Source organism: Lederbergia citrisecunda, assembly GCF_018343695.1.
Taxonomy (GTDB): domain Bacteria; phylum Bacillota; class Bacilli; order Bacillales; family Bacillaceae_C; genus Lederbergia; species Lederbergia citrisecunda.
Genome location: NZ_JAGYPJ010000001.1, coordinates 173015 through 230685 on the forward strand (window position 1 = coordinate 173015; position 57671 = coordinate 230685).

General features: G+C 36.3%; 55 protein-coding genes and 2 riboswitches (2 of these 57 running past the window's edge). Of the genes, 45 read left to right on the forward strand and 10 right to left on the reverse strand.

The window, feature by feature from the left end; translation table 11 throughout:
• The 3 genes from KHA93_RS00815 to KHA93_RS00825 all read left to right on the forward strand — a co-directional run.
• Nucleotides 1–1905 carry the 3' portion of a DUF4832 domain-containing protein gene (locus KHA93_RS00815; RefSeq protein ID WP_213108981.1) on the forward strand. Its footprint begins 1458 nt before the window's first position, so 1905 of the gene's 3363 nt are visible here — the last part of the coding sequence; its start codon lies beyond the left edge, outside the window; the stop codon is at nt 1903–1905.
• Between the two features lie 101 nt (nt 1906–2006).
• Nucleotides 2007–2936: a 1-phosphofructokinase gene (gene pfkB / locus KHA93_RS00820; protein WP_213108982.1), complete on the forward strand. Its 930-nt coding sequence runs from the start codon at nt 2007–2009 to the stop codon at nt 2934–2936.
• 96 nt (nt 2937–3032) lie between these two features.
• A complete protein-coding gene (locus KHA93_RS00825; protein ID WP_213108983.1) occupies nt 3033–3866 on the forward strand; it encodes an amidohydrolase family protein in 834 nt (277 codons plus the stop codon).
• A gap of 40 nt (nt 3867–3906) precedes the next feature.
• Here KHA93_RS00825 and KHA93_RS00830 read toward each other — a convergent pair whose 3' ends face one another.
• On the reverse strand, nt 3907–4926 hold the full coding sequence (locus KHA93_RS00830; protein ID WP_213108984.1) for a LacI family DNA-binding transcriptional regulator: 1020 nt from the start codon (nt 4924–4926) through the stop codon (nt 3907–3909).
• Nucleotides 4927–5211: 285 nt separating this feature from the next.
• Here KHA93_RS00830 and KHA93_RS00835 point away from each other — a divergent pair, with 285 nt between their 5' ends.
• From KHA93_RS00835 to KHA93_RS00880, 10 genes are all read left to right on the forward strand, one after another.
• Nucleotides 5212–6492 carry an alpha-L-fucosidase gene (locus tag KHA93_RS00835; RefSeq protein ID WP_213108985.1) on the forward strand — a complete coding sequence of 427 codons (1281 nt, stop codon included), beginning with the start codon at nt 5212–5214 and terminating at the stop codon, nt 6490–6492.
• 27 nt (nt 6493–6519) lie between these two features.
• Nucleotides 6520–7398: a sugar phosphate isomerase/epimerase family protein gene (locus tag KHA93_RS00840; protein WP_213108986.1), complete on the forward strand. Its 879-nt coding sequence runs from the start codon at nt 6520–6522 to the stop codon at nt 7396–7398.
• A 187-nt stretch (nt 7399–7585) separates the two neighbouring features.
• Nucleotides 7586–7924 (forward strand): UxaA family hydrolase, encoded by a 339-nt coding sequence (locus tag KHA93_RS00845; protein ID WP_213108987.1) that lies wholly within the window; start codon nt 7586–7588, stop codon nt 7922–7924.
• Entirely contained in the window at nt 7911–9071 is a 1161-nt protein-coding gene (locus KHA93_RS00850) for a UxaA family hydrolase (RefSeq protein WP_213108988.1), read from the forward strand. The genes KHA93_RS00845 and KHA93_RS00850 overlap by 14 nt, the downstream gene beginning before the upstream one ends.
• Before the next feature lie 27 nt (nt 9072–9098).
• Nucleotides 9099–9908: an SDR family NAD(P)-dependent oxidoreductase gene (locus tag KHA93_RS00855; protein WP_213108989.1), complete on the forward strand. Its 810-nt coding sequence runs from the start codon at nt 9099–9101 to the stop codon at nt 9906–9908.
• The gene (locus KHA93_RS00860) at nt 9905–10678 is read left to right on the forward strand and encodes an SDR family NAD(P)-dependent oxidoreductase (RefSeq protein WP_213108990.1); all 774 of its coding nucleotides are present in this window, start codon (nt 9905–9907) and stop codon (nt 10676–10678) included. Before KHA93_RS00855 ends, KHA93_RS00860 begins: the two co-directional genes overlap by 4 nt.
• A 19-nt stretch (nt 10679–10697) precedes the next feature.
• Nucleotides 10698–11591, forward strand: coding sequence for a fumarylacetoacetate hydrolase family protein (locus KHA93_RS00865; protein WP_213108991.1), 894 nt, complete (start codon nt 10698–10700; stop codon nt 11589–11591).
• A gap of 3 nt (nt 11592–11594) precedes the next feature.
• Nucleotides 11595–12017, forward strand: coding sequence for an L-fucose mutarotase (gene fucU / locus KHA93_RS00870; protein ID WP_213108992.1), 423 nt, complete (start codon nt 11595–11597; stop codon nt 12015–12017).
• 17 nt (nt 12018–12034) lie between these two features.
• On the forward strand, nt 12035–13279 hold the full coding sequence (locus KHA93_RS00875) for an alpha-L-fucosidase (RefSeq protein ID WP_213108993.1): 1245 nt from the start codon (nt 12035–12037) through the stop codon (nt 13277–13279).
• 154 nt (nt 13280–13433) lie between these two features.
• Nucleotides 13434–15803 (forward strand): glycoside hydrolase family 95 protein, encoded by a 2370-nt coding sequence (locus KHA93_RS00880; RefSeq protein WP_213108994.1) that lies wholly within the window; start codon nt 13434–13436, stop codon nt 15801–15803.
• 243 nt (nt 15804–16046) lie between these two features.
• Here the strand turns inward: KHA93_RS00880 and KHA93_RS00885 are convergent.
• Nucleotides 16047–17383, reverse strand: a protein-coding gene (locus KHA93_RS00885) for an IS3 family transposase (RefSeq protein ID WP_213108995.1) whose coding sequence is annotated in 2 segments (ribosomal slippage) — nt 16047–17002 and nt 17002–17383 — 1338 coding nt in all. Because the reading frame shifts where the segments join, the coding sequence is not laid out codon by codon here.
• Nucleotides 17384–17500: 117 nt separating this feature from the next.
• The gene (locus KHA93_RS00890) at nt 17501–19141 is read right to left on the reverse strand and encodes a DUF4091 domain-containing protein (protein WP_213108996.1); all 1641 of its coding nucleotides are present in this window, start codon (nt 19139–19141) and stop codon (nt 17501–17503) included.
• A gap of 158 nt (nt 19142–19299) precedes the next feature.
• Here KHA93_RS00890 and KHA93_RS00895 point away from each other — a divergent pair, with 158 nt between their 5' ends.
• From KHA93_RS00895 to KHA93_RS00970, 16 genes are all read left to right on the forward strand, one after another.
• The gene (locus KHA93_RS00895) at nt 19300–20028 is read left to right on the forward strand and encodes a FadR/GntR family transcriptional regulator (RefSeq protein WP_213108997.1); all 729 of its coding nucleotides are present in this window, start codon (nt 19300–19302) and stop codon (nt 20026–20028) included.
• Nucleotides 20029–20789: 761 nt separating this feature from the next.
• Complete coding sequence (locus KHA93_RS00900) at nt 20790–21506, forward strand: (Fe-S)-binding protein (RefSeq protein ID WP_213108998.1); 717 nt, start codon at nt 20790–20792, stop codon at nt 21504–21506.
• A gap of 26 nt (nt 21507–21532) precedes the next feature.
• Nucleotides 21533–22963: a LutB/LldF family L-lactate oxidation iron-sulfur protein gene (locus tag KHA93_RS00905; RefSeq protein ID WP_213108999.1), complete on the forward strand. Its 1431-nt coding sequence runs from the start codon at nt 21533–21535 to the stop codon at nt 22961–22963.
• A complete protein-coding gene (locus KHA93_RS00910) occupies nt 22960–23679 on the forward strand; it encodes a LutC/YkgG family protein (RefSeq protein WP_233711007.1) in 720 nt (239 codons plus the stop codon). The genes KHA93_RS00905 and KHA93_RS00910 overlap by 4 nt, the downstream gene beginning before the upstream one ends.
• A gap of 268 nt (nt 23680–23947) precedes the next feature.
• Complete coding sequence (locus KHA93_RS00915) at nt 23948–25156, forward strand: ROK family transcriptional regulator (RefSeq protein WP_233711008.1); 1209 nt, start codon at nt 23948–23950, stop codon at nt 25154–25156.
• A 24-nt stretch (nt 25157–25180) separates the two neighbouring features.
• Entirely contained in the window at nt 25181–26002 is an 822-nt protein-coding gene (locus KHA93_RS00920; protein ID WP_213109000.1) for a sugar phosphate isomerase/epimerase family protein, read from the forward strand.
• A 12-nt stretch (nt 26003–26014) separates the two neighbouring features.
• Entirely contained in the window at nt 26015–26989 is a 975-nt protein-coding gene (locus tag KHA93_RS00925) for a Gfo/Idh/MocA family protein (RefSeq protein WP_213109001.1), read from the forward strand.
• A gap of 69 nt (nt 26990–27058) precedes the next feature.
• A complete protein-coding gene (locus KHA93_RS00930; RefSeq protein WP_213109002.1) occupies nt 27059–28030 on the forward strand; it encodes a Gfo/Idh/MocA family protein in 972 nt (323 codons plus the stop codon).
• Between the two features lies 1 nt (nt 28031).
• Nucleotides 28032–29012: a Gfo/Idh/MocA family protein gene (locus KHA93_RS00935; protein ID WP_213109003.1), complete on the forward strand. Its 981-nt coding sequence runs from the start codon at nt 28032–28034 to the stop codon at nt 29010–29012.
• A gap of 323 nt (nt 29013–29335) precedes the next feature.
• On the forward strand, nt 29336–30199 hold the full coding sequence (locus KHA93_RS00940; protein ID WP_213109004.1) for a sugar phosphate isomerase/epimerase family protein: 864 nt from the start codon (nt 29336–29338) through the stop codon (nt 30197–30199).
• A 12-nt stretch (nt 30200–30211) separates the two neighbouring features.
• A complete protein-coding gene (locus KHA93_RS00945) occupies nt 30212–31273 on the forward strand; it encodes a Gfo/Idh/MocA family protein (protein WP_213109005.1) in 1062 nt (353 codons plus the stop codon).
• A 265-nt stretch (nt 31274–31538) separates the two neighbouring features.
• Nucleotides 31539–32483: a carbohydrate ABC transporter permease gene (locus KHA93_RS00950; RefSeq protein WP_213109006.1), complete on the forward strand. Its 945-nt coding sequence runs from the start codon at nt 31539–31541 to the stop codon at nt 32481–32483.
• Between the two features lie 78 nt (nt 32484–32561).
• The gene (locus KHA93_RS00955) at nt 32562–33395 is read left to right on the forward strand and encodes a carbohydrate ABC transporter permease (protein WP_213112716.1); all 834 of its coding nucleotides are present in this window, start codon (nt 32562–32564) and stop codon (nt 33393–33395) included.
• A 109-nt stretch (nt 33396–33504) separates the two neighbouring features.
• Nucleotides 33505–34890 (forward strand): extracellular solute-binding protein, encoded by a 1386-nt coding sequence (locus tag KHA93_RS00960; RefSeq protein WP_213109007.1) that lies wholly within the window; start codon nt 33505–33507, stop codon nt 34888–34890.
• Nucleotides 34891–35073: 183 nt separating this feature from the next.
• Nucleotides 35074–35454 (forward strand): hypothetical protein, encoded by a 381-nt coding sequence (locus KHA93_RS00965; protein ID WP_213109008.1) that lies wholly within the window; start codon nt 35074–35076, stop codon nt 35452–35454.
• 412 nt (nt 35455–35866) lie between these two features.
• Nucleotides 35867–36691: an STAS domain-containing protein gene (locus tag KHA93_RS00970; protein ID WP_213109009.1), complete on the forward strand. Its 825-nt coding sequence runs from the start codon at nt 35867–35869 to the stop codon at nt 36689–36691.
• Between the two features lie 33 nt (nt 36692–36724).
• On the opposite strand, the gene KHA93_RS00975 is transcribed toward KHA93_RS00970, so the two are convergent.
• Nucleotides 36725–37213: a QueT transporter family protein gene (locus KHA93_RS00975; protein ID WP_213109010.1), complete on the reverse strand. Its 489-nt coding sequence runs from the start codon at nt 37211–37213 to the stop codon at nt 36725–36727.
• Between the two features lie 8 nt (nt 37214–37221).
• Nucleotides 37222–37266, reverse strand: a riboswitch (PreQ1 riboswitch).
• A 186-nt stretch (nt 37267–37452) separates the two neighbouring features.
• Nucleotides 37453–37565: riboswitch (SAM riboswitch) on the forward strand.
• 98 nt (nt 37566–37663) lie between these two features.
• Between KHA93_RS00975 and KHA93_RS00980 the strand changes: the two genes are divergently transcribed.
• On the forward strand, nt 37664–37801 hold the full coding sequence (locus tag KHA93_RS00980; protein WP_213109011.1) for a DUF2292 domain-containing protein: 138 nt from the start codon (nt 37664–37666) through the stop codon (nt 37799–37801).
• A gap of 112 nt (nt 37802–37913) precedes the next feature.
• Here the strand turns inward: KHA93_RS00980 and KHA93_RS00985 are convergent, their stop codons facing one another.
• Nucleotides 37914–38303 (reverse strand): hypothetical protein, encoded by a 390-nt coding sequence (locus tag KHA93_RS00985; RefSeq protein WP_213109012.1) that lies wholly within the window; start codon nt 38301–38303, stop codon nt 37914–37916.
• A gap of 263 nt (nt 38304–38566) precedes the next feature.
• Between KHA93_RS00985 and KHA93_RS00990 the strand changes: the two genes are divergently transcribed.
• The 6 genes from KHA93_RS00990 to KHA93_RS01015 are packed head-to-tail and all read left to right on the forward strand — an operon-like array spanning nt 38567 to nt 44303.
• The gene (locus tag KHA93_RS00990; RefSeq protein WP_213109013.1) at nt 38567–39439 is read left to right on the forward strand and encodes an ABC transporter ATP-binding protein; all 873 of its coding nucleotides are present in this window, start codon (nt 38567–38569) and stop codon (nt 39437–39439) included.
• Nucleotides 39436–41556, forward strand: coding sequence for an ABC transporter permease/M1 family aminopeptidase (locus tag KHA93_RS00995; protein WP_213109014.1), 2121 nt, complete (start codon nt 39436–39438; stop codon nt 41554–41556). Before KHA93_RS00990 ends, KHA93_RS00995 begins: the two co-directional genes overlap by 4 nt.
• A complete protein-coding gene (locus KHA93_RS01000) occupies nt 41553–42236 on the forward strand; it encodes a hypothetical protein (protein ID WP_213109015.1) in 684 nt (227 codons plus the stop codon). Before KHA93_RS00995 ends, KHA93_RS01000 begins: the two co-directional genes overlap by 4 nt.
• Nucleotides 42237–42251: 15 nt before the next feature.
• The gene (locus KHA93_RS01005) at nt 42252–42803 is read left to right on the forward strand and encodes an RNA polymerase sigma factor (protein WP_213109016.1); all 552 of its coding nucleotides are present in this window, start codon (nt 42252–42254) and stop codon (nt 42801–42803) included.
• A complete protein-coding gene (locus KHA93_RS01010) occupies nt 42796–43590 on the forward strand; it encodes a hypothetical protein (protein ID WP_213109017.1) in 795 nt (264 codons plus the stop codon). The genes KHA93_RS01005 and KHA93_RS01010 overlap by 8 nt, the downstream gene beginning before the upstream one ends.
• Nucleotides 43587–44303 (forward strand): ATP-binding cassette domain-containing protein, encoded by a 717-nt coding sequence (locus tag KHA93_RS01015; RefSeq protein ID WP_213109018.1) that lies wholly within the window; start codon nt 43587–43589, stop codon nt 44301–44303. Before KHA93_RS01010 ends, KHA93_RS01015 begins: the two co-directional genes overlap by 4 nt.
• A 38-nt stretch (nt 44304–44341) precedes the next feature.
• Here KHA93_RS01015 and KHA93_RS01020 read toward each other — a convergent pair whose 3' ends face one another.
• Nucleotides 44342–44554 carry a hypothetical protein gene (locus tag KHA93_RS01020; RefSeq protein WP_213109019.1) on the reverse strand — a complete coding sequence of 71 codons (213 nt, stop codon included), beginning with the start codon at nt 44552–44554 and terminating at the stop codon, nt 44342–44344.
• A gap of 78 nt (nt 44555–44632) precedes the next feature.
• Here KHA93_RS01020 and KHA93_RS01025 point away from each other — a divergent pair, with 78 nt between their 5' ends.
• The 3 genes from KHA93_RS01025 to KHA93_RS01035 all read left to right on the forward strand — a co-directional run bounded on the left by KHA93_RS01025 (nt 44633) and on the right by KHA93_RS01035 (nt 46535).
• Complete coding sequence (locus KHA93_RS01025; RefSeq protein ID WP_213109020.1) at nt 44633–44866, forward strand: excisionase family DNA-binding protein; 234 nt, start codon at nt 44633–44635, stop codon at nt 44864–44866.
• 65 nt (nt 44867–44931) lie between these two features.
• Entirely contained in the window at nt 44932–46068 is a 1137-nt protein-coding gene (locus tag KHA93_RS01030) for an HAD family hydrolase (protein ID WP_213109021.1), read from the forward strand.
• A 68-nt stretch (nt 46069–46136) separates the two neighbouring features.
• On the forward strand, nt 46137–46535 hold the full coding sequence (locus KHA93_RS01035; RefSeq protein ID WP_213109022.1) for a hypothetical protein: 399 nt from the start codon (nt 46137–46139) through the stop codon (nt 46533–46535).
• Here the strand turns inward: KHA93_RS01035 and serA are convergent.
• Nucleotides 46507–48117, reverse strand: coding sequence for a phosphoglycerate dehydrogenase (serA, locus tag KHA93_RS01040; RefSeq protein WP_213109023.1), 1611 nt, complete (start codon nt 48115–48117; stop codon nt 46507–46509). The genes KHA93_RS01035 and serA overlap by 29 nt on opposite strands.
• Before the next feature lie 550 nt (nt 48118–48667).
• Here serA and KHA93_RS01045 point away from each other — a divergent pair.
• From KHA93_RS01045 to KHA93_RS01060, 4 genes are all read left to right on the forward strand, one after another.
• Nucleotides 48668–49654 (forward strand): Gfo/Idh/MocA family protein, encoded by a 987-nt coding sequence (locus KHA93_RS01045; RefSeq protein ID WP_213109024.1) that lies wholly within the window; start codon nt 48668–48670, stop codon nt 49652–49654.
• Nucleotides 49655–49838: 184 nt separating this feature from the next.
• On the forward strand, nt 49839–51962 hold the full coding sequence (locus KHA93_RS01050; RefSeq protein ID WP_213109025.1) for a tetratricopeptide repeat protein: 2124 nt from the start codon (nt 49839–49841) through the stop codon (nt 51960–51962).
• A 17-nt stretch (nt 51963–51979) separates the two neighbouring features.
• The gene (gene mgsA / locus KHA93_RS01055; protein WP_213109026.1) at nt 51980–52363 is read left to right on the forward strand and encodes a methylglyoxal synthase; all 384 of its coding nucleotides are present in this window, start codon (nt 51980–51982) and stop codon (nt 52361–52363) included.
• A gap of 304 nt (nt 52364–52667) precedes the next feature.
• Nucleotides 52668–53174, forward strand: a complete 507-nt coding sequence (locus KHA93_RS01060; protein ID WP_213112717.1) for a GrpB family protein — start codon at nt 52668–52670, stop codon at nt 53172–53174.
• A 199-nt stretch (nt 53175–53373) separates the two neighbouring features.
• On the opposite strand, the gene KHA93_RS01065 is transcribed toward KHA93_RS01060, so the two are convergent.
• Nucleotides 53374–53523 (reverse strand): hypothetical protein, encoded by a 150-nt coding sequence (locus KHA93_RS01065; protein ID WP_213109027.1) that lies wholly within the window; start codon nt 53521–53523, stop codon nt 53374–53376.
• Between the two features lie 295 nt (nt 53524–53818).
• Between KHA93_RS01065 and KHA93_RS01070 the strand changes: the two genes are divergently transcribed.
• Nucleotides 53819–54151 (forward strand): hypothetical protein, encoded by a 333-nt coding sequence (locus KHA93_RS01070; RefSeq protein ID WP_213109028.1) that lies wholly within the window; start codon nt 53819–53821, stop codon nt 54149–54151.
• A 285-nt stretch (nt 54152–54436) separates the two neighbouring features.
• On the opposite strand, the gene KHA93_RS01075 is transcribed toward KHA93_RS01070, so the two are convergent.
• Together KHA93_RS01075 and KHA93_RS01080 are read right to left on the reverse strand one after the other, a co-directional pair.
• Nucleotides 54437–55285 (reverse strand): zf-HC2 domain-containing protein, encoded by an 849-nt coding sequence (locus KHA93_RS01075; RefSeq protein WP_213109029.1) that lies wholly within the window; start codon nt 55283–55285, stop codon nt 54437–54439.
• Nucleotides 55275–55757 (reverse strand): RNA polymerase sigma factor, encoded by a 483-nt coding sequence (locus tag KHA93_RS01080; RefSeq protein WP_213109030.1) that lies wholly within the window; start codon nt 55755–55757, stop codon nt 55275–55277. Before KHA93_RS01080 ends, KHA93_RS01075 begins: the two co-directional genes overlap by 11 nt.
• 324 nt (nt 55758–56081) lie before the next feature.
• Here KHA93_RS01080 and KHA93_RS01085 point away from each other — a divergent pair, with 324 nt between their 5' ends.
• Nucleotides 56082–57671: the 5' portion of an AAA family ATPase gene (locus tag KHA93_RS01085; protein ID WP_213109031.1), read on the forward strand. Its footprint extends 144 nt past the window's final position; 1590 of the gene's 1734 nt are visible here — the first part of the coding sequence; its start codon is at nt 56082–56084; its stop codon lies off the right edge, out of view.

Sequence of the window (57671 nt, forward strand, 5' to 3'; positions counted from 1 at the left end):
TATGCTCCGGCTGTGTCAAGTGAAGGTGAGTATGCGCTTGCGACGGGTCCTTCTGGTGGAAAGATTATTTTAGATGGTTATGATAGCGATTGGGTCAATATAGACACTGCGATTAAAGGAAAAGGTGATAATATTACGGTTCGCGCTACCCAAGATAATGAAAAAGTCTATTTACTTGTGGAAGGCGATAATATTAATAATCAAAACACCTTCTTTTTGGATATTGATGATAAATCAAAAACAGGAGATCCTGCAACCGCGTGGAAGTCGTTTGGTCCTGACGCCATGATAAAGTATAACCAATTATATCTTTATGATAATAGTATGAAGAAATGGATCCTTAAAGGTCCTGTCGGTACCGAAATTACTTCCGAATATGCCTTATATTACTTTTATCAAGATCAAATTGGAAGAAAAAAAGCTGCTCCTTTTAACATCAGCTATATTGGAAAAGAAGCCTATCATCTTCCAGCTTCGGGTGAAAGAGCATTACATGTCACTGAAAAAATTCAGGTTAAAGAAAAGCAAAATACGTATGAACCAGTTGAGAGATTTGATGTTCTTAACAATCCATATATGGGTTGGGTAGGTTGGGCAATTTCTAACAAACCATCCGGACAACCACATTCTCTCGTTTATGCCAACATTACATGGAGAGATCTTGAACCGGAAAAAGGAACTTTCAATTGGGAAGCAATTGAAAAGCGTTTTCAATTTAATAAGTGGGAAAAAGAAGGAGTGAAAATCAATCTCCGTTTTGTTCTGGATGATCCAGGAAACGATCCCGATATGGATATTCCAAATTGGCTTTATCAAGAATTGATAATGGTCGAAGGGAAAGATGGCGCAGGTAAGTGGTATAATACACCATCCTCAGTAGTAGGTTCAGGATTTGCTCCTAATTATAATAGTACGATGTTGATTGCTGAGCACGAGAGAGTTATTAAAGCACTTGCTAATCGTTATAATAATGATCCTAGAATTGCTTTTGTACAAATTGGAAGTCTTGGACACTGGGGAGAATTCCATAATTGGCCGGAAGAGGTATCTGGTAAATTCCCTAATATATCTGTTTCAGACCAATATGTAAGACACTATATAGATAGTTTTACTAACAAAATGATTGGAATGCGAAAGCCTTATCCGATTGCCGCAGAAAATAATCTAGGATTGTTCAATGATGTCTTTGGAAGTAAAGGAGCTACTGAAACATGGATTGATTGGACTATAAACGGATGGAACGAAATTGGTCCATATGTAGATAATGGCCAAACTCCTGCTGAGGCACAAGCTGCATCAAGAATGCCAGACTTTTGGAAAAAGGCATTCTCAGGAGGAGAATTTCATAGTGGGAATGCACTGTTATCATTATCTAACGATACAATCATGGAAACCTTGAAACAAGCTAGGGAAAGCCATTCTTCATGGATGGGACCTGCATCCCCTGTACTATATATTACTGGTAAGGATGTTACTGAAAGCGAACAAGCGAATATTAATTTATTGCACAACACTATGGGGTATAGATATGTATTAGAGTCAATTGATTTTAGTAAAAAGTCCAAAGTAGGAGATAAACTGAACCTATCAATGACATGGAACAATAAGGGAGTTGCGCCATTCTATTTTAAATGGCCACTTGCTTTTGCACTTGCTGATAACAAAGGTAATCTTATCGAAGAAAGCATTCAAACAATTGATTCTACTGATATTCGCGAATGGCTTCCGGGACGCTTTCAGGAGGATGTTAATTTCCCTATTACAAACAAACTTAAGCCAGGTCGTTATACATTACTTGTTGCCATTTTGGATGATGAAACCAAGCTTCCTGGTATTAAGCTTGCCATTGAAGGTGAACGTAAAGATGGATGGACAGAACTGGAAGCTTTAACAGTTTCTAAATAAATTTCTAAAATGCGAGTAGGAAGGTTTGCTTCCTACTCGTTTATTGATATTTTAAATGATATTATTTAAACATATTTTTCATAAAAAAGTAGGTTGATACTATGATCATAACTGTTACTCTAAACCCAGCAATTGATATTTCCTATCGTGTAAATAACTTTAATATCAATAAAGGTCATCGTGTTGAAAATGGCCTTAAGACAGCTGGGGGAAAAGGTTTAAATGTATCCCGTGTGCTAAAGCAACTTGGTGAGCAGTCGCTATGCCTTGGATTTCTTGGGGGACAAAACGGAAAATGGATTAAGAAAAGATTAGAGATGGATGGGATGGAGCAGTCGTTTACTACAATTACAGAGGAAACTAGAACGTGTTTAGCGATTATCGATGAAGATCATTCCACGCAGACAGAATTGTTGGAAAAAGGACCTAATGTGTCGGAAGAGGAAAAGGAAAGGTTTCTCGAAACCTTTAATCAACAGCTGAAGAAGGCAAAACTTATCATTGCTTCAGGTAGTTTACCTTTAGGCTTAGAGCCATCTTTTTATAAGGAAATTTGTAAATTAGTAAAAGAAGAAAATATTCCCTTCTTTCTAGATACAAGTGGTGAATCCTTAAAGCTTGGTATTGAAGGAAGTCCTTTTTTAATTAAACCGAATCAAGAGGAATTGTCTCAATTTGCCGGAAAGGAATTAATGAAAATTGAGGAAATGGTAGAAGTGGCAGTAAAAATTTGCAATCAAGGAGTACAAAATGTTCTTCTATCTTTAGGAGAAAATGGGGCAATGCTTGTTAGAAAAGATACTATTTTAAAAGCAGATATTCCGACTATACCCGTCGTTAATCCTGTAGGATCTGGAGATAGTATGATAGCAGGGATGGCATACTCTATTAATAATGGTTTCGACCTTAAAGAAAGCCTAAGAATGGCTTGTGCTTGCGGAATGGCGAATGCGATGGAAGCAAAAACTGGATTTGTTCAACCTGAAATAATAAAGCAATTATTGTCAGAGATTAATATAACAACACTATAAATGATAGTAGCACTCGATGAAAAATTGACAGTTTAAACTAATTTAGTTAATGTTATCAGTAACAATTAACTGAATTTTTAATAAAGGGTGGATAAAATGAAAATCGATGCACATCAACATTATTGGAAGCTTGAAAATCAACATACCGATTGGCCAACTTCTGATTTAGCTGCGATTTATCGCAATTTCCTTCCCGAGGATCTCGAGACACATTTAATGCAACATCAAGTTGATAAAACTATCGTGGTCCAAGCATCTCCTGATTTAAGAGAGAATGAATTTTTACTAGAATTGGTAGAGCATCATGATTCTATTGGAGGGGTTGTGGGTTGGATTGACATGTCATCTGAACAATTTCCTGAGCATTTTTCTAAATTAAAAAGTCATCCAAAATTTGTAGGTATTCGGCCGATGCTTCAAAGCATAGAGGATGATCGCTGGATTGTAAGACCTGACGTAAAGAAGAATATTCATCTATTAATTGCGAACGATTTTCCAATTGATATATTAATCTTTCCTAAACATCTTCCTGTTATTTTAGAGTTATTGGAAGAATTTCCAACACTAAGAGCAGCTATTGATCATTGTGCCAAACCTAATATAAAGGAACAGCAATGGGATAAATGGGCAGAGGAAATAAAGAAGATAGCGAAGTTTGAAACGGTAATGTGTAAAATATCGGGCCTCGTAACTGAAGCTGATCATCAATCATGGGTATTGGATGACTTTAAACCTTACATACAGCATGTCTTTAATTGCTTTGGCTCAAATCGAATCATGTTTGGGAGTGATTGGCCGGTATGTCTTCTAGCTGCTTCTTATGATGAAATCATGGAAGTGGTAGTTGAAAATTTGGCTAAAGGATTGTCATCCGCAGAAAAAGAATGTTTATTTGGTGAAAATGCAAAGAAGTTTTATAAATTGCAATAAAGTAACGAGGCTACCTCAAATATAGGAGGAGCCTCGTTTTTTAATCTAACAATTGGATAGAAGATTTTCTAACATGGATTTCTGCAGGTAGTACAATTTTTCTAGGCATTTTTGGGGCCGTATTTTCAATTCGTTCAATTAGCATTTGCATCCCTAAATATCCGAAATTATAAGAAGGTTGTTCTGCAGCCGTTATAAAAGGCTCACTTCCGGTATAATTTGGTACCCCATCGTAACAAACAACCGCTACATCTTCGGGAACATTCTTCTTATTTTCCTTTAAAAATTTTACTGCATCAATTCCAATAAAGTTACTTGTTGCAAAAATTGCGGTTGGACGTTCCGTTTCAGGTAATTCCATCATCTTTTTGATAGCTTCAGAAACATCATTATCTTGGAGAAAATTACTTTGATGGATTAAGTTTTCGTTCACTTCTAATCCATGTAATTTCAGTGTATCGCAATATGCTTGTTGGCGTTCTCGTGCAGTTGCCACATCCAATGGAGCATTGATAATCGCGATTTTTTTATGTCCTTGATTTATGAGATGTTCTATCAGTCTACGGGTAGTTGTCTCATTGTCACTTAACACTTGGTCACAATCCAAATCTTTGATGTGACGGTCTATTAATACGAAAGGAATATTGAACTTTGTCAGTTTTCGAATGTTCTTTTTCGAGGAATCATTGGCTGGGGCAATTAACACACCATCAGTTCCAGTAGAAATAAGCATATCAATATATTTCGATTCCTTTTCTATATTCTCGTCACTGTTACAAAGCATTAACTGATATCCCATTTGCATAGCCTTATCTTCTGCACCTCGAGCAACACTCGTGAAAAAAGGATTAGAAATATCAGTTATCATCAAGGATAGTATTTTTGTTTTTTTGGAAATAAGACTTCTAGCAGAACTATTTGGAATATAACCAAGTTCATTAATAATAGCTTCAACTTTTTCTTTTGTTTTCTGACTAATGGATCCCGAGTTATTAATGACTCGGGATACGGTCATTGCCGAGACATTAGCTTTTTTTGCTATATCGTAAATGGTTACCAACGGATTCATCCTTTCACTTTTTTAGAAATGTAGTGTTTGTTATTAAATGTTATTGGTATCGGTGATGAAGGATATATGAACATTATAGCCTATAAAGAATGAAAATAATGAAAAATAAAGTGTTTCATAAGAGAGATATTAGTAATAGTGTTATTTGAGTCTACATAAACTTCAGATTGACAGTAATATTTGATAGTGTTATGTTAAGATTATCGGTAACCATAAGTAACAAATAATCAATTGTAAACGTTTTCTATTAACAATAATTTATAAGGGTGGTTGAGGTTGTTGGATAGAACTGAACGTACTGAATGGTTTTTAAACGACAGGTTTGGAATGTTTATTCATTGGGGGCTATATGCAATACCTGCAAGAGGGGAATGGGTTAGAAGTCACGAGAAGATAAGTATTGATGAATACCAGGAATTTTTCGAGGAATTCAATCCAGCTGATTATGATCCAAAGGAATGGGCAAAGATTGCGAAGGCCGCTGGCCAAAAGTATGTAGTTCTTACTACAAAACACCATGATGGTTTCTGTTTATTTGATAGCAAACTAACAGATTACAAGGCTACTAATACTCCTGCTAAAAGAGATTTGATTAAAGAATATGTAGAGGCATTCCGTGCAGAAGGTTTAAAAGTAGGTTTCTATTATTCAATTATAGACTGGCATCATGAGCATTATCCCGCTTTTGGTGACCGCATTCATCCGATGAGAGATAATGAAGAATTTAGAGATAAACCTATTGATTTTGATGTTTATGTAGAATATATGCATGGACAAGTAAAAGAACTTCTTACTAACTATGGAAAAATTGATATTATGTGGTTTGATTTTTCTTACGATGATATGACTGGGGAAAAGTGGAAGGCGACGGAATTAATCAACATGATCCGTGGTATTCAACCTGATATCATCATTGATAATAGATTAGGTGGAAATATTAAATCGAGCAATCCTGAAGTTTATGCAGGGGACTTCTACTCACCTGAACAAATTGTTCCTCCAGGAGGAATTTTAGATGAAGATGGTAACCAAATTCCTTGGGAAGCTTGTATTACATTGAATGACAATTGGGGTTACCATGCAAAAGATAAAAACTATAAATCACCGAAGCAAGCGATTAGAACGTTAGTAGAATGTGTTAGTAAAAATGGGAATCTGCTATTAAATGTTGGTCCTGATGCGAAGGGTTTAATACCAGATCGATCTATAGAGATATTAGAAGAAGTCGGTAAATGGATGAAACGAAATGGAGAGAGTATATACGGTTGCACAGCTTCAAGATTGCCAAAACCAGAATGGGGTCGTTATACACAAAAAGGCAATAAGCTTTATGCACATGTTTTTGATCGAGGTATTGGGCCGATTTATTTTGCAGGACTGAAAGGTAAAATTAAAAAAGCTAGATTATTAGCGGATGGCTCTGAGTTACATGTTCAAACCCCTTGGATGGCTGAGCAATACTCAGATATAGAAAGTGGTGCTTTTATAAATTTGGAGGGAGCGCAACTTCCTGATGAAATGGACACAGTGATTGAATTGGAACTTTTTGAAAGCTAAATTTTTTATTAAGTAAGGGTGGTCTAAGTGAAAATTGGTTTAAGTACATACAGTTTATTAAATGCACTAAACACGGGAGAAATGGATGTTCTTGATGTTGTTCAATGGATAGCAGACAACGGTGGAGAACATATGGAAATTGTTCCATACGGATTTACACTTGTTGACAATTTGGAGCTTGCTGATGCTGTAAGGGATAAAGCAGCTTCTGTAGGTATTGAATTATCTAACTATTCCTTACCTGCAAACTTTGTTCAAGAAACAAAAGAAGAATTTAACGCGGAAGTAGAGCGGTTAAAAACTCATGTTGATTTAATCCATCGAATGGGCATTAAACATATGCGTCACGATGTAACGTCATTCACACTTCCACCTGAAAAAATTACGATTGAGTGGTTTGAAAAAAGTTTGCCTTTAATCGTAGAAGGAAGTAGACAAATTGCGGATTATGCCGCTCAATTTGGTATTACGACAACTATTGAAAACCATGGTCAATGTGTACAGGCTAGTGATCGTGTACAACGTGTATTGTTTGCTGTTGACAGATCAAATTTTAAAACAACTCTAGATGTTGGTAATTTTTTATGTGTGGATGAAGATCCAATTGTTGGCGTTAAGAAAAACCTACCATTTGCATCGCTTGTTCATTTTAAGGATTTTTATATTCGCCCATATTACGAAGATCCTGGTGACGGTGACTGGTTCAAATCAGCGAATGGTAATTTCTTAAGAGGTTCAATTGTAGGGCAAGGTGATATTAAGATTCGAGAAATCGTTAAGCTTGTTAAAAAATCTGGCTATGATGGCTATATTACAGTTGAATTCGAAGGAATGGAAGATTGTAAAGTCGGATCGAAAATTGGAATGGATAATCTAAGAAGATTTTGGAATGAAGTTCATGAATAAGCAGTAGACTAAACATACAGCATTAACATAGAAAGTTCTGTGTTAATGCTATTTTAATATATAAGTTATTTCCATAGAAAATTAAGAGAAAGCTCAAGTATGTATTGATTAAGAATTTCACCTTTGTTAATATTTTGTTACCGATAACAAAAATTGATAAATAATTTAATAGAAAGGAGATTCCATAATGTCCCAACAAACGTACCAAGAAGGATTAACGTCAATTATTATGGATCCTAAGGATAATGTTGCAACCGTTCTCAAAGACTTTAAAGAGGGAGAGCTTTTGACGTATACGAAAGAAGGAACTACTTACGAGATAACGTTGAAACAGGATATTAAATTTGGTCATAAAGTAGCGATTTCCAATATTCAACCTCATGCAGAAGTGGTTAAATACGGAGAAGTAATTGGAGCTGCTACTTGCGAAATTCAAATTGGGGAGCATGTCCATGTACATAATATCGAAGGAATAAGAGGTCGAGGAGATAAAAAAGAAGGAGGGAAAGAACATGCAAACGTTTAAAGGATATCGAAGAGAAAATGGCAAGTTTGGAATAAGAAATCATTTACTAATTCTTCCAACTGTCGTATGTGCGAACCAAGTTTGTTCGAGAATTCAACAGCAAGTTCCTAATTCAGTTGCTATCCCTCATCAACACGGATGCAGCCAAGTGGGTTATGATAAAGAAAGAACGCATAAAGTATTAGTAGGCATGGGGAAGAACCCGAATGTGGGTGCGGTATTAATTGTTAGCCTTGGGTGTGAAGTCATCAATGCCGAAGAGGTAAAAGCGGACATCGAAACTACAGGTAAGCCAGTCATCTGGATTGATATTCAAACTGAAGGCGGTTCCATTAAAACGATTCAAAAAGGAATTGAGGAAGCGCGTAAACTTATGAAATTGATTGAAGATATTCCTGTTGAAGATGTACCCGTTTCAGAACTTATTGTTGGAGTGAAGTGCGGAGGTTCTGATTTTACTTCTGGCTTATGCAGCAACCCTGCTCTTGGAAAAGCGGCTGATCTGATTTTAAAAAACGGTGGAACTATTGTTATGGGTGAGACTACGGAGATTATTGGTGCTGAACATCTTGTTGCCGCCAAAGCTGTGAATGAACAAGTGAAGGAAAAACTATATAACTGCATTAAACAATTTGAAGACGAAATTGAGCGTATGGGTGTTGATATGCGCGGTGGAAATCCTAGTCCTGGAAATATTGAAGGCGGTTTATCTTCTATTGAGGAAAAATCTCTTGGATGTATTAGCAAAGCGGGGACTGCTCAATTGGAGGGAGTGGTTGATTTTGCAGATGAAATTCCAGGCAAAGGTTATTATTTCATGGATTCACCAGGAAATGATATTGAATGTGTAACAGGGATGGCTGCAGCTGGAGTTCACGTCGTGTGCTTTACAACTGGTAGAGGAACGCCTACAGGAAATCCAATTATCCCTGTCATTAAAATTACAGGTAATAAACTTACTGCAAAACGAATGGCAGATAATATAGATGTGGATACGAGCGCTGTTTTGCTAGGTAAAGAAACGTTAGATGAGTCAGGTGAAAAAATCCATCAATTTATTATGGATGTAGCAAATGGAGAGCAGACGAAAGCTGAGATTTTAGGTCATACTGAATTCAGCATTAGCAGAATTGGAATTAGTTTATAATTACGAGATTTGAAGAGGAGGAAGAATATGAAAAGGCTAGAAAATCGTGTAGCACTCGTTACTGGTGGTAGTCAGGGGATAGGAGCTGCTATTGTAGAAAGATTAGCAGAAGAAGGAGCTAACGTAGCGATTAATTACTATTCTTCCGCTGACATAGAAAATGCGCAAGCCTTAATGGCTAAGTTACAGGAAAAATATAACAAAAAATATATGCTTGTAAAAGCTGATGTTGGAATTAAAGTAGAAGTGGAAGAAATGATCAGCCAAGTAGAGAATACACTTGGAAGTGTGGAAATTCTGGTAAATAATGCTGGAATCGCACCGTTTGAATCATTCTTAACCCTTTCTGAAGAAATATGGGACGCGACTTATCAAACGAATGTAAAATCTATCTTTCTCACTTCTCAACGTACAGCAAAAAATATGATTAAAAACCGCTATGGAAAAATCATTAATATCGCATCAACTGCTAGTCTTTTAGTTACAAGTCCTGTTGTTCCTCACTATATTTCATCAAAAGCAGCAGCTAACCAATTGACGAAGGCGTTAGCGATTGAACTCGGGAAATATAATATTAACGTAAATGCAGTTGGTCCAAGTACGATTGATACAGAAATGTGCCGTGATTATTTAAAAGATCCAGAGATTCGCAACAATGAAATCCAAGCAAATCCAATGAAACGTTTAGGAACGGAGAAGCAAATTGGGGATGCGGTTGTCTTTTTAGCTTCAGATGAAGCTATGCAAATTAATGGCCACTTACTAATGGTGGATGGGGGGCTTACAGTAAAAGCTGCCCAACCGGAGGACCATATAGAAAGGGAGTTAACGCTATGAGATTAGAAGGAAAAGTAGCGATTATAACTGGATCTGGAAGTGGAATTGGCAGGGCTACGGCACTCCGTTTTGCACAAGAAGGCGCCCATGTCATTGTCAATGATATTGTAAGCGAAAATGGAGAAGAGACTGTTAAGCTTATTAAAGATAATGGGGGAAGTGCAACGTTTTTTCATGCGGACGTAACGAACCCTGAATCGGTTAAAGCATTGACCGAATATGTACTAAGTGAATATAAGCAAGTTGATATTTTATTTAATAATGTAGGAATCAGTAATGTTGGTAGAGTAGATGAAGTCGAGCCTGACGTATGGGATAAGGTGATGAGTGTCAATGTAAAAGGCGTATATTTACCATCTAAGTATATTGTTCCACATATGATGGAAAGAAAAAGTGGATGCATTATTAATATGTCCTCCTGCGCTGCAGAAATGGGACTTGCAAAACGAGCATTATACTCCGCCACGAAAGGCGCAATCTTAGCACTTACAAAAGCAATGCAAGTAGATTATGCACCCTACAATATACGTGTAAATGCGTTGCTTCCAGGTACGATTTATACTCCTTTTGTTGAAAATTATTTAAAAACGGCCTATAGCAATCCTGAAGAAGCGATTAATGGAATAAAAGCTAGGCAATTAAGTGGAGAGCTTGGTAAGCCGGAAGATGTCGCAAATGCTGCATTATTTTTAGCATCAGATGAATCCAAGTTCATGATGGGTTCTCCGCTCTATATTGATGGCGGCGTTACGTTCGGGAAAAATGCATAGAACAGGAGAAGAGCAAATTATGAAACTATTAACATTTGAAGAACAAGGTTTACATAAATTAGGGGTTAAAACGGAGGAAGGAATTATTGATATATCAGCTTCAGTAAAGTCCGGGGCGAATTTTGACATTGAAACAGATATTATGGATGTAATTTCAGGCAATCAAGAAGCAGTGTCAAAACTACAAGATTTTATTGATCATGTGATTTCTGAAAAGAAAGCAGTATTTATTAACGAAGAAGATATTACGTGGGGACCATGTGTAACGAAGCCACATAAAATCATTTGCGTAGGGCTAAATTACCGTAAACACGCTGATGAAACGAATGCTCCGTATCCAGAAGTGCCGATCCTATTTAATAAGTTTGATAATACATTAACAGGCCATAAAAGTGAGATTCCGGTACCAAAAGTAACAGAAAAACTAGATTACGAAGTAGAACTTGGGATCGTCATTGGAAAAAAAGCTAAATATGTATCTAAAGAAGAAGCTCTTGATTATGTTTTCGGCTATTGTCCAGTCAATGATTTATCAGCTCGTGATTTACAATTAAGAACTCCACAATGGTTGTTAGGAAAAACTTGTGACAAATTTAGTCCAGTAGGGCCTTTACTAGTTACTGCTGATGAAGTAGGAAATCCAAATGACTTAACTCTGAAAACATACGTTAATGGAGAGTTACGACAAGATTCAAATACAAACGATATGATCTTCAACTGTGCTGAAATCGTCAGCTATATTTCTCAATATATGACATTGGAGCCGGGAGATATAATATTAACTGGGACGCCCGAAGGGGTTGTTCTTGGACTTCCGGAAGACCAGCAAGTCTATTTGCAACCAGGTGATGTAGTAACAGTCGAAATAGAAAAATTAGGTGCGTTAACAAATTACTTTGTAGAGGAAAAATAAGAAATGTTAAAAGGAATTCCTCCAATAATTTCACCAGATTTAATGAAAATACTTATGGAAATGGGACATGGAGATGAAATCGTACTGGCAGATGGGAATTTTCCAGCTGCCAGCCACGCCCAGCGCTTAGTACGTTGTGATGGACACGGGATATCGGAATTATTAGCCGCCATTCTAAAATTTCTACCAATTGATACATACGTTGAACATCCAATTGGAGTGATGGCTGTCGTTCCTGGTGACCCTGTCCAACCAACCATTTGGAAAGAGTACGAAGCCATTATTCAAGATAATGGCGAGACATGTCCGATTGATTATATTGAGAGATTTGAATTTTATGAGCGAGCGAAGAAAGCATATGCGGTAGTCGCAACAAGTGAAAAAGCTCTTTACGCCAATATTATTTTGAAAAAAGGCGTCATATAAATTTCTGAGGTGTAAAAATGAAAACAACTAATCTAGCACTCCCATCAAAAGCCCAACTTTCCTGGCAAAATCTCGATTTAGGTGTTTTTTGCCATTTTGGAATCAATACGTTTTGTGATCAAGAATGGGGAGAAGGCACGGATTCACCGGAACTGTTTAATCCAACTGAATTGGATGCAGCCCAGTGGGTAAAGCTTGCAAAAGATGCAGGATTTAAATATTTTGTTTTGACTGCAAAGCATCATGATGGATTTTGTCTATGGCCGACAGCAACAACAGATTACTCTGTCAAATCGAGTCCTTGGAAAAATGGTAAAGGTGATGTTGTTCGTGAATGCGCGGAGGCTTGTAAAAAAGAAGGCATACACTTTGGCCTATATTTATCTCCGTGGGATCGTCATGAACCTTGTTACGAAGATGCAGAAGCGTATGATGATTTTTACAGCGAGCAGCTGACAGAACTATTAACACAATATGGGCCAATTATGGAAGTGTGGTTTGATGGGGCTGGCTCTGAAGGCAGAGAATACAACTGGGAAAGAATGATTGGTATCGTAAAAAAATATCAACCAGATGCGATGATTTTCAATATGGGACAACCGACAATCAGATGGGTTGGGAATGAAGAGGGAGTAGCGCCATATCCATGCTGGAACACAGAAAGTGCTGCAAAAATCAGCATGTTTTCTGATGAAAAAGTGAATTGGCTGCCGGGGACACCCGAATGGCTCCCAGCAGAATGTGATGTTCCGATTCGCAAGCTTCACTGGTTCTGGCATCCAAACGATGAAGAAAGTCTACGCTCTTTAGATGAGTTGATGCATATTTATTACAATTCAGTCGGACATGGGACAAACCTTTTATTGAATCTCTCACCAGATGATCGAGGATTAATTCCTGAAATTGATGCAGAGCGTCTACTCGAATTCGGTGCTGAAATCAAAAGAAGATTTTCAAATTCTCTAGGAAGTATATCAGGTACTGGAACGGAAATAGAATTATCATTAGAAAATGAAACGACTATTGATCATATTGTTTTAAAGGAAGATATAGCATTTGGTGAACGGGTACGTAAATTTGAAGTTTCAGTCTTCATCGATGGAGAATGGAAAATAGTATATGAAGGTTCAGCAATTGGACATCGGTACATTAAACAAATTCCTTCTAACAAATCGACTAAATTAAAGTTAGTAGTGTCGGAATCAGTTGAAATACCATTAATTAAAGAGTTTTCATGTTACTGTGCGAATAGCTTGGAATAGGAATGCTGCACGATAATTTTAATTAATATAAAAGGATACATGAAGGTCATGCACTGAAGTGTATTCTTTTTTAGTGAAAATAAAGTTTTATTAGTAATATTGCGAAACAGAGATATGCTTCTCTGAAATAAATAGAAAAGAGAGGGATAAACAGTTGAATCAATTAACGTATAAAAAATCGGCCAAGACTTGGACTGAAGCTATGCCTTTAGGTAATGGGCGAATTGGTGCTATGCACTTTGGTGGGATTGAGGTAGATCAATTTCAGTTGAATGAAGATACGTTATGGTCCGGCCCACCTGCTAAAGACAAGAAATATGATGATAGGGAATCCCTTAAAAAGGTAAGAAAACTAATAGATGATGAGAATTATGAAGAAGCAATAAGTGAAACGAAGAATATGTTTGGCCCATTCACTCAATCGTACATGCCGCTTGGAAATTTAAAGATTCAATATTTACATGGAGATGCTGCTAGGAGATATGAAAGAACTTTAAATATCGAAGAGGCAATATCGTCCGTAAAATACACAGTTGGAAAAGTAGAATACACGAGGGAAGCTTTCATTTCTCATCCACATCAAGTATTGGCTATTCAACTTACAAGTTCAGTGGAAAAAAGTTTAAATGTAAATATCACACTGGATAGTTTGTTAAAATATAAAATTTCAAATTCTGAGGGAAACATAATAATACAAGGTATTTGTCCTGAAAAAAGTGAACCCAATTATATTCATGAAGACGAAATGCCTATTCTTTATGGAGAGTTTGGAGAAACAGATGCGATTCATTTTGAAGGAAGATTAGGAGTTTCGGTAGAAGACGGGAAAGTCACTTCTGAAAACGGCATTCTTTCCATTACTAATGCAAGTAAAGCAATACTATACTTTTCTGTTGCAACTTCATTTAAGGGTTTTGATCAATTACCCGGGAAATATTTTGGCGAATTGACTCGAATAAATGAAGAGATTTTGGCAAAAGCGATGAGCATTTCATATGAAGAGTTAAAAGCTGAACATATACGAGATTATCAAAGTCTTTATAATCGTGTTGAATTCTCTTTGGACTACGAAAAGCCTGAAGAAATTTTTGATACGGACGAAAGAGTGAAGAAGTACGGTTCGAACGATTTAGAAATGGTTGAACTATTATTCCAATATGGACGATATTTATTGATATCTTCATCGAGAGAAGGAACACAACCTGCCAATTTGCAAGGGATTTGGAATGACTTAACTCGTCCACCGTGGTCATCCAATTATACAGTTAACATCAACGCAGAAATGAATTATTGGCCAGCTGAAATAACGAATCTAGCAGAATGTCATCGACCTCTATTAAAACTTGTAAGTGAATTAGCGGTAAATGGCGAGAAAATGGTAAGTGATCGCTATGGATTAAGAGGATGGACAGCTCATCATAACACGGATTTATGGAGACATGCTGATCCAGTTGGAGGTGACCGTCATGGAGATCCAATATGGGCGTTTTGGCCAATGTCAGGCCCTTGGCTATGTAGACACTTATGGGAACACTTTTCGTTTTCTCAAGATCGAGCATTTTTAGAAACTGAAGCACTTCCAATTATGAGAGGTGCAGCTGAATTTTGTTTGGATTGGTTAATAGAAGATGAAAATGGTTATTTGACTACCTCACCTTCAACTTCTCCAGAACATCTCTTCTATACTGACAAAGGACAAGTTGGCTCAGTTACGAAAGGTGCGACAATGGATCTGCAACTCATTTGGGATTTGTTTACAAATTGCATCGAAGCAACTACTGTTCTTGGTCTAGAAGATGAATGGGTAGAGAATGTGAAACAGGCAAGAGAACGTCTGTATCCAATGCAAATAGGTAAATATGGTCAATTGCAAGAATGGGCGATGGATTATGAAGACGTTGAACCGCACCATCGCCACGTTTCTCATTTATATGGTGTTTATCCAGGGAAGCAAATTACGGATGGACCACTCTTGGATGCTGTCAAGCAGACACTTAACCGTAGAGGAGACCAAGGAACTGGGTGGAGTCTTGGATGGAAAATCTGTCTATGGGCAAGGTTAAAAGATGGTGAACGAGTGAATGCACTGTTTCAACAATTATTTAACGTTGTCGAAGAGAAAAATGAAGTTTTTGTTGGTGGAGGGATATACCCGAATCTATTAGGGGCACATCCGCCGTTTCAAATTGATGGAAACTTCAGCTATACAGCTGGAGTAGTAGAAATGATCATTCAATCTCATAATGGCTATGTTGAACTTTTACCGGCACTTCCTTCAACTTGGATCAAAGGATCTGTTAATGGAATTCGAGTTCACGGTGGATTTGAAGTAAATGTGTCCTGGGATAAATTACAAGTGAATGAAGTAGAAGTAACTTGTAATGCCGAAAATTCATTTATTCTAAAATCCAGTAAACCTGTCATCGTTCGTGAAAAAGAAAAAGAGGATAAAATGGTAGAGCCAGTTGATGGATTAATTGAGATTGATATGAATAGAAACCAGAAGTATCAATTACTATTTTAAGATTGGTGAGGTTATTATATTTTAATTGCCACTACGTTGATTGAAGCGGAAGGCGCAAGACTCCTGCGGGAAGAGTCTACGGGAGATCCCACAGGCACGATTGCCGAGGAAGCTCTCGAACTCCCCGAGGAAAGCGAGCGCCTGGAGCGGAAATCAACATCCATATTCAGAGCCTTAACAAAAGGACAAAAAAAGCGAGGGATAAAATAAACTGTACCCTTTGTAAAGGACATTAGAAAAAGGTTATGCAACTTGGAGAAGATGATTTCTGTATTCAACAGGAGTCATCTTCTTTAAATTCCATTGATACCTAAAATTATTGTGATAAGTCATATAACTTCTTATTTCCTTTTTAAGTTCATCTAAAGAACTACATGTCTTTATAGTAGCTTCATCCTTAAGATGTCCAAAAAAAGATTCTTGTGGTGCATTATCCCAACAGTTTCCCCTTCTTGACATCGATTGCTTTAGCCCCAGTTGCTTAACTTGTTTTTGAAAAGTAGGACTAGTGTAATGTCCGCCCTGATCCGAATGAATAAAAGCTCCTTCAGCAAACTCTATTTTTCTATTATTTTTTAACTTTACTAATGTATCCGTAGCTAGATCCAATGTAAGTTTATCGGATACGTTATAGGCCACTATTTCATTCGTTGACCCGTCTAAAATAGTGGATAAATAAGCCTTTTGATTCTTTCCATAATAAAGATAAGTGATGTCTGTAAGCAGCACTTTACCTGGAATATCTTGTTTGAACTCTCTATTTAGTAAATTGGGCAATATGGAGTGTTCCTGGGTAGCCTTTAACATTTTCTTATAAGGATTAGCTCTTCTAATAGGACATACAATATTATATTTCCTCATGATTCTTCGTATTAGCTTTAAGTTGTATGTAATATTAAACTGCTTTTCTAAGGTCATTTTAATCTGTCGGGCGCCTTTAGTACGGCGTTTATAATGAAAAGCCTTTAAAATAATATCTTTTAGTACTAAATCTTTCTTCTCTCGTCGATTTCTTATTTCCTTTGATTCTACAGAGAAATATTTATAGTAACCTGATCGTGAAACCTGTGAAAGCTCGCACAAATAACCAACCATATTTTTAAGTTCGTACTCTTCAATCACTGAGTGAATTAAAAGAAACTTCTGTTCAGCAGAAACCTTTACTTGTTTATCTTCACTCCCCTTTCCATCATGTCTAGCTTTTTTAACAACTCGTTCTCCGCACGAAGAAGGTGAATCTGAGCCTCTAACTTTGCATTTTTTTCTTCTAGTGAAAGTTCCTTTTCAGACGGTCTCCCAGAATTCGTTGTACGTGCATCCTGAAGACCAAATACCCCAGATTCTTTAAATGCTTTTCTCCATCTATAGGCAGCCTTATGAACTCTGACTATTCCAATCAGTTCAACGTCAAAACCATGATCTTCAAAAACCTGTCTAGGTGTCTTGCCATTCTCTGTTTCAGCTATCAATATTCTTTTAAATTCATCTGAATAAGTAATACCCTTTGAACTAACAGATTTAGCATATGGATTATTAGAAAGTAATTTTATTTCTTTCTCTGAAAAGTGTTTTTTTGTCATTTTATTTTTCTCCGATTCCACATTTTGTTCATTATACAAAAAAGTACCCTATAGGGCAGACCTTTTTTAGTGTCTACTCTATAGGGTACAGTTTAAAAATCCCATCGCCTTTTTAATTTATTCACTTAGCACTTTTTCTATTTCCCTATTAATCTCTTCTCTAATTTGGAAGATATATTCCTTATCTTTTGGATAATCAGAGAAAGTGATCGTTTGACATTTTTCAATTATATTCAAAACAAAATCTTTTCCTTTTAATTGTTCTAGCCATTGAAACGCGCGCAAATCTTGCAATGCGTGATAAAAGACTCGGGAGCGAATAGACGGAACTGCTTTTCCATCTTTCCCAGGATAGACGAGGAATGTATCACCTGAAGGAAAAGCATTTTTTGCATCCGTTATGACATAAGGATCAATTGGCTCTATCGAGTATTGACTGTTGTAAAAATTATATCCCCAATGAAGAAATCCTTCGATGTCGTATTTGAATAATTGTGTAGCGATAATTCGATTTCTTGCTGAAGGCATCGCCATAAATCGATTGCTTACTTTTTGATTTTGGGCACAGCAATAATAGGTCCATAAATTTGGGACATTATGTTCGATATATGTTTGAATATGGTCATTTGCGACTATAGGCTTCGTTACAATGCCTTTTTGGTAGAATGAAAAATCACTTAATGCATCTATAATTTTAAAATCTTTCAGATAGGGTTCAGCCAATTCTTTAGCTTTTGTATAAGTAGCTATATTTGATTCGTTTGGTTCATCGGATATATGAAAATAAACTTTCTCCGAATCCCAATTTGCTTTTAAAAACTCAGTCAAAGCAGGGAGAAACGATTCTAAAAGCAATCGATATTCTTTACTATCAGCAGCTACATCCCAACCGAATTTTCTAAAAAGAACCCCATCCTCCATCACCATTATTTTAGGAGTAAACTCGGCACCCCATTGTGTAAATAGATGGGCGATCTCAATGTAATTAATTCCGTTGCGTTTACATATATCTAGCCATTTTCTCAGTAATGAAAAATCAAACTCATACTTACCATTTTCATAAGAAATTTGCACGAGTTGAACCGTTGTTCGCTCGCCTCCAACTTTCGTATCTAATGGAGGTGTAAAAATTGGAGTAAGGATCATATTGATTCCATTCTCACTTGCTGTACGAATGAAATTTTCGATGATTCTCCAATGTTCTTCTGAAAAAACTTCTGCATTATAATAATTCGCTAAACAATCTGTATGAAACCATTGAGTATGTATTAGTTTTTGTTCAGGTAAATTGTGAGGGATGACTCGAATCGTTAAAGATTGTTCGAAAATGGATTGATGACTTTCATCAGTAATATGTAATGTTAACGACTTTTCTCCCGCAGCACCTGCACTTGGACAAACATCAATCCATATAGAGTTCCAGCCATCTGTTTCTAGGTCAATTCCTTCAGCAGTTACAGGCTCCAGTAAATCGGGAAATAACCCTGATTCAGTCGAAAGGTAATTCTCATCGTGTGAATCGGGATAGGCTGGTAGATTAGAAGGCACCTTTTTCACATGGCTTATGGATGTTAGGAGTGTATCATCCGCTCCTACTTTAATGTGAATCTTTTTATTATCATTAGATCGATACGCGAGTTGAAAAGAAAATTGTTCATTTTGAAAAATAGAAATATCATTCATAGGTGTCGTATTTGGTGGGGAATCAGGAAATATTTTTTCTAATGAATCCGATAATTGAAATTCAATATTAGCCATTATAAAGTCCTCCAATTTCTATCTATTGATGTTATAGTAAAAACTAGTTTGATTCTTTCACTTAGTAAAATAGTGTGATAAAAACATATTAATTCCTTTGAAGATTTTTAGCAATTGAGAAAAATATAAAAAAGCGATGAAAAAAGGGTGAATGTCAATTGAAATACAAAGAAATAAAACCTACAAAACTGTATGAAAAGGTGGCTGAAGCCATTCATGAGATGATCCGGTCTGGCCAATTAAAGCCAGGAGATAAATTAGATTCTGTAGAGCAGCTGGCAGAAAACTTTCAGGTAGGTCGCTCCGCTATTCGAGAAGCATTGTCAGCACTGAGAGCGATGGGACTTGTAGAAATGAAGCAAGGGGAAGGGACTTATATAAAAGAGTTTAGCTCGGATCAAATTGCATTTCCCTTGTCCACAGCGATTTTAATGAATCAGAATGATGTGGAGAATTTATTGGAAGTAAGGAAAATAATCGAAGCAGGTACTGTTGCATCCGCCAGCCAAAAAAGGACAAGCGAGAATTTAAAAGCTATGGAAACGGCATTAGAAGAAATGAAAACTGCGAATGGCAATGAAGAATTAGGGGAAAGAGCGGATCTTGATTTTCATCTTGCCATAGCGGAAGCGTCACAAAATCACCTTCTAGCTAGCTTGCTAAATCATGTTTCAGGGCTTATGCAAGAAACAATGAAAGAAACGAGACGACTTTGGCTTTATTCGGGACAAATAACAACAGAAAAACTGTATGAGGAGCATAAGCATATATATGAGGCTATTTTCCAAGGAGATGAAAAGGTAGCTCGAAAAGCGATGGTGCAACATCTTGAAAATGTAGAGGGTGTTTTGAGTGAGTATTATGAAAAAACCTCGAATAAACTCTGATATATGTATTTGCACAGTGAGGCCTTAAGAGGTTTATAAATTTATCTAGCAACATCCTCAAACCGTTTATTGAGGTCTTGAGAAAAGAAAATTTGTCTGACGAAGGTCCTCAATCCGTTTATAGAGGTCCTGAGAATAGAAAATTTGTCTGACGAACGTCTTCAATCCGTTTATTGAGGTCTTGAGAATAGAATATTTGTCTGACGATGGTCCCCAATCCGTTTATTGAGGTCTTGAGAATAGAAAATTGTCTAACGAACGTCCTCAATCCGTTTATTGAGGTCTCGAGAATAGAAAATTTGTCTGACGAAGGTCCTCAATCCGTTTATAGAGGTCCTGAGAATAGAAAATTTGTCTAACGAACGTCTTCAATCCGTTTATTGAGGTCCTGAGAATAGAAAATTTGTCTGACGAACGTCCTCAATCCGTTTATTGAGGTCTTGAGAACAGAAAAAATGTCTGACGGACGTCCTCAATCCGTTTATTGAGGTCTTGAGAACAGAAAAAATGTCTGACGAAGGTCCTCAATCCGTTTATTGAGATTCTGAGAATAGAAAATTTGTCTGAGGAAGGTCCTCAATCCGACTATTATGGGCCCACAAGCATTGCAAGTTTTCTTTAAACGTCAACAATCAGGTTTAGAAAACGGAAGGATCCGTCATAAAATTAGTTTAGTCATCAGATGACCTGTTGACTATAGTGCTTCATAGGAATACAGTAGATTTATATGAAACTTCATTTTTCGAGAGCAGGTGAAAAGTTTGAAAGTCAGTCTATTTGCTACGTGTTTAGTTGACATGTTTCATAGTCATGTTGGTAAAGCAGCAGTTGAATTATTGGAACGGCTAGGTTGCGAAGTTGATTTTCCTGAGTCACAGGTTTGCTGTGGTCAGCCAGCCTATAATAGTGGATATGTGAAAGATTCAAAAGAAGCTATGAAAAGAATGATAAGAGCATTTGAAGATGCTGAATATGTCATAGGTCTTTCGGGTTCTTGTGCTTATATGTTCCATGAATATGAGAATATTTTTAAAGGGGATCCTGTTTGGGAACCTAAGGCAAAAGCTCTTAAACAAAAAACATATGAATTAACGGAATTTATTGTAGACGTTTTAAAAATTGAAGATGTTGGAGCAGCGTTTAAAGGACATGTAACGTACCATACCTCCTGTCATATGACAAGACTGTTAGGTGTAACAGAAGCTCCTATGAAACTATTAAATAATGTGAAGGGGCTTGAAAATACGGAGCTTCCTGGAAAACATCAATGCTGTGGATTTGGTGGGACTTTTTCGGTGAAAATGTCCCAAATTTCAGAACAAATGGTAGATGAAAAAGTACAACATATAGATGAAACGGAAGCAGAATTTTTAATCGGTGCGGATTGTGGCTGTTTAATGAATATCGGGGGAAGAATGGACCGAGTTGGAAAACCTGTAAAAGTAATGCATATTGCGGAAGTTTTAAACAGTCGTTAAATTTTTGAAAAAGCGGGGTGATTACTATGCCAATGAAAATTGATACTGGCGATTTTAAGAAGCGTGTAGATACCGGAATTCATAATACTTTTATGAGAGGAGCCGTTTCAAGCGCACAAGAAAGACTACAGACAAGACGGTTGGATCAAGCAAAAGAACTAGGAAACTGGGAAGAATGGCGTTCTCTTGGAGAAGAAATCCGCCAACATGTTTTGGAAAATCTCGACTATTATTTGTATCAATTAAGCGAGAATGTCTCAAAAAGAGGTGGGCATGTTTTCTTTGCGGAAACACCGGAGGAAGCTAATGAATATATTCGTGGTGTTATTGAAAAGAAAAATGCCAAAAAGATTGTAAAATCAAAGTCTATGGTAACGGAAGAAATCAATTTGAATCCGTACCTCGAGGAAGCTGGATGTGAAGTAATCGAAACGGATTTAGGTGAGTACATCCTTCAAATAGATGATCACGACCCGCCATCACACATTGTTGCACCAGCGTTACATAAAAATAAAGAACAGATCAGGGACGTTTTTACAGAAAAATTAAGCTATCAACTGACTGAAAAACCGGAAGAATTGGCTTGGCATGCAAGGCAAATGTTGAGAGATGAGTATTTGACAGCTGATGTTGGTATTACTGGCTGTAATTTCGCTGTGGCCGAAACAGGATCGATCTGCTTAGTGACAAATGAAGGAAACGCGGATCTTGTCACAGCATTACCGAAAACACAAATTACAGTCATGGGGATGGAAAGACTTGTTCCTACATTTGAGGAATTGGAAGTCCTAGTCGGCTTACTCACTAGAAGTGCCGTTGGACAAAAGCTCACAAGCTATATTACCGTTCTGACCGGGGCAAAAGATGAAGGAGATGTTGACGGTCCCGAAGATTTTCATTTAGTCATTGTCGATAATGGCAGATCCAATATTTTAGGTGGAGAATTTCAATCGGTTCTTCAGTGTATCCGTTGTGCTGCTTGCGTAAATGTATGTCCTGTTTATCGTCATGTAGGTGGACATTCGTACGGATCGATTTATTCTGGTCCTATAGGTGCTGTCCTATCACCTTTATTAGGTGGGTATGATGATTATAAAGAACTCCCTTATGCTTCCACTTTATGTGGTGCTTGCACAGAAGCTTGTCCTGTAAAAATCCCTCTTCATGATTTATTGCATAAGCATCGTCAAGTGATCGTTGAGAAAGAAGGAAGGGCTCCAATCTCTGAAAAACTTACCATGAAAGCATTTGGATTGGGAGCTGCATCACCATCACTTTATAAAATAGGATCAAAAATAGCTCCTACAGCGATGAATCCCTTTACTGATGGGAACAAGATATCTAAAGGAGTAGGTCCATTGAAAGCATGGACAGAAATTCGGGATTTCCCTGCTCCGAATAAAGAGAGATTTCGAGATTGGTATAAAAATCATAAAAAAGGTGAGGATCAATCATGAGCGGAACGATCCAAAATAGAGAGGCCTTCCTGACTAAAATTGCAGAACGATTAGGTAGGAATCGTTTCCTTACTAATGTCGAAAGACCAAAATGGAGCTATCATCCACAAGATGCTGTTTTTAAAGATGCAGATTCCAACGAGCTCCTTGAAGCATTGAAAACTCAGTGTACAAAAATACACACTGATTTAATTGAAACGAATAAAGCGGAATTGATTGAAACTATACGTACGATTGTTTCTGAATATGGTGGAGGGCCGATCGTAGCTTGGAAAGACTCCAGATTTGAAGAATATGGGCTTTCACCACTGTTTAATAACATATGGCCATCAGAAAATACAGAAATTCACCAATGGGAGTCAGCTCTGGGTGAAGAAAATATTAAACTAGCCGAAAAGTCGAATATAGGCATAACAATAAGTGATATTACTCTAGCGGAATCTGGTACAGCTGTCCTATTCAGTGATAAGGACAAAGGAAGAACCGTTAGTTTTTTACCTCTTAAGTCGATCATCATTATGCCAAAAAGTTCAATTGTCCCACGAATGACTCAGGCTGCGAGAATCATTAGAGAAAAAATAAAAAGCGGTGAACATCTTCCTTCTTGTATAAATTTTATAACAGGACCAAGTAACTCTGCAGATATTGAAATGAATCTTGTAGTTGGAGTGCATGGACCGGTAAAAGCTGCATATATAGTAATAGAAGATTTATAGATTTTTGTTCAATTAGAAAGTAAATTTTAATACAATATTCGATGAGGAGTGAGGACGGAAAAAACGAATCAATGTTGAAAGCCCAGGTTAGTCAAATCGTTGAAGGTCCTAAACCTTCAACACCTTAAAAGGTTATCAGAACTTTTTTAAAAAAATCAACATTCATACGAGGATTCGATTGAATTGAATAGCATGATTGTGCTATTCTTAAACTTAATAAGGGCACTGGAGAAAGAAACTTATTAAGCGATTTCAATGGAAGGAGATTATGTTGAAAAGGACAGGTGACCTACAACTTATTAAGGAACTTAATAAGTCAATCATTTTAGATGTTATTCGTAAAAATGGCCCCATCTCAAGGGCAGAGATTGCTAAAAAAATTAACATAAGCCCTACAACTGTTACATCTGCGGTTAGTGATCTTATTCGCGATTCTCTTGTAGTAGAAGGAGGAACAGGAGAATCAAGCGGCGGAAGAAAGCCGATTTTAGTGCAATTGAATCCTGATGTTTGTTTTCTAATTGGTGTTGCCATCGATGCTTCCAAAATTACGATTGCTGAATTGAATTTAAATGCAAAAGTAAAAAGAAAAGAAGTGCATTCTTTAGAAGAGAATGTAGATTATGATTTGAGTAGTGAATTAATTTTAATGATCGAACACTTCTTTAAAAAATGTAAAAATCTTAATGATTGTCTTGGTATCTCGATCACCATTCAAGGAATTGTTGATTCCGAAAAAGGAATTGTAGCCTATAATCCAAAACTCAAAATTGATAATCTTCCTTTAAAGAACGCAATAGAAGATGCGTTTAATATTCCAACTTACATAGATAATGATACGAATGGAAGTTTACTTGCGGAAAAGGGTTTTGGGAATTATCAACAATCTAAAAACCTAATATATGTGACGATCGGCGATGGCGTTGGTGCAAGCATACTTGTAAATGATTCAATTTTCCGTGGATTCCATGGGGGAGCCGGTGAGTTCGGGCATACAACGATTGATTATAAAGGTGCTCCATGTACTTGTGGAAACGTCGGCTGCCTCGAAAATTATATAAGCTGGCGTACCATTTATATTCGGATTGTTTCGGAAATTATGGCAGGAAAGGAATCCCTTTTAGTAGAAGAAGTAAAAGGAGACTTTTCAAAAATAACTCCAGAAATATTCCGAAAAGCAATTTATTACGGGGATGAGTTAGCAAAGTCCATTTTGGATGATGTGGCATTTTATCTCGGCACAGGCATAGTTAATCTCATTCATTTATTTAATCCAGAAAGGATTATTCTTGGTGGAGAACTGGCATTTGAAAATCCTCTTTTAATCCAAAAGGTGAATGAGCATATTTCTCACTACGCCCTGCAAACGCATACACGTGGTGTTAAAGTGTTTCCAAGTTCTTTCGGAAATGATTCAGAGGTGGTTGGCTCCGCATCGCTATTACTTCATGAGTTATTTCATTTTACATTAAAATAAGGAATTATTTTAAGGAGGGGTATTATGCTAAAAAGTATCAATCAATGGTGTTATCCCGAAGGAACGCCGATTGAAAAAGTGTTTGAGTATAGTAGAAATGCGGGTTTTGATGCTGTCGAACTTAATTTAAACGAGGCTGGCGGCGTAGGATTAACAGTGGAAACAACAAAAGAAGAAGCTGAAAAAATCCTTGCTCTTGCCAAAGAATATGAACTGCAGCTTAGAAGCTTGTCTACATCCCTGCTTTGGAAAACTCCTTTGAGCTCACCTGATGAAAGTGTGAGAAGAGAAGGAATACGTGTTGTTGAGAAAATGTTGGAAATAGCTAGTTTCATAGGAATAGACACGATTTTACTAGTACCTGGAGCAGTGTCTAAAGAAGTTTCTTATGATGAATGTTATGAAAGAAGTCAGGAAGCAATTAAGCAAATCATTCCTATTGCTGAAAAATTTAGCGTCAAAATTGGTATAGAAAATGTTTGGAATAAATTTTTACTTTCTCCACTTGAGATGGCCAGATATATTGATGAGCTTGATTCAGAGTACATTGGTGCTTATTTTGACGTTGGGAATGTATTACAATTCGGTTTCCCAGAACAATGGATCAAAATTTTAGGAAAAAGAATTTTTAAAGTCCATGTGAAAGACTTTAGTACAAGTGTTGGAAATATTACAGGTTTCGTCCCCTTACTTGCAGGAGATGTTGATTGGAAATCGGTAAAAAATGCACTTGAACAGATTGGGTACAAAGATACTCTTACTGCGGAGCTTTCACCTTATGCCTTGTGCCCAAGTACTTTAGCGGATGATACTGCACGTCATTTAGACGTTATTCTAAGAGCATAGGAGAGCGAAAATATGGACAAAGTTAAAGTTGGTTTTGTTGGTGTTGGAGGAATTGCCTCTGTCCACTTAAAGAATGTCTCAGAAAATGAACATGCTGAAATTGTAGCCGTTTGCGATATTAATGAAGAAAATGCAAAAAAACAAGGTGAAGCATATAACGCTTCGATCTATACTGATTTTGATTTAATGTTGGAAAATGAACATTTAGATGCACTATTTTTAAGCATCCCTCCATTCGCACACGGTGAGATTGAGGAAAAAGCAGTTCAAAAAGGGATTCATTTATTTGTTGAAAAGCCAGTAGAACTTGATCTTGAAGTTGCCAAGAAAAAAGCAAATGCTATTCGTGAATCAGGCGTGATAAATGCATCTGGGTATTGTCTCCGTTATTTGGATACGATTCAAAAGGCGAAGGAGTATTTAGCTGATAAAAAGATTGCTATGGTAAGAGGTCAATATATTTCTAGCTTCGTTCAAACACCATGGTACCGTATTATGAGCAAATCAGGCGGCCAATTAGTTGAGCAATCTACTCACGTTATGGACTTAATGACTTACCTTGCCGGAGATATCGAAAAAGTAAGTGCCAATATGTCACTTCAAGTAATGGATGATATCGAACATATTGATATCCCAGATGTAACATCTGTTAACGTTACGTTTTCATCTGGTGCAGTAGGACATTTAGACAGTTCTTTTACGCAACCTGATCACCGCATGGGGGTTGAAGTATTAGGTCGTGACTTCCGTGTTGAATTAGTTGGAACAAATCTTAAAATTGTTGAAAAAGATGATACAGAAACGATCGAATCAAAGGTTGATTTTTACGAAGTTCAGGATCGTGCTTTCATTGAAGCTGTAAGAACAAAAAACCAAGACTTAATCTTAGCTTCATATGAAGATGGTTTGAAAACATTAGCTGTGACTCTTGCTGCTAATCAATCAAATCAAGAAGATAAAGCGATTAGATTAGCAGATTTTAACTAATTTTTGCTAAATCGAAAAGTTTGATGATTTTACCAATGTGTCATTGATCATATGTGAGGTGGAAAGTTAATGAAAATAGCAGTAGTGGGCTCAGGGAAACTTGGGCAAAGACATCTTTCTGCTTGGGCAAAAATCGAGGGAATCGAAATAGTCGGAGTGATTGCCCTAAATCAAGAAAGATTAGATAAAGTAGCTAGTGAATACGGAACAAAAGCTTTCAATAGTATTGATGAACTAGTTTCAAATACAGAAGTAGATGTAATTGATATTTGTACACCTACTCATACCCATGCTGCTCTCGTTGTGGAAGCGGCGAATCAAAAGAAGCACATTATTTGTGAAAAACCATTAGCTTTAACGAGTGAAGAAGCGGAAGATATCTTGAAAGTTTGTGCGGAAAATAATGTTCAATTATTTGTTGGTCAAACTCTTCGTTTCTTCCCAGAATACGTAAATGCAAGAGAACAAGTGAAAAATGGAGCCATAGGAAATCCAGGTGTCATGAGAATGTCTAGAGGGGTGCCATATCCAGCAAAGGATTCATGGTATATTGATGAGTCAAAAAGCGGCGGACTATTTATGGACCTCGGAGTTCATGATTTAGATTGGTTATTATGGACGTTTGGTGATGTAGATAGAGTAATGGCTAAACGTGTAAAACGAAGTGGTTTAGAGTACGGCTTTATTAATCTTAAGATGGCTGATGGAACGATTGCACATGTTGAGCTATCTTGGGCAGAGACGAAATTTAAAGCTTCCTTTGAATTGACAGGCGATAAAGGAATGATTACATACAATCACGATGACAGCAATCCATTAGTCGTTCAATTCCGTTCAGATGAGAATGTTCAAATACCAAGAAATATGATGGAAAAAGATCCTTACCAACGCCAATTAGAGCATTTCATCAAATGTATTTCTGGAGAGGCACAACCGATCGTAACGGTGGAAGATGCATTGAAGGTTATTAAGGTTGTTGAAGCTGCTACTAAATCTGCTGAAGAAGGACAACCTGTCACTCTAGGAAAAGGAGGAAATTAACATGAAAGTCGGCATCATTAGTTTTGCTCATATGCATGCACATAGTTATGCTACGCATTTAGTCCATCATCCTGAAACGGAATTAGCGTATATTTGGGATGAAGATGCAGGCCGCGGACAAGAAATGGCTGATCATTTTGGCTGCAAATACGTATCAAGTCTAGATGAGTTTCTTAGTACAGATATTGATGCAGTCGTGATTTGCTCCGAAAATGCTAAACATAAGGAACATGTTGTCAAATCTGCAAGGGCTAAAAAACATATTTTATGTGAAAAACCGATCGCCACAGAAATCGAAGATGCAAAAGAAATGATCAGCGTTTGTGAAGAAGAAGGAGTTATCCTTCAAATTGCATATCCAGTTCGATTTGCTCCAGGATTCCAAAAGGCGAAAGAGTTAATTAATTCCGGAGCTCTTGGTGAAATTGTTGCCATCAATGGAACGAACCACGGCAAAATGCCTGGTGGTTGGTTTATAGAAAAGGAATTATCAGGAGGTGGCGCTGCGACTGATCATATCGTACATCTCATGGATATCATTCGTTGGGTTCTTAACGATGAAGTAAAAAGCGTATATGCAGAACTCGATAGAAGATTTTATGATATCGATGTAGAAGATTGCGGAATGGTTGCGTTGGAACTGGAATCTGGAGTCATCGTTTCCATTGATCCAAGCTGGTCAAGACCACAGACGTTCCCAACATGGGGAGATGCGATCATCAACTTTATCGGGACAAAAGGAAACTTACAGGTTGATGCGTTTAAACAACATTCTGTTTATTATAACGACGCCTCTAAGGAAATTTCTCAACTTCCTTTTGCCGAAGATATGGATGAAGGACTCGTTAACGACTTTATCGCAAGCATAAAAGAAGGAAGAGAACCATCCATTACAGGTACTGACGGCTTACGAACACTAGAAGTCGTAAAGGCAGCTTACGAATCATTTGAAAAAGGCAAAGCTGTATTAGTGAATAGATAGCATGAAAAGCGGAAGCGCCTGCCCAACGACGTACAAACTTCACAGCCTTCGACTGAGATAAAGGAAACACGACGAGGAACGAGTCGATGTTGACTTATCGTAGGGAAAAGGCGAAGAAGTTTGCTAGTCGATAGGCGCTATAGCTAGACAAAGAAAAGCGGAAGCGCCTGCCCAACGACGTACAAACTTCACAGCCTTCGACTGAGATAAAGGAAACACGATGAGCATGATTATGCGAATCGATGTGGACTTATCGTAGCGAAAAGGTGAAGAAGTTTGCTAGACAGCTGAAAATAAATATACATCCATAAGAGGTGGACAAAATGAAAATTGGATTAAGTTCATACAGTTTATACCAAGCGATCAACTCCGGAGAAATGACGATTTTAGATGCTATTCAGTGGGTGGCAGATAATGGTGGGGAGCATATCGAGATTGTTCCTCTTGGATTTAGCCTAGATGATAATGATGAGCTCATTGAACAAATTAAAGAAAAAGCACAAAGTGTAGGCATCGAGCTTTCCCATTATTTAATTGGAGCTAACTTTTTAACTGAAACAAAAGAAGCCTTTGATGCTGAAATTGAAAGAGTAAAAAAACAAGTTGATATTGCGAATGCTCTCGGAATTAAATTCATGAGACATGATGTAGCTTGGCGTGCACCTAGCGACACATCAATTGTTCAATTTGAAAAAGATCTCCCTGCAATCGTAGATGCTTGCCAACAAATTGCTGATTATGCAGCTCAATACGGCATTACGACGAGCATTGAAAACCATGGTTTCCATGTTCAAGCAAGTGACCGTGTTCTTCGTCTGTTGAATGAAGTGAATCGTGACAATTTTAAAACGACAGTTGATATCGGCAACTTCTTATGTGCTGACGAAAATCCGGTATCTGCAGTGAAGAAAAATATTAGTCATGCATCAGTAGTTCATTTTAAAGATTTTTACATTCGCCCATCATATCAAAACCCTGGCGACGGATTTTTCCAATCAATTGCTGGAAATTATTTAAGAGGTGCGATTGTAGGCCAAGGCGATATTGATATGAGAGAAATTGTAGGAATCGTTAAAAATTCTGGATTTGATGGATACATTTCAATCGAATTCGAAGGAATGGAAGAATGTAAGCAAGCGTCAAAAATAGCTTTAAATAATGTTCGTAGATTATTTGAGGAAGCATAGGAGGAAATGTACATGAGTAAATTAAAAATTGGTGTCATCGGAGCGGGTTCCATTTCAGAAGCGCATTTAGGAGCGTATGTTAACAACAATAAAGTGGAACTTTATGCAATTTGTGATTTAAATGAACAAAGAGCAAAAGAAAAAGCTGAAAAATATGGCGCGAAAAAAGTTTATGTTGATTACAATGATTTAATGAATGACCCAGAAGTGGATGCTGTAAGCATTTGTACTTGGAACAACACTCATGCTGAAATTGCTACTGCGGCAGTAAATAGCGGCAAGCACGTTCTTGTAGAAAAACCAATGACAACAAACGTTGAAAAAGCATTGAAGCTTGAAGAAGCTGTGAAAAACAGCGGAAAGAAACTACAGGTTGGATTCGTAAGAAGATATGCTTCCAACACACAAGTATTGAAAAAGTTCATTGATAATGATGACCTAGGTGAAATTTACTTTACAAAAGCTACATGTATTCGCCGACTTGGAAACCCTGGTGGTTGGTTCTCTGATGTTGAAAGATCAGGTGGTGGACCATTAATTGATATCGGTGTACACGTTATTGATGTTCTATGGTATTTAATGGGACGTCCAAAAGTAAAATCTATTTCCGGAAATACGTACAATAAACTAGGTAACCGTAAAAATATTAAAAATCTATCTTTCTATCAAGCTGCAGATTATGATCCAGAAAAAAATACAGTAGAAGATATGGCAAATGCGTTGATCCGCTTCGAAAATGGAGCTTCTATGCTTGTGGATGTCAGCTTTACGCTTCATGCTAAAAAGGATGAAATTGCAATAAAGCTTTACGGTACAAAAGGTGGAGCAGAGGTAGAGCCAGAGCTTGCAATAATCTCAGAAAAACATGATACAATCATGAATATGACTCCTCAAGTTGATAGCTTAACATTTGATTTTATCGATGGATTCCAAAATGAAATTGATCATTTTGTCGACGTTTGCTTAGGCGAGAAAGAAACATTCAGCCCAGTACAAGATGGTGTCGAAATGACAAAGATTTTATGTGGTATCTACGAATCAGCACAAAAAGGAAAAGAGATTTATTTCGATTAATATCTACACAAAGCATCTTTTTAAACGGAAATACGTTCCTGAAAATAGGAATGTATTTCCGTTTTTTCATTGGGATATTGTAGAATGTTGTCTAAAAATCTGAATGTTTTAAATATACAGAAAAAAGTATTGAAATTTTTACATCGACTATGGTATTGTAAACTTAATAAAGGCACTGGAGAAAGATAGTATGAAAGTCTTATGGAGAGGAGAAATATACGCGAAAATACTCATGTAATTCCGAAATATTAAAAGGGGTGAAGTGATGGAACAGAAACTCAATCCTTCTATAGAAAAACGGATGGGAATAAAGCCTCGTAGAAAGAAAAAAATTACCTCTACTGATTGGGCGGGGTATATGTTTTCAGCTCCATTAGTAATTGGAGTTTTAATGTTTGCAATCTATCCAATGTTTGGAGCGCTTGTGTTAAGTTTTCAAAAATCAGCATCTACATTTGGCGGCGAATGGATAGGATTTTCCAATTATAAATTTGTACTTTCTGACTCGATTTTTTGGAAATCCCTATACAACACCGTTTATATGGGGTTTCTTGCGGTATTACTAGGAGTTTCTTTTTCTTTTATTCTAGCTACATTTATTCATAACATTCCGTGGCTTAGGTGGAGAAATTTTTTCAAAGGAGTCTATTTTCTTCCAAACGTTGTTTCTCTCGTTGCAACTAGTATTCTCTTTCAGTTTCTATTCAACCCTGGGAAGGAAGGGCTTTTGAACTTTGTTTTAAGTTGGGTAGGAATGGATCCTATTGGCTGGTTTACAAATCCAAGCTTCTCAAGATTTAGTATCGTCTTAATGACCTTATGGGGAATGCTTGGATACAATACAATTATTTTTATCGCGGCATTGACAAGTGTTCCGAGAGATTTATATGAAGCGGCAGAGGTAGATGGGGCAAATTGGTTTAAGAAGTGGCTTTATATAACCGTTCCATATTTAAAACCAATCATTCTTTTTATGGTTATCATCAGTACGATTAGTGCGATGAAACGATTTACAGATGTTTGGCTCATTGGTGGGACGGCTGGAAACCCTGCTGGTTCTCTAATGACAGTCGTTTTATATATTTATCGAAATGCTTTCCTTGCAAGTCAAATGGGCATCGCAACTGCTGCTTCATATATATTATTTATGATTATTCTAGTATTAACAGTTCTCATGTTGCTATCAAACAGGAAGAGCAATCTTGATTAGAGGGGGGATTATATGAGCAATCCAATGAGTATTTCAAATTTGAAACTGGAAGATCCAAAATCCTTCCAAGGTAAATCAATGAAAAAATCTAAGCTAGTAGGAAGCTTTACTCTTTTAGTTGTACTGTTATTAGGATCATTGATTATGATTATTCCTTTTGTCTGGATGTTGCTAACGAGTTTTGATTGGGCTGCAAGGTTAAATATTCCTTTTCCACCACGGTTCTGGCCGAAGGATTTTTCTACGAGAACTTATGAACTCGCTTTCAAAAACATCCCAATGCTTAAATATATGATCAACTCTGGGATTATATCTATAGGAGTCATTTTTGTAAGCATGATGTCGGCGCTTTTATCCGGTTATGCCATCTCCAAATTAAGATTTAAAGGGTCGATGATTGTACTCGTATTAGCGTTAAGTACAATGATGATTCCTTTTGAAATGACGATGATTCCACAATATTTGCTTTTTGCAAAAATAAAATTACTAGATACATATTGGGCATTTTATTTACCCGCACTAAACTATGCTTTCGGGACATTTTTGGCAAAATCATTTATCGATCAGCTTCCATCTACATTAAGGGAGGCAGCAATTATTGATGGCGCCGGAGAATTTAGAGTATTTTTCAAAGTGTATTTTCCTTTATGCATCCCCATAATCGCAACGATGACAATTCTTCAATTTTTAGGTGTATGGAATGATTTACTCTGGCCATTATTGGCATTGAAAACACCAGATAAATATACCATTCAACTTGGTTTGGCGATGTTTACTTACAATAAGAATCAACCACTTCCGTCGATCATCATGGCAGCCACAACTGTCAGTTTAATTCCAGTCATTACATTATATTTATTTCTGCAGAGATATATTGTGGAGAGCATAGCGTTGTCAGGTATTAAGCAGTAAAAAATCCCTAAAGCCGCTTCTATTTACCTTTTGGGAGGTGATGCTTATTTAGGAAAAGTTTAGATTGATTTGTTTCTCGTAAGGTATAAATCCATATAGGGGGCTAACAATGAAGAAATTTTTAGCGATGTTTAGTGGGCTTGTTCTTATTTTTACTTTAGTGGCATGCTCTTCTTCCTCCGGGGGTGGGGGGAAAAACGATAAACCGAAAAGTGATATTGAAGTCGTGTCGGATATAGAAGCTACGGTTCGAGTTTCCTTGGCTGGTTGGCAGTTGGAGGACGGGATTGATCCAATTACAGGTATAGACAATGTTGGGTTTGATACTTTTGTAAAAGAAGAATTTAATCCTAGATTTCCGAATATTAAGCTAGAAGTATATCAAGTTCCTTGGGAAAATGCCCAAGCAAAACAAACAGCTATGTTGCAATCAGGTGATGTGGATGTTATTTATTCAGGAGGAGCGTTTGCGTCTCAATGGATGCAGCAAGGGCTCCTAAGAAGTATCGACGATTTAATAGGAAATGACTCTAGCTTTAAAGGCGATATTTATTTAAAAGGAATTTGGGAAAATTCCTATAGTACTGTTGCTTTTGATGGAAACACACGCTTCGGCCTTCCTGCAATTTTGGGAAAACGTGTGACGATCTATGACAAAAAGATGTTTGAAGAATGGGGTGTTGAGCCGTTATCTGAGAACCCAACTCCTGAAGAAATTTTGGATAAAGCAAAACAGATGACAGGAAAAAATCCTGTTACCGGTGAGGAAAATTATGGCTTATGGTGGAGTGGGAATTCTCTTAATGCTTCAACTGTTGTAGCATTGACTCATGCTTTTGGAGCTGTAGGAGCTGTTGGTTCCTTGGGTGATCTTAAAAATATCGAGTGGAAATTAAATGAACCCGAAATGGTTAAAGTATTGGAATGGATAAAAGAAGCAGCAAAATACCCTCCTGTTGAATTTGTAAATGGTCAAGGTCAAGAAAACTTTGGGATTGAAACGAACAATATTGCTATCGCTTTGGATCATTCAGGTGGGGCGACTATGGGTGAGTACCGCGCGAACAAAGATAAGGACTTATTAGACCGATTTGTCCCAGTTCTTAACCTTGGTCCAAAAGGTGAAGGATGGATTGCAATGGATCCATTTGTAATGGCAAAGAACGCTAAAAACGTAGAAGCTTCTTGGGAAGTAATGAAGTTTCTATCAGGTTACGAAACGCAAAAATGGAATTATGAAAACTTCCAAGCTACGCCGACTCTAGCAGAAGCTGATTTTGTATTACCAGAAGATAAGTTTATCCAAAAAGCGATGGAAGTGGCAGCCGTTTCTCCTTCTGTAATGATGGATGAAGCTAATCCATTCTTTAGCAGTGAAATTACACCTGCAATTAATGGATTTATCAGTCAGGCTGCCAATGACCAAGCTCCAGATATTCAAAAGTTTTTGGATGATTTACAAAAGCGTGCTGTAGATTGGTCTGCTAGACAATAAGACAATAAGACAATAAGACAATAAGAGATTAAGAAAAGGAAGTCAACGCTGTGAGGACTTTCCTTTTCTTTTTGTTTTCATCATTAATTTACATCGAGTAAATAGACATTACTATCTGAAAAGACATATAATATATAGCATATCTACATAATTACTAGAATTTTGTAAAAAGGGGGGAAAACCATGTCTATTGCTCGTATATTGACAGGACTATGGAAAAATAGTACGGAAACAAGTGATCGCGCAAAAGATCCACAATTGAAAACGCGTTATTATAAAATAAGTAAGCGAGTTTTACTTGAAAAGATCCAATATGTAATAACTAATAAGCTGCCTGGTTGGAAAATTACACATTTAGATGCAGAACGCGGTGAAATGTTAATTGAAAAAAAAGCGATGAGACAAAATCAAATCGTAGTTACCGTTCTTCAAGTCGAACCTCTTAGATGCAGTGTTGACATTGTATCAGCATACGAGGGAGTTGGAGATTTAGGCTTAAGCTATTTTACAGTCTTGAAATTTTTTGAAGTACTAAACAAAGAAGTTCCACCAGAAAGAAAGTAATAAGAAAAGCGAAAGCGCCTGTTCATCGACGTATAAACTTCAGGGACTTTGACTGAGATAAAGGAAACACGACGAGGAACGAGTCGATGTTGACTTACGCAAGCGAAAAGGACAATAAGTTTACTAGTCGATAGGCGCTGTAGCTGAAATAGGACCAGTCCCCACTAATAGAGGGACTGGTCTTAATTTTTTTAGACAATAATTTATCATTTTGAAAATTAGTAGTAATTTCTTTGCAAAGTTCTTCCTCTAATCTAGTTAACTTACTTCACACTACCTCAACACACCAATTTATCATTATTTGAACATTTCTTTAAACTATCTTTAAAAACCGAAATTATGATAATATTAAAAACATGATGAAAAAACTAAATGCTAAGTGAATCAATTCACCAAAAGGGGAAGTGATAACGTGAACTATGCATATGATGCAAAGGCATTAAAGGATTATTTAGTTGAAAATCGTCAAGAATTTGAAGATAAGCTTTTAAGTGAAGCAGTAAATGTAAGGGATAAAATTGAATATATTCATTTAATCGGCAATATAAATTTATTAGAAAATGCTCATCTACTTATTCTTTATGTTATTGAAGAAAGAGAGTCAGAAGTAATTGAATTCGCCAAAAAAGAAGGGGAAATATGGGCGAAATTTCAGTTAACATTGGCTTTCAAGTTAGAATGGCTCCACGCTATCAGAAGAACGTTATGGATGTTTTTACATAAGTTTGAAATTAAAAACAATAGACAATCAAATACGGATAATTTTTATAATCTTGAAAGTAGAATTAACAACCAAATTGATCAATTCTTAAATTGTTTTTTTATTAGTTATTCCGAATTCAAAGATTCTCTAATAGAGGAACAAAATAGAATCGTTGAGCATCTTTCGGTCCCCATTATTCCAGTGACGACCAAAACTTGTGTCCTCCCTCTAACTGGTCCCATTGATGCAAAAAGAGCCAGGGTTATTATGGAAAAGGTACTAACTGAAATTTCTTACTTAAAGATTCAAACATTAATCATTGATTTATCTGGGGTAGCTGAAATGGAACCAGATGTCATTGATCAATTGAAAAAAGTCATTGACGGTACAGTCATGATGGGATGTAAAGCAATAATTTCCGGACTTCGACCTGAAGTAGTTAAAAATATGATTCTCTTAGGAATTACTTTTGAAAATCAAGCAAATATTGTTGCTTCATTGGAACAAGCGTTAAAAGATTATCTTTCAAGATAAATGAAAAACCCCTTGAAAGGGGTTATCTCAACATTATGAAAGTAGTTTATCAAAGTTGATCCTTTTATTGAGTGCCATAATTAACGGTGCACCGATTGCCATCACAATAAATTCACTAATGGCTACTGTAAACCACGTAATCCAAAATGGGAAACCGAGAGCTAAATTAAGCTCGATGGCGATAAAAAACATCGTAAAAGAAAAAATGATCGTATTAAAAATCATTCTCATCCAAATACTTTTGATAAATTTACTTGAAAATATCGTTATAGATAGAGCGACAATTGATTGACCAACTCCGAAGAAAAGATCATATAATCCCAGCTCCGAAAAAAATAAGTTTGCCAGAAGTACACCGACAACAATTCCAAAGAAATATTTCTTATTGAACACCACTAGATGGTTAAACATCTCAGATAATCGAAACTGGATGTTTGTAAAACCGAATGGTTTAATCAAAAGAGTCACCACAATATAAAGTGCGGCAATAATCCCATTGATTACAAGTGTTTTTGTTTTCATATTCAATTCTCTCCTTAGTTTTTTAACGTGGGATGGTCTCGAACCACGTCTTGCTATTGTTGAAAAAAGTTCAACATGCTCTCTATTATAACGAATGTAACGAAAAAGTGAAGAGCAAATTATGGAAATTGTTCTTATTAAGAATGGTAATATTGCTACCTTCAAACAGATTTGTCGATTGACAACTCATTTTTTTCCAAATACAATTAATGTTAACGTAAAAAACTTCATAGTTATAACTCTTATAAAGAGAGGTAGAGGGACTGGCCCGTTGAAACCTCGGCAACCATTGAATTTTTTGAATTCAAACGGTGCCAATTCCAGCAGATTACTATAATCTGACAGATAAGAGACCAATGCATAAACATATTAAAAGCAAAGGCCTCTTATTTATTTAAGAGGTCTTTTTCTTGTGCTTAGGTAAATTTACGATCAAAGGGGATGAGTGGAATGGCAGAAAAGGTTAAGGCAGAGAGTGATCAATTACAAGTAATTGTTGATTCGTTAAATAATATGCAATCTGGAGAATTACAAATTACCGTACAAGAAGGGAAAATCGTTAAAATTATTCGGATTGAGAATTGGTGATTATGCATATTAGTGAACGCACTTCATATAAAAAAGCAAAAAACGTTTGGAAATTACGCCAAACTTTTTTGCTTTCATTTTTTATAAAAACAATAATTGCGATGCAAAGTATCTATCCTTCAACTAAAGCTAAATAATACTTTTCCTCATTATTGAACTCTACAATTAATATACCGCCTCGTTGTTTTGCCGAATAAATTTTAGCTCCTAACGGCAATTTATTTGCCATTCCATTTTCAAAGGGTGTTGTGGAAAAGTCTATAAATGACTTTTTGATCTCGCCGATTAGCTCATTCCTCGTTAATTCTAATTCATTTACCCAATCAACATTCGTTGTATAAATGAGATCATCCCACTGAAAGATATCCGCCTTTTCGTCTTGTCGTAAAACTTCTTCGGCAGTAGGATTTCCTATAGTTACCACTTTTGTTTCTGAGCTTGTACAACCTGTTAAATAAAACAGTGACAGCATCAAAATGAAGCTGGAAATTATTTTATTCATTTTTTAACACCTCCAATTAAACAGACGAATGGGTTTCGTTTAAGTTACTCATTTTCACGATATATTTCTGATTCACGATGAAACTGAAAAGAGTAAGAATTTTGTCGAGAATTCCATCTTAATTCACGATGAAATCGAAAAAAAATTCGAATTTTTCCTAAAATTTCACATCTATCTGTACAAAGAAAAATTATTAAAGTTGAAACAATTTAATTCTTCCATACGTGTAAGGTTCAGAAAGGTATTTTTAGGGGGAAAAGGGATTGTCTATAAAAATAGATGGATTGCAAAAATCCTATCGTTCATTTCAAGCTTTAAAAAATATTGACCTACATATTGGTACAGGCTTATTCGGACTTCTTGGACCGAATGGGGCGGGGAAATCGACTCTAATGAAGATTTTAAGTACGATTCTTCCTTTTGATAAAGGGAGCGTAACTATTTATGATCATCATCTTGTCAAAGAAGGAGATAAGGTTAGACAACTGCTTGGGTATTTGCCGCAGCATTTTAACGTCCCAACACAATTTACGGGAAAGGAATTTCTTCATTATGTTGCTTCCATGAAAGGTGTAACAAATCAACAGGAACGAAATTCGCAGGTTGAGAAGCTACTGGAAGAAGTTAACCTAGCCGCACAAGCAAATAAAAAAATTAAAGGTTACTCTGGTGGAATGAAAAGACGTCTTGGAATTGCTCAGGCTCTCATTGGAAATCCGAAATTAATTATCCTTGATGAACCGACAGCAGGGCTGGACCCTTCGGAAAGGATTCGTTTTCGAAATTTAATAGAAAAATTGAGTAAGGACCACTCTATTATATTATCAACACATATCATTAGTGATATTGAATCAAGTTGTGAAAATGTAGCAGTCATCAATCATGGTGAGGTCCTTTTCAAAGGATCCACTGAAGCATTAGCTGAGAAGGCGATAAATGTAGTGTGGGAGTTAACGGTACCATTTTCCGAATATGATCAAGTGGAAAGAGAATACGTCATTATTTCCAGTCGAAAAGAAAAGGATCAGGTTGTTTTTCGAATCATTTCAAAAGAAAAACCACAAGGTGAAGTAAGCCCTATACAACCAACAATAGAGGACGGTTATATGGCGGTCATAAACGGGGTGACGGCATGATCTTGATGAAATCCGTATTTCGAAATGAAGGGCTTCTTTTACTTCGAAATAAGTTTCTAGCCATTCCATTATTAGTAAATATTTTGTGTTGGGGCTACGTCATCATCTCTTATGAAATAAAGCCTATCCATTACGAAGAACGTGCTGCTGCATTTTATCAAAGTTTCATTTGGATGCTGCTGCTCAATTTACTCATTGTCGGACTGTTTGCTGTTTATATGGCAAGTAAGGATCGGGATAGTGATTTTGAACAATTAGTCGTAACATACGAAGTGAAAAATGTGGATTGGGTTATAGGAAAATGGCTTATCACTCAATTGTACGGGCTTTGTATTACCGTAATTACAATAATCGTGCAAGCAATATGGTTTGTTAGTGCTGCAATGACAGTAGGAGATTGGTTTAAAAATATCTTTTACGTATTCATTCAAATGGAAGGAGCGTTTTTTCTTCTTATCTCCTTTGGTTTTTTATTTGCAATCTTGATTAAATCTATGTTGGCGTATCTAGTTATCCCGGCAATTTTAGTATTAAGTTTAATGTTCCCATTTGATTACGTTGGACAAGCCTACATATGGGATAATCCAAAGTTTCATTTATTAACTCCATTCGATTATATGTTTATTGGGTCTCCATATGAGGGGATATGGGGGATTCATCATGTGTTTAAAAGGTCACTTTTTCACCAAGGCGCTACTGTATTATTAGGAATTGTAGTAATTATATTAGCTCTTATATTGTTTCGACGTAATCGTAAAAGTTATAAAGAAAAAAAGATGATTCCTATTATTGCTACAATCATCATCATTCCTACAATTGTGTTAAGTGGAATGCGTTTCATGCAATATGATCAAGCACTTAAGCAATACATTGCAACTGGGCAACAATATGCAAAGTCGTTTGATCGAGAGGGTGAATATGACGAATGGATGAATTCCTACTACGAAGTGCATAAAGATGATCAGCCATATGACTTTTCTATGGAAAAAACAAATTTAAATGTGAAGTTTCAAGCTGATGATCAGATAAAAGTTGATAGTACCTTAACAATAAAAAATAAAGGCAATAAGGCAGTGAATGAAGTATTTTTAACTTTGTACCATGGGTTAGAAATAAAGGAATGCACAAGTGAAAAATCTGTTTCTTGTTCACGAGAAAATGATTTTATAACACTTCATTTTGATCAAATGATTCAGCCTGGTGAAGAATTTGACTTAGACTTTCATTATGATGGGAAAATCTTGCAATACCGAGATGATGGGTATATTGAACAAGCTTTTATAAAAAATCAGCGAATGTATCTTCCGAAAGAAGCGGGTTGGTATCCTTTGATTGGAAAGCGACCACTCGTAATTGCTAGGGAGCATAATAATCTTTATCCTCAATTTGAATTAAGAAATGCTCGGCTAGTAGAGGATTTTCCTACGGACTTCACAGTTAACATTATGAGAGAAAATAAAAAAGTTCCTCTTGCTTTAACGATTCCGGAAATTAGTGAAGATGTTTATCAAGGGACTTCTCAATATGGTCTATCATTGGTAGGCGGGAATTTCATGGAAGAAAAGGTTGGAAACATTCGAGTTGTCGCACATCCTGAAGTTTTTAATGGAGCTAAAGAAGTGATTGGAAGATATCAAAAAGCATGGAGTTTTATGGAAGATTGGCTAGAAGTTTCGATGAGCCCATCCGTTGTATATGTAATGAGCGATAATTACTATTATCAAATACATGATAGTGTTAATCACGACTTTTTTGTAATAAGAAGTGCATCAGTGGATGATTGGGGTATTGCATATGAAATGATAAATGAAATATATCCAGAAATTTCTGAAGGTTACAATGAGGATTTTCGAATAATAGTTGATGCAATGGAATGGATCATTATGAATCAGTTACACGAACAGGTTAGTTTTGTGGAATGGTATAAATCTACATGGTGGGGTGCGGAAGAGGATCTTACACTTGTAAATATGCTACAAACCTATGAGGATAAAGGCCACGATCAATTTAAAGATGTTTTAAAATATCTTTTCAATTATTGGAATGGACTTGAGAACAAGCAGGACTTTAACATGAAAGACGCCTTAAATGAATACGAAGGAGAATCAAAATCATGAGGGGATTCTCTATTCGAGTTCGACTATTTTTAAAGCTGTGGTGCACATCCTTTTATTCGTTATTGACGATCATACTGATACCGATTATCGGGATTATTATATATAACTCTGGGACATATACGATAGATGATTTATCTAGCCTTATTTATGAAAAAACTGCGACTATCTGGTTTGTATTTATCATTCAATGGTGTTTTTCGGTAGATTTGGATTCGAAATTTTTCAATCAGCTTATTACGTATCCCGTATCTAAGTGGAGATTTCTACTTGAACGAACTTTATTTTCCATCATTATTTTTTTTAGCTTAGCGATTATCATCTCATTACCATTAGGATTTATATTAGGGAACTTTGTATGGAAAGGATTTGTTTTTACAATTCCAGTATATTTGGCATTAGGTGGATTTGTTATTCTTGGAACGATGATAGGAAAGCATTCGCTTGGAGGATTGATAGCTGGAATTCTTTTTTGGATGATGATTCTTTTCGGCGGGGCGTTGCTTAGGGAATTAAATGCGATTTTACTTATATATGGAAGTGTTGAGCGTGTTGTAAGTGGAGAAAGTAGATTTTTCTTGGCGGAAAATCGTTGGATTCTCATTAACCGATTGTTTTATATCGGACTCGGAGTAATATGTACAATAGGAGCTATTTTTAAAATCAATCGAAAGTCAGCATGAGACGGAGGGATGGGAATGCATGATGAAGAATATATGCAGCAATTGTCGCTTGGGATAGATACAGCTTTCGATGCACTTGTTTTCCGATATCATAAGCCTCTGTTTGGATATATATATCGATTATTACAAGATGAAAAATTGGCTGAAGACGTTGTTCAAGAAACATTTTTGAAAATCTACCAACAAGGGCAAAAGGGTTTTGTTCCCGATCAATTCAAACCGTGGATGTATAAAATAGCGACGAATACTTGCAAGGATTATTGGAGAAAACCTGCATCCCGTCTTGAGTATGTGACGGATCAAGATATAGAAAAAGCAGGGCAGGTTCACCATATTATTGATCATCAGCTCGAACGCCAATGGATGGTAGAGTCGTTAAATCAACTCTCCCTTGATTATCGAACGGTTCTTTATCTACGTTTCTATCAAGACTTCAAATACTCGGAAATAGCATTGGCATTGGATCTTTCAATTAACACAGTAAAAACACGCATTGCGCGTGGGTTAAAACAGCTTGAAAACATATTAGTTACGGATGAACGGAAAGGGGCTAGTGGAAATGAGTGAAAATCAAGAATTAACGAAGTTAGAACAAGAATGGAAAGCTCATTTTGATCGATTTACTGCCCCGGAGCCTACGAGAGAAATGACACTCGATTTGATTCAAAAAATCAAAAATATGGAGCAGAACGAAAGTCCAGTTGATTTGCGCGTAGAGCTGGAAACGACCCAACATTCTCTTTCGACTAGATCAAAAATAGTTAATATGTTTTTAACGCAATGGAATTTTTACGGTACGACAAGCTGGCTGTTAACTGGACTTCTTATGATTGCCATTACTTTTACGATTAGTGAAAATGTTGCAGACGCAGTGTCGGGATTTGCAAGTTGGATTAAGTGGATTACCCTTCTTGTTATCGGAGTGATTGGCTATTCTTTCAGACCGAAAAATGAAGGAAACGAGATCATTGAAACATTGAGTTACTATCCAATGATCCATCAAATATTTATCCGTTTTATGATTGTTATGGGATTTCAATTATTGTTGACATTACCATTAAGCTTTATCGTTGTTGGGAAAGAGAGTACGATATTGTATCTCGTTAGTTCCTTTCTTCCTGTCTTCTTTTTTGGTGTGATCGGGTTTGTTGCGATATTTTGGTTAGGGCAAAAAATAGGGGTGTCAATCGCACTATTTATTTGGTTCAGCCAAGTGTTATTAAAGAAAAAGCTCTTGTTCCAAACTCCAGATAATGAATATTTTCTAGTAATGAATGTGATTATTTTAGGAGTTTCGGTTCTTTTATTAAGTAGTGTTTTATTTAAAAAAGGATTATCGGTGGGATCGAAATGAGAATAGCATTACATGATGTGGAATATTCTCTACCTGAAACTAAACTTTTAAAAAGTATAACTTGTTCTTTTACAAAAGGAATTACGTATGTGGTTGGAAAAAACGGAGCTGGAAAAAGTACACTTTTGAAGCTACTTACGACCGCGATTCAACCAGTACACGGTGAAGTCAACTATACTCGATTGGTTCGAGACGAGCAGCTGGGGACGTACAGGAAAAAGCTAAGTATCGAAGAAATTAGGAAAATCATTGGCTTTCTACCGCAACATTTTACAGGACATTCAGATATGACGGTGGAAAAATATATAACTTACATCGCTTATCATAAGGGAATCCCGCGGAAGCTTGTAAAAAAGTCTGTTGAGAATTGGTTGAAAGAGAGTCATTTAACCCATGTAAAGCGGAGGAAGATTCGCCATCTTTCAGGAGGAGAACGGCAAAAAGTAGGGTTAATTCAGGCGCTCATAAACCTCCCGAGGATTTGCATTTTAGATGAGCCTTTTGAAGGACTGGATATTGAGGAGCGGCTCTATTTTCAACGTATTCTCCAGCGTCTTTCGTACCACAGTATCATTATTATTAGCACTCATTTAATTGATGAGATCCGACAATCAAGTGAAGATAAAATACTATATCTGAGCGAAGGAAAAATTGCTTATTTTGGAGGAATAGAATCACTCGATACTGTGACGCAAAGATTAGAAGAAGCATGAATGGGTGAAACAGAATCCATTCATGCTTTTTTTGAGAGTTAATCTATGTTTTTACCCTTCGTTAGCTTTTCAAAATCTTTCATATCGTCGTTAGGAAGTTCAGACACATGGAAAGAGTTTTGTTTTCCCGTAATATTTATATTCAATCCCATTTGAGAACTTTGCATACCTGGATCATTAATAATATCTTCATATTCCCCGTCAAAATGGGGAGTCGCCTGCGAACCTGTATCTCTTGTTTTCCTTGGCAATGTTAATCACTCCTTTTAATATAAGGATGGTATTATATAATAAGAAATATGCGAGTTTTTTTAGTTGGAGTGATGGAGATGTATTTAACGATAGAAGAAACGGCTGAGTATTTATCTGTATCGGTACCTTATGTAGAAAACTTAATTTTACAAAGAAAAATTCGTTTTTTACGAGATGGTGATGGAGTAGTTTTGATATATAAAGATCAATTTAAAACTCATTTTGATCAGCTTGAAAAATATAAGACCCTAGTGGAAGAATTGGCTAACGAGCCAATTCCAGATGATATAGATGTAAAAGATGAGGATTGAAAACAAGAGACACTATGATACACTAAAGGATAGAAGTGCTGATCATGTATAGAGGAGATAAATAGATGATTAAGACGGTTTTATTCGATGTTGATGGGGTTTTATTAAGCGAGGAGCGCTATTTCGATGCGTCTGCTTTAACGGTATGGGAAATAATATATAGCAAAAATTATTTAGGACTAAATCCGGAAAAATTTAAAATTGATTATTCCGATTCTGAAATTGATGAAATTCGTGCTTGCGTTTTTGAACATGATCTTGTTTTGAAATTTCAAAAGTCATGTGGATTAAATGCAAATTGGGACATGATTTATTTAACTGTAGCCTACCAGCTAATACGTCTTTTAGAACATGTGAAGGATTCCAAACAGGTTGGTCAGTGGGTTTCCAATGAAATTAATCGGGATGTTTTATTGGAAATAGGAAAAGCATTAGCTGGAAAAGAGTTATATCTCGATTTTGCTGCATTTTTAGATGACTTTGAGCTGTCTGAAAGAACAAAGGCAGGATTATTTTCACATCTTGATTATTTAGCAAAAGAAAAGCTTGGTGTTGAAAAATCGGTCTTTGGCGAAATAGGGGAACTCTGGTCTACTTGTGAGCATGTTTCACAGGAATGGTATGTTGGTGATAAGCACGTTATGGCTTCAACGGGTCGTCCATCTGTTCAAACTGGAAAAAAAGGATTTTTATCTGCTGAAAAAGTTTTAGCACCTGCAGACGAAATTGCATCATTATTTGAATCATTAAAAAAAGCTGGGGTTACGATCGGTATTGGAACAGGACGTCCAGAACTTGAGACGCTTGAACCATTTCAATATTTAGATTGGCGAAAACATTTTGATGTAAACTATATCGTTACAGCAGACGATGTATTGGCTGCTGAAAGATCTTTTCTAGATGCAACATCACTTTCAAAACCACATCCTTTTACATATGTGAAGGCGTTGTCCGGAAAAACAAAGTTAGATAAAGAGTGCATTGAGGAAGAAATGCCAATTCCGAATGGTAAGGAAACATTGATAGTGGGAGATTCCTTTGCGGATTTACTCGCTGCACGAAAAATGGGATGTACGTTCGCAGCAGTCCTGACAGGTTTATCAGGAAAAGACGCAAGAGACGAGTTTGAAAAACACAATACAGAATACATTCTCGATAGCGTATTAGACGTTAAAGATTTAGTACTTTCATTAGTAAAATAAAAATATCCGGAGGAAGATCCTGCTTCCTTCGGATATTTTTATTTGGGTATCAGGGGCTGCAGATCACAATGGACAAAATCCATTCTCGATTCGCAGATCTGTCCATCAAAGCTGTTATGGTGGACAAAACCCATGCTCGATTCGAAGAATTGTCCATCATAGTCGTGATGAAGGACAAAACCCATGCTCGCCTCGAAGAATTGTCCATCAAAGTCGTGATGAAGGACAAAACCCTTACTGGACTCGAAGAATTGTCCATCAAAGTCGTGATGAAGGACAAAACCCTTGCTCGATTCGAAGATTTGTCCATCAAAGCTGTGATGAAAGACAAAACCCTTGCTCGACCCAAAAATCTGTCCAACAAAGCAATCATTATGGACAAAAACCCCGTACACTCCAAGGTTTCTGTCCAATCTATAATTGCTTTAAATAAAATGATTAACTCATCACGGGTACTACACCATTAGGCAATTCAAGGAATTGAGCGTATTCGAGACCTCTTATTACTGTTAAAGCATGAATCACGTCTTTATCGGCAATTTTATCAAGTGTAAGTACCATGATCGCTTCGCCGCCAACTTCGGAACGTCCAACCTGCATTGTGCCAATATTAATATCAAAGTCACCAAGTGTAGAGCCAACTCGGCCAATCATACCTGGGATGTCATGGTGTTTAATATATAAAAGATATGGTTCTGGACGAACATCAACCCGATAATCATTCATTTTAACAATACGTGCACCATAACCGTTTAATACAGTTGCTCCGATATTGGATTTTGCGCCATCTCTATAAAGGGTAAGTTCAACATAACTTGCAAATCCTTTACTCTTAGGATTTTTAGATACGTTGGATGTTACACCTTGGTCTTTTAGCAAGTGATGTGCGTTGATTAGATTTACGGTATCTCCTAAATGATATGAAAGGATGCCTTTTACCATTGTACGAGTAAGTAAATCCGTATTTTCTTTCGCAAGCTCACCGAAATAGTTTATTTCAATATTGTCAGGAGCTTCTTTTAACAATTGTATAGCAAGCATCCCCATTTGTTCGCCAAGTGTAATAAATGGCTGAAGCTTCTTATGAGTTTCACCAGAAATTTGCGGCATATTGACTGCATGGGAAATGGATTGTGTTTCAAAAATCTCGATGATTTCTTCACTGACTTCATGTGCGACTTTTTCTTGAGCTTCAACAGTTGATGCTCCAAGATGCGGTGTAACTATAACATTTGGATGACCTAATAGTTCCAAGTTAGTGGAAGGTTCAGTTTCAAATACGTCAAGAGCAGCTCCAGCTACTTTTCCTGAATTTAAGGCTCTTACTAGTGCTGCTTCATCTATAATTCCACCGCGAGCACAGTTGATAATACGTACGCCTTGTTTTGTTTTAGCTAAATAGTCGTCATTAATAAGACCGCGTGTTTCTTTTATAAGTGGCGTATGAATAGTAATAAAATCAGCTTCTTGAGCAATATCGTCTAATGATGCCTTTTTTAATCCTAGTGAATCTGCTCTATCTTCGGTTAAATATGGGTCGTAGCCAAGAATTTTCATTCCAAAGCTTTTTGCCCGCATTGCCACTTCTGTTCCGATTTTTCCCATTCCTACAACGCCAAGGGTCTTTTCGTATAATTCGACACCTTTAAAAGAATTGCGCTCCCATTTTCCAACTGAAGTAGAGGCATGAGCTTGTGGAATGCTCCTCGCTAAAGACATCATCATCGCCATCGTCAGTTCCGCAGCAGAGATTGTGTTGGCACCAGGTGCATTAATGACGATGATTCCTTTTTTAGTAGCGGCCTTAACATCGATATTATCTACTCCAACACCAGCACGAGCAATTACTTGTAATTTATTGGCGTTTTCTAAAATTTCCTCTGTAACTTGCGTTTGGCTACGTACAATTAATGCATCATAATTTTGAATAATTATTTTTAATTCTTCAGCTGGAAGGCCAGGTTTTTTATCAACTGTAAAATTTGGATGATCATATAAAGCCTTTAAACCACTATCACTGATTGCGTCTGATACGAGAATTTTATACATGATTGATTATCTCCTCTGATTATGTTTTTATTTGTTCAATGTCTATCTCCAGATCTTATCCACTTTATTTAAAAAAATCGGCAAAAATTTGGTTTTCGAGATAGATGGACGCATTGCGCTTTTATTAAATGAAAACGCCCCCATAACAGGCGCATGCGCCAAGTTATGAGGGACGTGAAATCGTGGTGCCACCCTCGTTCACTAATTTGAAAAACAAATTAGCCTCGAGTGGATAACGGCTGGGCCGGGCTAATGCCAGTTCAGAAGTGCTGGGCTAGAATAGACAATACATCGGTTTCCACCAACCACCGACTCTCTTTGCAATCATCTACTTGCCTTCTTCATCATTACATATCCTTATATACTTGTTTGAATTGAATATACAAAATATTTTAACACAAGAAGATCATGATGCAAGAGGTCGAAGGTAATATTTTCGAATAAAGTTGATTGTTTGATAAAATTCGATCTTTTAAATGCAAGATTTACGCAAATGCAATATAGTAAGAATAAACATATGTAGATTTTCATTATAATGGGAGGGTAAGGGATGATTCGGTTTGGAATTATTGGAACGAATTGGATTACAGATCAGTTTATTCGTTCGGCTCAAAATATAGAAGATTTCCGACTTACTGCCGTTTATTCTCGCACTGAAGAAAAAGGACGGGAGTTTGCAGAGAAATATGGTGTGGATACTGTTTATACAAATATAGAGAAAATGGCTGAAAGTGATGATTTGGATGCTGTTTATATTGCAAGTCCAAACTCATTTCATGCTGAGCAATCTATAACATTCCTTCGAAATGGGAAGCACGTCTTATGTGAAAAACCAATTGCATCTAATCCTACTGAGCTAAAAAAAATGATACTAACAGCTAAAAATCATAATGTTTTATTAATGGAAGCATTAAAAACGACCTTACTACCAAATTTTAAATCAGTTCAGGCGAATTTACATAAAATTGGACAGGTAAGAAGGTTTTTTGCAAATTTTTCAAAATACTCATCTCGATATGATGCTTATAGAGACGGTACAATATTAAATGCATTTAATCCTATGTTTTCGAATGGATCGTTAATGGATTTGGGTATTTATTGTGTTTACCCGCTTGTAGTCTTGTTTGGAGAACCGAAGAATGTTCATGCAAACGCAGTAATGCTAGAGTCAGGTGTAGATGGAAGTGGAAGTCTCATTTTACAATACGATGATTTTGAAGCAGTACTCACTCATTCTAAAATCGTCAATTCATTTGTTCCATCAGAAATTCAAGGAGAGGACGGTAGCATTATTATTGATGAAATTTCGACACCTGAAAATGTTGAAATCCGATATCGAAATGGAAAATCGGAAAAAATTGGTCAAACATATACTGTTCCTTCCATGTATTATGAAATAGAAGAGTTTATAAACTTAATAAAATCTGGCAAGATGGAATCAGAAGTCAATTCATTTGAAAATTCATTAATTACTGCGCGCATTCTTGCTGAGGCAAGGAAGCAAATTGGACTTACTTATCCTGCAGATCTAGATTAAGAGGAATGAAAATGATAATTTATTAAAGTCTATTATTTTGTATAATAGACAAGCGATTTCTAAAGCAAGAAGCCGTCGACTAGCAAACTTCTTGTCCTTTCACCAAGTCAAAGAAGCTGAAGTTTGTAGATGATGAGCAAAGCGCTTGCGGTTTCTTTAAACAAAAATCTTTTGGAAGACGGTGATGAAAATGGCGTTTGAAGAGAATTTGATCCAAAAAACACACTACACCACGTTTGTTTTGGATAATGAAAAACGACATCCTATTAGAGTGTTGGGGGACTTATTTTTTGCAGAGCAAAAAAAAGAGCTTTCCGATCTTTCTATGATCCGTTTTGCTCAAGGTGAAGCGTATTATCAATGTCAAGATTATGAAGCGGCCATATTCAAATGGGAAAATGTACATAATGAACTTGAGCCTTGGGCTAAAAAAAATATGGCAGACGCCTATTTTGAACTCGATTTATATGATACAGCAGCCAATATATATCAAACGATTAAGACGGATTCACTAACGTTAAATATGGAAATCACCCTTCAGTTATTTGGAGTATATTTAGCTCAAGGGAAGTATTCAGATGCGCATCAATCGATTCTTAATGCCGTCAATCTTAATCCTGATTACCCAAATGTGACAAAAGTAGCTCGTGCCTTTTTTGAAAATCAAGAAGATTGGAATCATGCAATTGAATTAGCAACTAATGAAGCCATTCGAACAAAATCTAATAATTGGTTTCATACATTAAATTCATACATTAACGAAGGATACGTTAAGTTTCATGATCCATCCTTTTTTGCTCCACTATTAACGGTTTTAGTTCGAGATAATTACTCTCAATTTGAACGTACAGTTGCGGGGCTATGGTCCAATTTTCAAAATCAGAATTCTTTTCTTTCATGGCTTCATTTGGTCAATCAAGTAATAATAGAAGCAGAATATGATTTCCTCGAAGAAAATTCTTCTATCTCAACTTTGTATAAGAATTCGTTCTTGGAATTGTTAGATGGTAAATATGATCTACAAGAACTAGAACATATCGTACCTATGTTATTGATATCATGGCAAAAAGTTTCGAACTCAAAAAATGCATTATTTGTTTCTGCTGCAATATTAGCTTGGAATGATAATGTTTCTGAAACGGTAAGCAGCGAGATTGTTGAAAAAGCTGAGATAGATCTTTCTAAAGTCAATCACAATGAAGATATATTCCAAGAATGCGTTAATATCATTCAATCTATTAGCCACTGGGCTCACTCTAATCAATTGGAAGTGGAGCAAAGCATTGAGTGGCTTATACATGATGAAAGTATGGATCAGCATGAGCGAACCACAACTCTTTTATCTGCCATCAGAAAAACCATTTCAAGTTTGCTTGATCAGAGGGAACAAACAACCCTAATGCTATCCGAATCAATTCACACTGACAGTGATATTTTAGCTAGAATGCAAGGATCGGTCCATCAATTGCAGGATTTGGAAGAGGAAAAAGTACATGTTATTGAAGACGCATATCATAATATTAAAGAAGAAATTAAGGCCGATTTACTAAAAACGATACCAAAGCTGATAAGAGAATCGTCGGAAATCATAACAGAAGACAGTGATTTTAAAAATATTCATTTCGATTTAAATAATGAAATGAATGAAAGAATTCATCAATATTTAAATAATACGATTATCCCGATCTTTATAAGATCACTCGAAGATTGGATCTCCTTTTCACAAATTGAGCTGTCAAAATGTCAAGATCATATAACAGAATGGGCTCTAGGGTTTAATTCAATACTCGGAGAAGAAAAGCTGTCACTTCAATGTGATTTTCAAATCATCGAGGATTGGAAGAGAGATATTGACAGGATGACGAGTACATTTCATATTGAAAAAGAGAATATTTTACTTAGAAGAACACCTTCTCAAGTACTGCTAAAAGGTGCTGGAAAATTATTAGGGGTAATTCCGAAAAATAATTCGATTTTGGCAAATACTTATAAAAGCTATATTCAAAACGATACGTATCAAGAAACAGCCGATTCAATTATTTCGAATTTTTTCCGACAATTTGAATTACTTGAAAAAGCAATTGGTAGAGATATTCATATATTCTTTCGCCATCCGTTAAGTATTTTGCAGCAAACAGTTGAAGAAATGGATGGAAAAGTAGAAATCAATAAGGCAGAATTAGCAAAAATAAAATCAAATCCTGAGCTTTTCCGCAATCGATTGACACTATACGAAGTAAGACTGCGACTATACGAGTGGATAAATTATAGTAAGCCTATCGATAGGGAATCAGCTGATAAATTCTAATGTTGGGGGAAAATAGGATGAAAATAGCATTGATCGCACACGACAAAAAGAAGGATGACATGATACAATTTGCCACTGCTTATAAGTTAATTTTAAAAGACCATGAATTGTTTGCTACTGGTACAACTGGGTTAAGAATTATGGAAGCTACAGGTTTGGATGTTCACCGTTTTCAATCTGGTCCGCTTGGAGGAGATCAGCAAATTGGTGCTTACATCGCGCAAAATAATATGGATATGATCATCTTTTTCCGCGATCCATTAACAGCCCAGCCTCACGAGCCAGACGTTTCAGCACTTATGCGTCTATGCGATGTGTATGGCGTTCCGCTTGCGACGAATATGGGAACGGCTGAAATTTTAATTAGAGGCTTGGAGGAAGGTTTTCTCGACTGGCGTTAACCATATAATTGAAAAGAACTTTTAAAGACAAATGATTGTACTTTTTTATAGTAAGAGTTGATGATTGTCTTTAATAACACACATGAATAAACAAAAAGTACATCATTTTTAGTGATGTACTTTTTGTTTATTAGATCTCCCAACGACCTTAATTTCAACTAACACAAACGAAAATAGTTGTACTATACTACATAGAAAAAGTGGTGTAAAAACAGGAATATGCATTTTTGATGGCTTCTATTTGTAGGTATTTTCTTGAGTATACATTAAAATAATTGAAAAAAAGATGATTGAGGTGATAAAAATGTTGGGCTTACCAAAAGGAGAAGTTTTTCTTATCCCCTGGACAGATGAGTGGGAAAGAGAATTTTTACTTGAAAAGGAGAGAATACAAAATAAAATAGGTAAGTACCTGGTGAATATACACCACATAGGAAGTACATCAGTAAAACAATTAAGTGCAAAACCGATAATCGATATTGCAATTGAAATAAGAGAATTCAATGAGGGTTTGTACTGTGTCTCTTCTTTAGAAGACTTAGGATATTCATACAAAGGGATAAATGTTTTACCTGGCAGACATTATTTTAGTAAGGGTGAACCAAGAACTCACCAAATCCATATGTTTCAAAGTGGAAGCAAATATTTACACGACCAGTTGAAATTCAGAGATTATTTACGAAGAAATGATGATGCAAGAATTAAATATGAACAACTAAAACAGAAACTATCAACTTTAAACAAAAACAATAAACTCAAATATGCAGACGAAAAAACTGATTTTGTTAACTCAATATTAGAAAAAATCTAGTATGTGCTTACAATTTTCGGGAAGGGAGTTGAAAAAGGACCTCACTGAAACCTTTCGAGTGGCACCCTATTAATATACAAAAATTCGGCTTGTGAGAGAGAACAAGTTACCTTGAGTTGGAGTTCATATCAAATCAAATAGAAGTGTCAGTTTGTAAAGAGAGTGATTTTGAAGCAAAAAAACCACTTAAAGTGGTTTTTTAATCGCGCATTGCTCCTGCCTCTCGTGAGGTCATTGCGCCTTTTCCTTCGCTTACATCTTTTTGAATTTCTTGTTTTACTTTTTGTGCATTAGTTCCGGAAAATGTTGGTTTCATCATAGAGCCTTTATTTTGTTGATCCTGTTGCATACAAGGTCCTCCTCATTTTAGTATTTAATAATCTTATTTATTATTTACACAAAAACTCGGTATATTCCGAGGATTTGAAGCGAATTTCACTTAACGTAAGGAAGCTTTCATTACATAACAGGGTAACTACTGGAGCCTTTTTATTTCTTCAACGAACACATCAGCTAATGGAAGAAGATAATTAACTCCAGTATACATTTTTTTATTTTATACCATATATTTCCATCTTTGAGTAAATATGATAAAATCGAATAGATATATAAAGAGTAGGACCTTGGAGAAGGGAGATATACAAGTGAAACAAATTAGAAAAAAGATTTTACTGGGGCTAGGTATACTTGTGGCTGCATTTACACTTTTTTGGGTCTACGATTATTTGGATAATCAGAGGATAGAAAAACAGTCAGATGCCTTTATGAAAGAAAGCAGAAAGTTGATAGAGAAATATGATATTATATCGGTCCGTGTCCAGGCTTATGAGCCACAGATAAAAATCTATGTGTCTGAAAAGGAAACAAAACGTAATGAAATCAACGATACAGTGATTCAAATTGCTGAAAAGCTAGGAATGAATGATTTTGAAGTCGTGGTTAAAGCTGTAAATGAGGAACACCTAGTTTTAGATTAAAAGACTTGGTTATTTTTCTTTAACAAACAAGTGTAAAAGTTTAAAGATTAGGATTGTCCGGCGATCTTTTTATATTTTGAACGGAGCAATTTAGTTAAAGAAGTACATATAAAATGAAGAAGAAACAATATTGTTGCTAAACAAAACATAAGGTTCAAAATAAAAACAGAGTAATCTACATAATGTAGAATTAACTCTGTTATATGTCGCATATTAATAATTGGAACTTGGGGTGGTTTATTCCCAAACTAATTTATTCTTATGTTTAAAATTTGAAAAGGGCTGTTAGTCTAATATGCTTTCCACTGGTTTTGTAATGCGTTTTTGAAATAGGCAAGCCCCTAATATGAACACAGTAATGATGGCAAACACAATTGGTAACTGAAAGATTGTCCAATTAGTGGGTGCATAATGTTTAATTTGATGTGCATTTTCAACCGTTTTAAGATATGACTTCTTATATTCATATTGCACGACCCATTGATTATTAGCCATTGCTATAGTTCCTATATCATAAATATCTGGAACGATTGACTCTGAAATCTTTCCATTTTCTCCAATGACAAGTACTGCTTGTGAATAATCGATAGGAAAAGTAGTGGTTGGACCATTTTGTAAACGTGTCACATCATCTATATTTTTAGTAGAAAACACAGCTAAATGCTGCAATTGCTCACTATACTCACGGTAAACAGCTTGGAGTGCTGTTTCATCTACAATTTCTTTGCTCGATAATATTGCAAATGCCTTGTCCATAATATCCTGCTTTTGTTGTTCAACTACTTGTGCCTCTTCTCGTATATCGTTAAGATTGGACAATACGTTCAAAGCGTGTATAAAAAATCCTATCGTTATAATGAGTGCAACCCAAAAGGAAATACTAAAAAATCTCGTGAAATTTTTTTGAGCATTAAAAAAATGTGCTATTTTTTGAAATGGTTTTTTTTGTTCGAGTCTAGCTGAAATTTCTGGTTGCTCTTGAGTATCGAATTCTACACGCATTTGATGCAGAAGTTGAGAACATTCCTCGCAAGTGTCGATGTGTTGCTCTACAAATCTCGCGCTTTCCTCGCTGCATAGCTCATCTATATAAGACGGTAATAAGTCACGCACAATATAACATTCATTCTTCATTCATATTTCCCCGCTCTCTTAATTTCAATTTGGCTCGATAAAAGGTAACCCTTGCCCAATTTTCATTTTTTAGGTGTATTTCTCCAATTTCTTTAAATGTTAAGCCACCAAGTATACGAAGTAATAGTATTTCTTTATACGGATCCTCTAACAGATGAATCATCCGATAAAGTCCAATTTTATTTTCACTTTCGATGAGATTGGTTTCTACTGATGGTAAATGGTTCAGTAAATGATGTGGTTGTGGTTGTTTAACTTGTTTATCCACGTACTTATAATATGTATGCTTTGCAATTTGACAAAGCCAAACTGACATTTTGCATTCGCCATTATATGTATCAATTGAACGAACAGCCTGATAGAAAGTCTCTTGTGTTAGTTCCTCTGCAATGTCTAAATTACGACAAAGTACCATTAAATATTTAAAGACTTGTTCGGCATGTTGTTCATAGACTTCCGTTAGCTCGTCCAATGTTTTACCTCCTTTCCACCTATATATCTAAAAAAAACTAGTTTCGTTACAAAATTTTTTATATTTTTATCGCTCGCTACATTTTATCAACTTTTTTATTTGAATTTCCTAGTTTTTAATCTTTTTCTCCTTTTTGATGTGTAAATCTACGTTCTTTAAAATGTCATAAAATGTTTAATGACCATTATATTAAAATAATGTTATACTTATTGCTAGATTCTTATTTTATATGTCTAGCACAAATGGTGATTGACTAGCCAATAAGCCTTGTAGTTTTTGATTTTTAAGCAATGTGCTAGCGCTTTTCTAAAAGGAGATGGAACAGTGAAATCAAATTCAAGAATCGCATCGAAGATTGTTCCTTTAGCCATAGGTATTGCTGTTGTAGTAGCATTCACTGTGTGGGCGGTTCTGGCAATGAATAAGGGAACTGTTATTCCATTTTCAGCTATTGAAAAAACAATTCAAGCACAAAATGGTGAGCTCGTTACCCTTACAGAAATGTCAGATGGCACACTTTATATAGAAACTCCGCAAGGAAAATATGTTTCACATTTTCGTCCAAATAGCCCGTTAGTTGAACAACTTGTTAATAAATATAATATTAACTATAAGTATTCCGACGGAAGCCAGATGGGCAATTGGATCATTGGCGGAATCGTGATTTTATTGATCGCGGCTGCTATAATCGTCCAGAAAAAAAGTGGAGTCGGCATTACGAAAATGAAACACAGTACATCGAAGCCATTGCCGCTTCCATCCATTACCTTAAATAAAATTGGTGGATTACCAGAAGAAATGAAGGAAGAAATCCATCAAACACTGGAGATCATTAAGAATCCAGAAAGATCAGCAAATATAGGGATAAAAGCACCGAAAGGAATTTTATTATACGGACCACCTGGAACAGGAAAAACTTTACTTGCCCAAGCAATTGCAAATGAAATTGGAGCTAGTTTCTTTTCTGCAAGTGGTTCTGCATTCACTGAACTTTTTGTTGGGGTAGGTGCTTCACGAATTCGTGGATTATTCGAGAATGCAAGGAAACAAACTCCAGCTGTTATTTTCATCGATGAGGTGGATGCACTTGCAGGAAAAAGAAAGCAGCATGGTGGAGAAGAAGCAGAAAAAACATTGACTGAGTTACTTGTCCAGCTTGATGGCGGACATGCTAATGATGGAATTCTTTTTATTTCGGCAACGAATAGAAAAGATATGTTGGATGATGCTTTCCTTCGTCCAGGAAGAATCGACTTTACCTTCCAAGTTCCATTACCAGATACACAAGGAAGGAAAGAAATCATTAATATCCACACAAAAGGGAAGAGGTTATCTCAAGAAGTATACGCTTCTCTAAATACTCTTGCTGAAAGTACAACAGGTTTTTCTGGAGCACAAATAAGTAACTTGTTTGAATCAGCAAGTAGAAAAGCTGTTCGTGAAGGACGCGATGTTGTTGATATGGAAGACTTGGATTATGCTATTGACCGAACCATTCTCGGCAATACTTCTCGAGCTTTGAATGATCCTCAAACGAAACGCCGCGTAGCGATACATGAAGCTGGACATGCCCTAATTCAAGCTTTGACAAAACCCGGATCTGTCCGCAAGGCTACTATTATACCTCGTGGACAAGCATTAGGATATGTTGCACCAGTTCAAAAAGAACTTCATTTAACGACGACAAGTGAAATGTTGGATCAAGTTAGCATGATTCTTGCTGGCGGAGTCGCGGAACGTATTTATCTTGGAGAACATAGTATCGGCGTAAGCGGTGATGTTCAGCAAGCTAAGCAAATTTTAGAGGATATGGTCGAAACGGGTATGCTCCAAGATGGGTTTATGTTAACCTTCCATAAACAAGATAAGGATGAAAAAATGCAGGATTTGTTCCAAAAAGCGTTGGAAAAAACG

Bases quoted from the DNA above. Each gene is read 5' to 3' on its own strand.
- KHA93_RS00925 (WP_213109001.1), top strand. From the start codon at position 26,015: ATGGACAAAGTTAAAGTTGGTTTTGTTGGTGTTGGAGGAATTGCCTCT.
- KHA93_RS00955 (WP_213112716.1), top strand. From the start codon at position 32,562: ATGAAAAAATCTAAGCTAGTAGGAAGCTTTACTCTTTTAGTTGTACTG.
- KHA93_RS01060 (WP_213112717.1), top strand. From the start codon at position 52,668: ATGTTGGGCTTACCAAAAGGAGAAGTTTTTCTTATCCCCTGGACAGAT.
- KHA93_RS00905 (WP_213108999.1), top strand. From the start codon at position 21,533: ATGCCAATGAAAATTGATACTGGCGATTTTAAGAAGCGTGTAGATACC.
- KHA93_RS00930 (WP_213109002.1), top strand. From the start codon at position 27,059: ATGAAAATAGCAGTAGTGGGCTCAGGGAAACTTGGGCAAAGACATCTT.
- KHA93_RS00855 (WP_213108989.1), top strand. From the start codon at position 9,099: ATGAAAAGGCTAGAAAATCGTGTAGCACTCGTTACTGGTGGTAGTCAG.
- KHA93_RS01005 (WP_213109016.1), top strand. From the start codon at position 42,252: ATGCATGATGAAGAATATATGCAGCAATTGTCGCTTGGGATAGATACA.
- KHA93_RS00975 (WP_213109010.1), bottom strand. From the start codon at position 37,213: ATGAAAACAAAAACACTTGTAATCAATGGGATTATTGCCGCACTTTAT.
- KHA93_RS00995 (WP_213109014.1), top strand. From the start codon at position 39,436: ATGATCTTGATGAAATCCGTATTTCGAAATGAAGGGCTTCTTTTACTT.
- KHA93_RS01025 (WP_213109020.1), top strand. From the start codon at position 44,633: ATGTATTTAACGATAGAAGAAACGGCTGAGTATTTATCTGTATCGGTA.
- KHA93_RS00980 (WP_213109011.1), top strand. From the start codon at position 37,664: ATGGCAGAAAAGGTTAAGGCAGAGAGTGATCAATTACAAGTAATTGTT.
- KHA93_RS00845 (WP_213108987.1), top strand. From the start codon at position 7,586: ATGTCCCAACAAACGTACCAAGAAGGATTAACGTCAATTATTATGGAT.
- KHA93_RS01050 (WP_213109025.1), top strand. From the start codon at position 49,839: ATGAAAATGGCGTTTGAAGAGAATTTGATCCAAAAAACACACTACACC.
- KHA93_RS01000 (WP_213109015.1), top strand. From the start codon at position 41,553: ATGAGGGGATTCTCTATTCGAGTTCGACTATTTTTAAAGCTGTGGTGC.
- KHA93_RS00920 (WP_213109000.1), top strand. From the start codon at position 25,181: ATGCTAAAAAGTATCAATCAATGGTGTTATCCCGAAGGAACGCCGATT.
- KHA93_RS01045 (WP_213109024.1), top strand. From the start codon at position 48,668: ATGATTCGGTTTGGAATTATTGGAACGAATTGGATTACAGATCAGTTT.
- KHA93_RS00950 (WP_213109006.1), top strand. From the start codon at position 31,539: ATGGAACAGAAACTCAATCCTTCTATAGAAAAACGGATGGGAATAAAG.
- KHA93_RS01015 (WP_213109018.1), top strand. From the start codon at position 43,587: ATGAGAATAGCATTACATGATGTGGAATATTCTCTACCTGAAACTAAA.
- KHA93_RS00915 (WP_233711008.1), top strand. From the start codon at position 23,948: ATGTTGAAAAGGACAGGTGACCTACAACTTATTAAGGAACTTAATAAG.
- KHA93_RS01035 (WP_213109022.1), top strand. From the start codon at position 46,137: ATGGACAAAATCCATTCTCGATTCGCAGATCTGTCCATCAAAGCTGTT.
- pfkB (WP_213108982.1), top strand. From the start codon at position 2,007: ATGATCATAACTGTTACTCTAAACCCAGCAATTGATATTTCCTATCGT.
- KHA93_RS01010 (WP_213109017.1), top strand. From the start codon at position 42,796: ATGAGTGAAAATCAAGAATTAACGAAGTTAGAACAAGAATGGAAAGCT.
- mgsA (WP_213109026.1), top strand. From the start codon at position 51,980: ATGAAAATAGCATTGATCGCACACGACAAAAAGAAGGATGACATGATA.
- KHA93_RS00945 (WP_213109005.1), top strand. From the start codon at position 30,212: ATGAGTAAATTAAAAATTGGTGTCATCGGAGCGGGTTCCATTTCAGAA.
- KHA93_RS00940 (WP_213109004.1), top strand. From the start codon at position 29,336: ATGAAAATTGGATTAAGTTCATACAGTTTATACCAAGCGATCAACTCC.
- KHA93_RS00910 (WP_233711007.1), top strand. From the start codon at position 22,960: ATGAGCGGAACGATCCAAAATAGAGAGGCCTTCCTGACTAAAATTGCA.
- fucU (WP_213108992.1), top strand. From the start codon at position 11,595: ATGTTAAAAGGAATTCCTCCAATAATTTCACCAGATTTAATGAAAATA.
- KHA93_RS00875 (WP_213108993.1), top strand. From the start codon at position 12,035: ATGAAAACAACTAATCTAGCACTCCCATCAAAAGCCCAACTTTCCTGG.
- KHA93_RS00860 (WP_213108990.1), top strand. From the start codon at position 9,905: ATGAGATTAGAAGGAAAAGTAGCGATTATAACTGGATCTGGAAGTGGA.
- KHA93_RS00865 (WP_213108991.1), top strand. From the start codon at position 10,698: ATGAAACTATTAACATTTGAAGAACAAGGTTTACATAAATTAGGGGTT.
- KHA93_RS00985 (WP_213109012.1), bottom strand. From the start codon at position 38,303: ATGAATAAAATAATTTCCAGCTTCATTTTGATGCTGTCACTGTTTTAT.
- KHA93_RS01030 (WP_213109021.1), top strand. From the start codon at position 44,932: ATGATTAAGACGGTTTTATTCGATGTTGATGGGGTTTTATTAAGCGAG.
- KHA93_RS00850 (WP_213108988.1), top strand. From the start codon at position 7,911: ATGCAAACGTTTAAAGGATATCGAAGAGAAAATGGCAAGTTTGGAATA.
- KHA93_RS00965 (WP_213109008.1), top strand. From the start codon at position 35,074: ATGTCTATTGCTCGTATATTGACAGGACTATGGAAAAATAGTACGGAA.
- KHA93_RS00890 (WP_213108996.1), bottom strand. From the start codon at position 19,141: ATGGCTAATATTGAATTTCAATTATCGGATTCATTAGAAAAAATATTT.
- KHA93_RS00960 (WP_213109007.1), top strand. From the start codon at position 33,505: ATGAAGAAATTTTTAGCGATGTTTAGTGGGCTTGTTCTTATTTTTACT.
- KHA93_RS01065 (WP_213109027.1), bottom strand. From the start codon at position 53,523: ATGCAACAGGATCAACAAAATAAAGGCTCTATGATGAAACCAACATTT.
- KHA93_RS00935 (WP_213109003.1), top strand. From the start codon at position 28,032: ATGAAAGTCGGCATCATTAGTTTTGCTCATATGCATGCACATAGTTAT.
- KHA93_RS00825 (WP_213108983.1), top strand. From the start codon at position 3,033: ATGAAAATCGATGCACATCAACATTATTGGAAGCTTGAAAATCAACAT.
- serA (WP_213109023.1), bottom strand. From the start codon at position 48,117: ATGTATAAAATTCTCGTATCAGACGCAATCAGTGATAGTGGTTTAAAG.
- KHA93_RS01075 (WP_213109029.1), bottom strand. From the start codon at position 55,285: ATGAAGAATGAATGTTATATTGTGCGTGACTTATTACCGTCTTATATA.